Here is a 57671-nt window from a genome sequence, read left to right as displayed (position 1 = left end):
TGACACTATTATCTGTTTTTTAACACTAAACGCTATTATTCAGCGTTAAATTTACACAACATACCCGGTTTGCTTAGCTATGCAAAAGTCAATTTTTCACTAAACAAATAGAAGTATGGACAAAACAAATGTCACCATCAAAATGCCGGGAAGGCTCCTGTCCGAGAAGGAAAATTTTATCGACATTGACGAGCAAAGGTTGGTCGAAAGACTGGTCGACCTGCTCCGAAGCAGGAAAAATCTCGTCAACGTTTCGTTTCAGTCCGGTGGCCCTGCAGGCAAAAAAAGCATGGACACCATCACCAAGATTGAAATCTTATTATCAGATGAAAATGGAGACTTCAACTATTATGAAGATTGACAACACAAAGCCGGCAGCGATGCCGGTTTTTTTTTATACCCGATTTAAAATCAACGTTTTAAAAAACTACCGTGCGGAATACAAAAAATATTTATATTTGGAAAAAAATCGGGATGACATCGCCGATTCACGAATTCCGAAAAAAACTACTACGCATGAGTAAACCAATTTTACTTTTATTGCTGTGTTGCTTTGCCGTCACCTTGTCGGCGCAAAATTACACGGTCGAAAATCCGACGGGCAAAGCCGGAGACAAACCTGCGGTCGAAAAAGCCGACCTCAACGAAAAGATTTACCGCACCACCGATGTCGATTCGAAACCGCAACTCAAGGACGGCATGCTCGCACTCTCGACTTTCATCGGCTACCATTTCAAGTTTCCCGATTTGAAGAACAAGAAAGTGAAGATTTTCGCCAGCTTTGTCGTCGAACCCGACGGAAGCATGAGCGACGTGCGCACGTTCCACATCAGCGTCAAGGATTTGGTGGAAAACACCAATGTCAAAATCGCGACCGAGGAGGAGAAAGCTTACGAGGCCAAACAAACCGATGCATTAAAGGCAGAGACGGTACGTGTACTTTCGGCATTCAATGAAAAATGGATTCCTGCAGTTGAAAACGGCAAACCCGTTCGTTGCCTGTACAATTACCCGATCAATTTCAACATCGAATAACCATCAAAAACGATATAAAAAAAGCACCTCTCGGGGTGCTTTTTTGTTATTTACTGTTATCGGAATCGAGTTTGTCTTTGCCGGCAGTCCAACTGTTATTGGTCGGGTTGAAGTCGGGAAACACATGCTTGGGATCGATCGTGATGCTTTCGATTTCGCTGGTCGAAGGATGCCTAAATGTCCAGCTTTTGTTGCGTTGCCAAACCTCAACAGGCAGATTCACGCGTTCGGTTTTGCCGTTCTTGAGCTTGATGTCGAGTTGTACCGGCATTGCCATTTTTTCGAGGTTGTCGATCGTAATCAAGACGCCTTTCGACGCATCGTTCTTGACATATTTGACCGAAGCTATGCCTTGGTCGAGACGCCAATTGTTGAGGAACCAGCCGCGCCAGAACCAACCCAGATCTTCCCCAACCACATTTTCGATGGTGCGGTAGAAATCATCGGGGGTCGGGTGCTTGAATGCCCAACGGCTGATGTAGGTACGGAACGCCAAATCGAACCGTTCTTTGCCCAAAACCTGCTCGCGCAACATCGTCAATCCTTCTGCCGGCTTGTAATAACACAACACGCCGATGCTGCTTTCCTTCATCCCATCGGGAGCAACCATGACGGTTTCGAGGTTCGGGTCGGTCATGTAGAGCGATGCTTTCTGCATATCGGTCGTCGGACGTTTGTATTCGCCTTTGTTGAAATCGACGCTGCTCAACGAATTGATGAACCAGTTGAACCCTTCGTCCATCCAACCGAATTGGCGTTCGTTCGAACCGACGATCATCGGAAACCAGGTGTGCCCGAATTCGTGATCGGTCACGCCCCACAAATCTTCGCCTTTGGCTTCCCAACCGCAGAACACCATCCCCGGATATTCCATGCCACCGGCAACCGAAGCGACATTGACCGCGGCCGGATAAGGATATTCAAACCAGGTCTTCGAGTAATATTCGATTGATGTCTTGGTGTATTCTGTAGCGCGTCCCCAAGCCTTCTGCCCATCGCTTTCGACAGGATAGACCGAAATCGCCATCGATTTTTTTCCGCTTGGCAAATTGATCTTGGCCGCATCCATAACAAAAGCTGCCGAGGAAGCCCAAGTGGCATCGCGCGCGTTCTTGAGCTTGAAACGCCAACTCAGCATCGATTTCCCGGCGGGTCTCGAAGCCGAATTGTTGACTTCATTGGCCGAGCGGATGCTTACCGTTTTGTCGCTTGCTGCCGCGGCCGTCCACCTTCTTTGCTGTTCGAAAGTATAGACATCTGGCGCATTGAGCAATTCGCCTGAGCAAACCACGAGGTGCTTGTAAGGCGCATTGATCGTAATGTCGTAATCCCCATATTCGAGGTAAAATTCGCCCGCACCCAAATAAGGATTGGTGTTCCAGCCTTTCACATCGTCGAACACGCAAACCCTTGGATACCACTGCGCGACAGAATAGATTTTTCCGTTTTTGGTTTCGAGGATTCCCATGCGGTCCGAGCCATATACCGGGGATACGAATGAAAATTCCATCTTGATTTTGACCGAACCGCCATTGGCCTTGACTTCACTTGGCAGGAAAACCTGCATGCGCGTATCGTAGATGGCATACTTGAGATCGGTTTCGCCTGAATTGCTGACGAGTTTGACCGATTTGATTTTATGACCGCCGTCGAAAGCCTGCCCGCGTGCACCATTGCGGCTTCCCCCAAGCGGGATCACGGCATTGCCGCGCGAATCGGCCGCAAAGAGATTCTGGTCGACATGCATCCACAAAAAAGGCAAATTCTCGGGACTGTTGTTGGTATAGGTCAAAACGGCAGCGCCCGTGATTTCGTTTTTCTGGTCGTCGAGCGTGGCCGTCAATTCATAGTCGGCGCGGTTCTGCCAATATTTTTCGCCGGGCTGGCCACTCGCGGTCCTGGTATCGGATCCGTTTTTGGTGTAAAAAAGCGGGCTGAAAGTTTCCTGGTAATTGTATTTGGAAACGTTGCCCGACTGCGCGATGAGATTCGAAATTCCGCACAAACTGGCCACTAGAGCAGCCTTCGCAAAAATATTTTTCATAAAAAGTCTTTTGGTGGAGATAGGTACGCCGTTTTGATTTTTTGTTACAGCAAAGAAACGCATAAAAAAACACCAATTTGTGGTTGGTGTTTTTGTTTTTTATAAAGATTTGTATATCCGGTTGATCGGTATAGACGAGCCTTGCTTGAGGATGATGCGGTCGTCGGTCACGCCCCAAACAGTGGTTTCCACGACTTTTTTGGACAAGTCGTCCTCAAAGAAAATCTTGATTTTGGAATGTTCAAGGTTGCCCAAGGCTAGCGCACGGTTGAGTTCGCTTTCGCGTTCGTGTTTGGCTTGTTTGTCATCAAGCACATCGGCTTTTGGGAAATGAAGGGAACGGATTTTCTCCTTCTCGATGGTTTCGAAATCGGTAGTCATAATCGTAGGGGTTTAGGTTAAAAATGATTTGTTGGCGAAATAAAATTAATAAAATATATTTACTGTGCAACAAAAAAACATTAAACTTTGACGACAACCATCTACAAATCAGGACTAACCGCTACCATCAACACCAAAGGCGCCGAACTCGTTTCGCTTCGGAACGATGCCGGCAGGGAATACATCTGGAATGGCAACCCCGATTTCTGGGGCAAACATTCGCCTGTGCTCTTTCCCATCGTCGGGACCTTGAAGAACAACAGTTACCGATACGACGGCTCAACCTACAACCTTTCGCGCCACGGCTTTGCCCGCGACATGGAATTTGAAATTACAAGCCAAACCGAGAGCAAAATCATCTTTTCACTGCGGTCTTCTACCCAAACCTTGAAAGTGTATCCGTTCGAATTCGAATTGCGTCTCATTTATTCTATTGATGCAACGGGGCTGCAAATCGGGTATAAAGTTTGGAACCGCAACAAAGAACCGATGCCGTTTTCAATCGGGGCGCACCCTGCTTTTGCGCTTGCAGGCGATTTCGAAGATTACAGCCTGTTTTTTTCGGACGATGAATCGCTGGAATTTCATTTACTGGAAAACGATTTGGTATCGGATGAGACAGAAAACCTCGATTTAAAAAACGGCCAACTCCCACTCGACTATAAATTATTTGAAAACGATGCGTTGGTTTTTAAAACATTCCAATCCGATTCGGTCACGATCCAGAAAAACGACAAACCGATGGTAAAGGTCAGTTTCCCCGACTTCCCCCATCTGGGTCTCTGGACCAAGAAAGATGCGCCTTTTCTGTGTATTGAACCGTGGTTTGGTTATGCCGACACACCCGATTCGAATGGAAACCTTTTTGAAAAAGAAGGCATCCAAATCTTGGCAGCAGGTGGAAATTTTGAAACAAATTTCAGGATAGACGTTTTCTGAAAACACCCGCGATGGTTTATTTTTGGAAGGACAACCACATCCCCATTCCATGCGAAAAAACCTCCTCCTGTTTGCTTTCGTTACACTGCTGACTTCGTGCGCGGTCACCAATGATTCCAATGATTTTGTATTTCCCACCCGGACCGGGAAGCAGAAATACCTGCAAGCCTACAACCAAACGCTCCGACTTTGGGACGCGCCCTACACCGAAGAAAACATCAAGACAAGCTATGGCCTGGCACACGTGATCGTCAGTGGCCCCAAAGACGCCAATCCAGTGGTACTCTTTCATGGTACCGATGCCAGCTCGACCATGTGGTATCCCAACATCAAGTCGTTGAGCAAGGAATTCCGTGTGTACGCGATCGATTATCCATTGGAAACCGGAAAATCATTGGCTTATGTGAGCGAAATGCATCCCAAGGACATGATCCGTTTCTACAACGAAATATTCGCCCATTACGAACTCCAAAACATCTCGCTCGTTGCCGCCTCGCGTGGCGGTTGGGTGGCTACGATGCTGGCGTTGGAACCTGAGAACCGCATCGGCAAATTGGTCTTGTTGAGTCCGGCGCAAACGTTCGGTGGTGTGGACAAATTGGGCAAGGCCATGTCGGCGCTCAAACTCAAAATGTTTCCCGACAAAAAGCAACTCCACAAATTTTTTGCACAATTTTCCTATTATCCTGAAAAAATTGACCAGAAATACAAAGAACAGTTTTATCTTGCCAATAAGTTTGGACGCAGCAAACCCGACCTCATGAAGATGACGCGTTTCTCCAAACAAGAGCTGCAATCGCTCAAAATTCCGGTGCTCGTTTTGGTGGGCGACCGCGACGTCATCAACGATGTCGGCATTTTGACGAAAGCCGCCGAGACCATTCCGCATGCCGAAACCGATATGATCATGAATGCCGGGCATTTCCTGAGTATCGACCAAGCCGAAATGGTCAACATCAAGATTGTCGATTTTTTAAACAAAAAATAATGCTGGACATCCAATTCCTACCTTTTACCGAACTCGAGACCGAGCGGTTGCTGTTGCGCCGTGTCGATGGGAACGACGTCGACCAAGTCTTTAAACTGCGCTCCGATCCCGAAACGATGAAATTCATCCCGCGCCCGTTGGTCGCCAACAAGGAAGAAGCCATGGAGCACATCCGCATGATCGAGGATAAGGTCCTGAGCGGCGAAGGCATCAATTGGGCCATTACGCTCAAGGGCGATCCGAAACTGCTCGGCATCATCGGTCACTACCGGATCAAACCCGAACATCACCGCGCCGAAATCGGTTACATGCTCGATCCCGATCACCAAGGCAAAGGCATCATCACCGAAGCGATCAAACCTGTATTGGCCTATGGGTTCGACCACATGAAACTGCATTCGATTGAAGCCATCATCGACCCAAGAAATATCGGATCGGCCCTGGTGCTCGAGAAAAATGGATTTGTACGCGAGGCACACCTGCGTGAAAATGAGTTTTTCGACGGACGTTTTCTCGATACCGTAATCTATTCGCTGCTCAAGCGCAATTTCAAACCTTAACCCCACAGATGACCGAATTTGAAAAACAATTTGAGGAACTGCAGCATTTCCTCCAATTCCAAGATTACAGCATCCTCACCAAACGCATCATCGACCTGACACTCGACACCGAAGACATCGGTTTTTACCAAAACACCTTGGATTTCCTGGGCTGGCTTGATAAAAATATACCCGAAACCGAAGGTTATGCGCAGCGATTCGGCCAATTGCTCGACGAACTCTACGCCAAACTTTCGACCAAGGAAATGGTTTCGCGTGCCGTTTTGGTTTCCACCGATCAATTGATCAAGAATTATGACCGTGGTCTTAGTGGTTTTAAGCTTGGCCCCGTTTCGCTCGAACTCCGGCAAGGGGAAATCCTCGGGCTCGTAGGAGAAAATGGCAACGGCAAGACCACCTTGCTTCGGTTGCTGTGCGGCGAATTGTTTGCCTCCGGCGGAGCCATCAAATACCATTTCGATTACGAGGATGCCTATGATTTGCGGTCCCAGTTGGTCTACATTCCGCAACGCACGGAAAACTGGTACGGTTCGATGTTCGAGAACCTGCAATTCACTGCCGCAAGTTATGGCTACCGTCCCGAGGAAAACAAATTGGTGACCGAATTGATCATTGCAAGGCTCGGGCTGCGAAAGTTTAGAAACTTCGAATGGAAAAGCCTTTCATCCGGTTACAAGATGCGCTTTGAATTGGCGCGCATGTTGTTGCGCAAGCCTAAAATTCTACTCATCGACGAGCCATTGGCCAACCTCGACATCCTGGCCCAACAGACCATCCTCGAAGATTTCAGGGCCATTGCCAAATCACCGTTCCGGCCACTCGGGATTGTATTGAGTTCGCAGCAATTGTATGAGGTCGAAAAAACTTCCGATCAGGTGATTTTCCTCAAGAACGGCGTACAGAAGAACCTGCACGAAGATGTTGCGGAATCCGAAAATCCTCAAAACAGCGCCAAGAAACAGCTCGTCATCGAATTTGAAAGCAGCCTCACGCAAGGCGCACTCGCCGAGATTTTCAACAAACACGACATGGCTTCGCTCCAATTCAACGGCGGTACTTTTATCATCAGTTTCAACGGCGGTGTTGCTGTGCACGACTTTATGAAAATGGTCGTGGACCACCAAATCCCACTGATTTATTTCAGGGACATTTCCCATTCGACCCGCCGATTCTTTGTCTCCTAAATTTTTTACCATGTTCGAAAAAATTCAAAAACGCCTCCTCATTACCCAGCCTTTGTTGTGGAACATGAAAATTGTCCCGGTGGTTTCGATCGCCTTGTTGTTTCACCTGGCCTTTTTTGCAATCGGTTACGCGTCAGGACGGCTCAATTTTTCGGGAGGCCGTTGGAGTGACACCAGCGCAGCTTATGCCATTTTCTTCAGCATACTCATTGGACTGCTCTTTACGGTGATCTGGTTGGTTTACTATTTGAGAAACAACGCCTACAAATCATTTTATCGGCTTACGAAATACCACCTTTTCAAGGAATGGCTGATGATTTTACTGGTGTGCCTGCTCAATGTTTCTTATTCGTTGTCCTTCATCTGTGCCAAGAATTTAAGGATCCGAAGCCACTATTCGTACGAAGAAGTCAAACGCCGTTGCCTGATCATCAATGAAGCCTCGGTATTTGTGGCCGGAAATTACTACAACTACGAAGATCCCGACCGCGAAGACAAAATCATGACGATCCAGTTCAACGGCAAAGTGTATGACAAAAAATCGCTCATGAACAAAAGCAGTAACGAGTACTTTTCGATCCTGTTCGGCAAAAAACATGACCAAATCAAATACGACATGCAAGCCAACAAACAGGAGGCAGTGATCCGAATGATGCGCGATTACATGGCCATTGTCAAGGAGCACCGCCTGGAAACCAATTTAACGGCAACGCAATGGTTCTCGCTTACCTATCATTATCCTGATTTCAAGGATTACGACCTGATCGGGCGCTCCGTCCCTCCGCAAACACAAGACAGCCTGGTTATAGTGACCGAAGACCAAGCCATCAATGCGACAGACCCACCCTACCAATATTATGTACCGCAAAATGACCTCGTTGAAAGCTACAAAATCCTTTCAAGCGCCTGGACAGAACCGATCGTTGAAGAAGCAGCCCTTTATTTCGTATTGTATTTTGCGCTTGCCTTGAGCATGATGCTATTTTCCTTCAAGGTCACCAACGGACGAAGCTGGCTGTTTGCGCTCGTGGCCATGGTCGCTTTGTGGATTACGATTGGGATTGCATCGACCTTGTCGGGAGAATCGACGGCTTTTTTGGTGTTGTGCACTTTGTTGATGATTACCATGGCGGTTTACTTTTTCACTACAGTCGGCAGCAACCTCAAAAAAGGATTTTCGGGAATTCCGCTCAATTTGATGCTCTGGTCGATGGCTGGTTTTTTTCCTGCCGTCTACGGTATCGTGATGGAATGTTTCAACCACAGGCGTACAGTATGGACAACCAATGGTACTTCTAAGATTGTCAACACCCCTACTTATGAATGGCTCGACGATATGTTCCCGACATTCGCCTACCTCAATATCGTTCTTGTGGTCTTGATGATGCTGTGGCTGACGGGCTACATCAAAAAATGGAAAGCACTCGCAGAAAGCTAAATTCCCTAAAAATAAAAACCACCGGCAAAAAAATCCGCCGATGGTTTCGTTCAGGGGCTTTCCCTAAATATTATTGCACGGCCAAAAGCGCGTTGATATTGCCATAACCGAATTCCGGATTTTTGTTCGGATAGAAATTGGCCGACTGGCGCATCCTGGCCAAGACCTGGTCACGCGTCCAGCTTGGGTATTTGGCCCAAACCAGTGCGCCGATTCCCGCAGTGGTAGCCGTGGCCACCGAAGATCCGCCCACATAGTCGGATTGGTTGTCGTAATAACTCACCACCGGAACGGTTTTTCCGCTGGCGCGTTGCATCACGACCGTAAAATCGATTTTACTGCCCGAATGGCAATCGTCGCATTTGATAAAACCAGCGCCTTCCTTGATTCCGGTCACCGCTACCGTTTCGGCCATCGAAGCTGGGAAAATGACCCCGACGAAAGTCGTAAAGCTCGTCGAGGTTCCGCCGGCGCAGAAGATGAGTTTGCCTTTCGAATAGGCATATTTGATCGCATCTGAAATCTTGCCTACCGAGAAAACATGTCCCATCGACATCGAGATGATCTTGACATTGCTGTTGTTGGCCAAAGCCGTAAACGCATTCTTGACACCGTTTTGTTCACTGGCCCCGTCGAGCACCACATTCGAAGCGGCGCGATACGTAATCAGGTTGGCATTGTAAGCCACGCCCACGGGCAAACCATTGTCGTTTCGAGGAGCCGCTGCGGCAGACGCCATGCTCGTTCCGTGACCGCATTGGTCATTCGGGCCATCGGTGGTCGTTACCCAAGGCCAGATCGAGTCGACATAGGTTCCAAATTTCTGGATGGAACGCCCGGTGGACAATCCGTCGTTAAAATTGCTGCCCAACAAGGTCTGGCTCGGCGAGGTTCCGGTATCGACGATGCCAATCGTAATGCCTTGTCCTGTACTGTAGGTCCAGGCCGATGGCACATTGTGCTGGTACAAAGTCCAGGCGGCTTTGGCATTGGGCGTTATGGTTGTATAATCGGCGGCATTGAGCGTCGAAGCTTCAAATCCGCAACCCGAACCGCCCGAACTGCTGGTCGATTCGGCCCCACGTTGGCGGTTGCCGTCTGCATAAGCGAAGTACTTGTAATTCCCCGGCTCGACGTAACGCATGAATTGGTAATTTCGGATGGCGATGATCGTTTCCTGTTTCACGACCAAAACGTCCATGGTGTTGAGTGTTGCATCGGAAGACAATAAAATCTCATTGGCCGGTTTTCCTTCGCTCTGGGCAATGATTTGCAACAATTCGTGCTGGATGGGACCATTTTCAGGCGAACGGCTTCTGTCGTAATCGTTGGCGGTAATCCCAAAACCCACCGAAACCATGTTGTCTCCGTGATAGACCGCACTCCAAAGCGTATGGCTCGTGGCTTCTTTCCAATCAAAGGAGCCTTTATCGGCCAGTGCCTGGTCGATTTGTGCGTTGACCTGTTGCGGGGTAAGCGGCTCTTTGTTCAGTATTTCCGAATCCGGCTGGCTGATTTCAAGGTTCTCTTCTTTGGTACAGCCAACCAATACGAGCGCTGCAAAAACTAAAATCTTGATACTCGCTTTCTTCATGTTTTGCTTAGTTAATTGGTTTACACTAATTTAATTATTTTTTTAACATTTTTTTATAAAATGCATTTTACTTATCAACATTCGGGATTTTGGGATTGTCGTATTTTCATTTAACTTTGCCGACATGCTCAAGACCGTCAACATCCTCAACAAACGCGCGCGATTCGATTACGAAATCATCGAGACGTACACCGCCGGTATTGTTCTGACTGGAACCGAAATCAAATCGATCCGGCTCGGAAAGGCGCAGATCGTAGACAGTTTTTGCGAATTCAACGAACAAGGCGAATTGTTCGCGATCAATACTTCTATTGAAGAATACACTTTCGGAAACCAATTCAACCACAAGGCGCGCAGCGAACGCAAACTGTTGCTCAACAAACGCGAGCTCAAGAATTTGTCGCGCAGTGTAGAAACCAAAGGCTTGACGATTATTCCGCTTAAACTGTTCACCAACGAAAAAGGCATCGCCAAACTCGAAATCGGGCTCTGTAAAGGAAAGAAAACCTACGACAAACGCGAATCCTTGAAGGAACAAGACACCAAGCGTGACCTCGACCGCATCAAGAAAGCGTACCGCTAAGTCATGAAAACGCTGCTCAGGAATGCCCGCGAACAAAAAGGACTCAAAGTGCGCGAAGTGGCCGAAAAACTCCAAATCGACCAGGCGCTGATCAGCAAATTCGAAAGCGGCCAGCGCAATCCCACCCGCAAGCAAGTATTGCAATTGGCCGAATTGCTCGACATCAACCGCGAACAAATCCTGACGATTTGGCTCAAGGAAAAAATTTTACGGGAATTGGAAGGCGAAGAATTCGCGGTCCATGCGCTCAAAGCCGCCGAAGCCGAATTGCATCCGCAAACGCCAAAGGCCGATCCGTTGCAAAAACTGCTCGACGAGATGGACGCGCTCAAACAAAAATTCGAAAACCTGCGCGGTTCTTAATTTTTATTCTCCAATAAAGGCACAAAACGAAATTCGCCCAATTCATGTTTCTCGAATTGCGTTTCATTCTTGCGGATCAACAAGGTCATGATCTGGTTTTCTTCGCCCAATGGAATCACGAGCCTGCCTCCTATCTTGAGTTGCGCCATCAGTGGTTTCGGGATAATTGGCGCACCGGCGGTCACGATAATACTGTCGAACGGCGCATGGTTCGGCAATCCTTTGTAACCGTCGCCAAACGACAAATGTTTCGGACGAATCCCCAATTTTGGCAGCAATACCGAAGTCTGCTTGAACAGTTCATTTTGCCGCTCCACGCTGTAAACCTTCGCGCCCAAATGAAACAAAACCGCCGTCTGGTAACCAGAACCCGTCCCGATTTCCAACACTTTATGGTCTTTTTTGACCTCGAGCAACTGGCTCTGGAATGCCACCGTGTACGGCTGTGAAATCGTCTGACCGGCACCGATCGGGAATGCTTTGTCTTGGTACGCGTAATCTTCAAAACTTGAATTGAGGAACAAATGACGTGGGATTTTCTTGATGGCTTCCAATACATTTTTGTCCGTAATGCCTTTGGTTTCCAGCAATGCGGCGAGTTGGTTCCTGAGTCCTTGGTGTTTGGCGGTATCTTTCAAAATCTGGGGAAAATGGTTTGCACAAAAGTAAGAAAGTTATTGGTTTTTGGAAGCTGTTTCCTGCTCTCGCCTTTATCTTTTTTTGCAAAAAAGGATACCGGCTCCATCAGGGCTAGGGCCAACTGCTCCCATCCGCAAAATAATTCTCAATTATGAATTATCCATTATGCATTAATTGCTATTTTTGTGTTCAAAATTCATCAATATGCTAAAAGTTGGAGTTCTTGGCGCCGGCCACTTGGGAAAAATCCACCTGAGACTACTGCAGCAATCCGAAAAGTACGAACTCGTTGGCTTTTACGACGAGAACCAGGAAAACGCGGAGAAAATTTCGAAAGAATTCGGATATAAAAATTTCCATACCATTGCCACTTTGATCCACGCCGTAGACGTCATCGACATCGTCACGCCTACGCTGTCGCACTACAAATGCGCACGCGTTGCGATCAAGTCGGGCAAGCACATCTTTATCGAAAAACCCATCTCGAATACGGTTGAGGAAGCCGAGGAAATCATCGCACTGGCCAAGGAATTCAACGTCAAAGGGCAAGTCGGTCATGTCGAACGTTTCAATCCGGCATTCATCGCCACCAAAAACATGATCGAAAACCCGATGTTCATCGAAACGCACCGCCTGGCCGAGTTCAACCCGCGCGGTACCGATGTCCCGGTCGTACTCGATTTGATGATCCACGACATCGACGTGATTTTGAGCGTCGTGAACTCCAAAGTCAAGAACATCAATGCCAGTGGCGTCTCGGTCATTTCGGACACACCCGATATTGCCAACGCACGCATCGAATTCGAAAACGGCTGCGTGGCCAATTTAACGGCAAGCCGCATCTCGCTCAAGAACATGCGCAAGTCGCGTTTTTTCCAAAAAGATGCTTACATTTCAGTCGATTTCCTCGAAAAGAAATGCGAGGTCGTCAAGATGAAGGACGCGCCCGAAGTGCCGGGCGATTTCGATATGATCCTGCAAAACGCAGAAGGCGTCAAAAAACAGATTTATTTCGCCAATCCCGAAGTCGAACACAACAACGCCATCCTCGACGAACTCGAAACCTTCGCCGATGCGATCAACAACAACACTACGCCAATCGTCACGTTGGAGCACGGCACCGAAGCCTTGCGCGTCGCTTACCAGATCATCGATTGCTTCAAAAAATAACAAACAAAAACAAACCCCACGAATTCACGAATTAACAAGATAAAATTTGTGAATTCGCGGCCATAAAAACCTAAACAAAAAATGAAAAACATCGCCGTCATCGGAGCCGGAACCATGGGCAACGGAATTGCACACACCTTTGCACAAAGCGGATTCACTGTAAAATTGATCGACGTTTCTGAAAAATCACTCGACAAAGGCATGGCCACCATCGCCGGAAACCTCGACCGCATGGTTGCCAAGGGCAGCATCACCGAGGAAGACAAACTCAAAACGATTGGCAACATCATCACCTACACCGACATCAAGGACGGCGTAACCGGTGTTGATTTGGTAGTTGAAGCGGCAACAGAGAACGTCGACTTGAAACTCAACATTTTCAAGCAATTGAACGACGCTTGTTCCCACAATACGATTCTGGCCACCAACACTTCTTCGATTTCGATTACGCAAATCGGCGCGGTCGTTTCGCATCCGGAACGCGTCATTGGGATGCATTTCATGAATCCGGTGCCGATCATGAAATTGGTCGAAATCATACGCGGCTACAACACTTCGGATGAAGTGACGAAACTGATCATGGATTTATCGGTCAAACTCGGTAAAGTTCCCGTAGAAGTCAACGATTATCCGGGATTCGTGGCCAATAGAATTTTGATGCCGATGATCAACGAATCGATCGAAACGCTGTACAACGGCGTGGCCGGCGTCTATGAAATCGACACGGTGATGAAACTTGGCATGGCACACCCGATGGGACCATTGCAACTGGCCGATTTCATCGGGCTCGATGTTTGCCTCGCGATTCTTCACGTGATGCACGACGGCTTCAAGAACCCGAAATACGCCCCTTGCCCACTGCTTGTAAATATGGTCCGCGCCGGGAAACTCGGCGTCAAATCCGGTGAAGGGTTTTACGATTATTCCGAGAGTAAAAAAGCGGAGAAAGTCGCGAAAATGTTCGCCTAAAAATCATGGCCAAGATCATTCCGTTTCACGCCGTCCGCCCGACACCCGACAAAGTAAGCCTCGTGACTTGCCGTACGTATGACGATTACAGTCCGGCCGAATTGGCGGCTTATCTTGATTTCAACCCGTTTTCGTTCTTGCATGTGCTCAATCCGGCTTATGTGAACCAGCAGAAAATCGGGCTCGAGAAACGGTTCAAGTTGGTCGCGCAGAAGTACCACGATTTCAAGCACGAACAGGTCTTGGTCACCGAAGAACAGCCGGTGTTTTTCTTGTATGAAATCCAGTCCAAAAACCGCATATTCACTGGAATCATTGCCGGAACCAGTATCGAAGATTACCAAAACAATACAATCAAAAAGCACGAAGATACCTTGCAATATCGGGTCGAATTGTTCAAGGATTACCTGCACCAGACCGGCTTCAACACCGAACCGGTTTTGATCACGTATCCGGACAATGAAGATTTAAACCAATGGATTAGCCAAAAAAAGACAACTGCCTCTCTTTATGAGTTTTCCACCACCAATAAAGAAAAGCACACACTTTGGAAAATCGATTCGGATGACGAAAAAAAATGGCTGCAAAAGCAATTTGAGGCGATTGGTGACGTTTACATTGCAGACGGCCACCACCGCTCGGCTTCGGCGGAACTGCTCTATGAGGAAGACAAGATTTCAGGCAACGAGCACCTCAATTATTTCATGAGCTTCCTGATTGCCGAAAGCAACGTCAAGATTTACGAATACAACCGCATCATCCGCGACCTGAACGGCCATACGAAAGAAAGTTTCCTCAATGCGTTGTCGCAATTGTTCTGGATCAAGAACAAAGAGCAGGAATTATGGAAACCGACTAAGAAATTCCAGTTCGGCATGTACTTCGACGGGGAGTTTTACAACCTGACACTCAAGGATGAGAACAATTTCAACAATGTACTGGAAAGCCTCGACGCGCAGATTTTGTATGAAAAAGTTTTGCAGCCGATCCTTGGTATTACCGATTTGCGCAACGACGAACGAATCGATTACATTCCCGGTACGCAATCGATCGTGACGATCAAGGAAGTGATCGACGAAGGTGAATTTGAAGTAGGCTTTATGTTGTTCCCTGCCGAGATTTCAGAAATCAAGGCACTGGCCGACAACGATTTGATCATGCCGCCGAAAAGCACCTATATCGAACCGAAGTTCAGAAGCGGATTGGTCGTTTACGAGATTTAAAACACAGACATGTCTATTTCCAGCAACTTACAATCGATTAAAAGTTTCCTTCCGGAACACGTGACGCTCGTGGCCGTTTCCAAAACCAAGCCCGTCGCCGATTTGATGCAGGCTTACGAAGCCGGGCAGCGTATTTTTGGCGAAAACAAGATCCAGGAAATGAGCGACAAGTACGAGCAGATGCCCAAGAATATCGAATGGCACATGATTGGCCATGTGCAGACGAACAAGGTCAAATACATGGCGCCGTTCGTAAAATTGGTTCATGGCGTCGACAGTTTGAAATTGCTCGAAAGAAATCAACAAACAAGCGCTCAAAAACAACCGCACCATCGACTGCTTGCTGCAAATGCACATCGCCGAGGAAGAAACCAAATTCGGTCTGGACGAAAAAGAACTGCATGAATTATTGCATTCTGACGTTTATAAAAACCTTAAGAACATTAAAGTAAAGGGGTTAATGGGAATGGCTACCTTTACTGAAAATCAAACGATAATCAAAAAAGAATTTGATTTTTTGAAATCTGTTTTTGACCGATATGCCGCATTTCCCGAGAACGACTTTACGATACTTTTCGATGGGCATGTCCGGCGATTACCAACTTGCGATTTCATGCGGAAGTACGATGGTTCGGATTGGAAGCAGTATCTTTGGGGGACGAATTTAAAGATTGAAAAATTGAATGATTAAAAGACAATCAAAAATCAATCATTCCGTTCCAATCTTTTAATTCTTTAATCATTAAATCTTTTAATTCTACTTGTACGCAATACTCGACATAGAAACCACCGGCGGCCAATACAACGAAGAAGGCATTACCGAAATCGCCATCTACAAATTTGACGGGCATGAGGTGGTCGACCAATTCATCAGCCTGGTCAATCCCGAAATCCCGATCCAACCGTTTGTGGTGAAACTGACCGGCATCAACAATGCGATGCTGCGCTCGGCGCCCAAGTTTTTCGAGGTCGCCAAACGCATCATCGAGATGACCAAAGACTGCGTGATTGTGGCGCACAACGCCTCCTTCGATTACCGGATCCTGCGCACCGAATTCAAACGCCTCGGTTACGATTTCGAATCGCAGACGTTGTGTACAGTCGAATTGGCCAAAAAACTCATTCCCGAACAACCTTCGTACAGCCTCGGCAAACTCGTGCGCTCGCTGGGCATCCCGATTGCCGATCGGCACCGTGCCAGTGGCGATGCGATGGCCACGCTCAAATTGTTCAAGATGTTGTTGGACAAAGATTTGTCAAAAGAAATCGTCAAGAGCCTGATCCAAACAGAAGTCGTCAAGGGGCTTTCTCCCAAATTGCTCGACATCGTGGAGCATCTGCCTTCGCGCACCGGGATTTATTACATCCACCGGCAGGACGGCACGATTATTTACATCGGCAAGAGCCGTAACATCAAGAAACGCGTGAACCAACATTTTACGGGAACGACGAGCAAATGCAAAAAAATACAGCTTGAGGTTTTTGCCGTGACTTATGAGGAAACGGGCAGCGAACTGATCGCCCTGCTCAAGGAAAGCGAGGAAATCAAGATCAACAAACCAATCTACAACCGTTCGCAAAGCAAAACCGTGTTGCCTTGGGCGTTGTACAGCCATTACAATGCCAACGGCTACCTGTGCATTACGTTGCAAAAAGCCGACGGCCGCAAGCACGAAATTACTTCCTACGCTTCGTTTGAGGAAGCCAAGAACGCGATTTACCGCATCAGTTTGCAAAACCAGATGTGCCACAAACTGAACGGTATCTATCAAACCGACGCCGAATGCTTCCAATACCGGATCAAGGAATGCGACGGCGCCTGCATCGGAGAAGTAATTCCCGAGGCATACAATGTGCGCGTGCAGGAATTCATCGATAAGATGTCATTCGATCATAAAAGCCTCGTGATCATTGACCGCGGGCGCAATGTCAACGAACGTTCAGCCATCTTGATTGAGGACGGCGTATACAAAGGCTACACTTTTTTTGACCTCAATTACCAGGTGACCAACATCCAAATCCTCAAGAACATCATCACCCCGATGCAACACAACCGCGATACCCGCAAGATTATCCAGGACCAGTTGCGCAAAAATAAAGCGATAAAAGTATTGACTTTTTAGGCGATTGCGTATTTTTGATGTACTCCTAAAAACACAACTTTGCGACCCATCACATCCGATCGATTAAGGCAGAAATTCCACCAGGTCATCTATGAGGCCGATACACCGGCGGGCAAGCTTTTCGACTTGGTATTGCTGTTGCTGATTGTTGTAAGTATTGTAGCGGTGATGCTTGAAAGCGTCGTCGAAATCCAGCAGAAATATGGCGCCGAACTCGCCGTGATCGAATGGGTCATCACGGGATTTTTCACCCTGGAATACATCGGCCGAATCTTATCGGTCAGGCAGCCGCTCAAATATGCGCTGAGCTTTTACGGCATCATCGATTTGCTCGCGACCTTGCCGAGTTATATCGATTTGCTGTTTCCCGGATTTCATTTTTTGCTTGCTTTACGTGCTGTCCGGCTTTTGCGTATCTTCCGTATCTTAAAACTCATGCATTTTGTGGGCGCAGGAAACAATCTCCTGGAAGCGCTCAAAAAAAGCCGCAACAAGATTGCCGTCTTCTTGTTTACTGTTATTGTGATCTGCATCATCCTGGGCACGATCATGTACATGGTCGAGGGCGCAAGCAGCGGATTCACGAGCATTCCGGTTAGCGTCTATTGGACGATTGTCACGCTTACGACCGTTGGTTTTGGCGACATTACGCCGCAAACGCCGCTGGGCCAGTTCATCTCGGTAATCATCATGATTTTGGGCTATGGCATCATTGCCGTCCCGACCGGTTTGGTTACCGCCCAGTTCATGTCGCAGAATCGCGAAGACAGCAACACCCAATCTTGTCCGAATTGCAGTGTCTACGGCCACCGAGACGATGCTGATTTTTGTTACCACTGCGGCTCCAAACTCAACTTTTAATGAAAACGCTTCTCACGATCATCGGCCCCACTGCCATTGGAAAAACCGCTTTGAGCATCAGGCTGGCCCAACATTTCAATTGCGAAATCATTTCATGCGACTCAAGACAATTCTACAAGGAAATGTCGATCGGTACGGCCGTTCCAGAGCCACACGAACTTGCTGCAGCGCCGCATCATTTTATCCACAATAAATCAATTTTTGATTCGTACAGCGTGGGTGATTTTGAAAAGGAGGCGATTGCTCAACTCGACAAGTTGTTTGCGGTAAATGATTTTGCCGTGCTCGTGGGCGGCTCCGGATTGTATGTCGATGCCGTTTTGAAAGGTTTTGATGATTTTCCTGAAGTTGCTGAAAACATCCGCGAGAAAGTCTCCGACGAATATGCCGAAGAAGGGATTTCCTATCTGCAAGAGGAATTGAAAAAACGCGATCCCGAATATTTTGCCACCGTCGACACCGGGAACCCGCAACGCATGATGCGCGCTCTCAAAGTTTGCCTGGCAACGGGACAGCCCTACTCGACTTTTCTCAAACGAAAGAAAAATACACGTAATTTCAGCCCGATCGTGATCGGATTGGAAGCCGAAAGACCCATCATGTACGACCGCATCAACCAGCGTGTCGATCTGATGATGCAAGCCGGACTATTGGAAGAAGCCCAAAAATTGCATGCCTACAAAAACCTGAATGCTTTACAGACCGTGGGATACAGAGAGTTGTTTGCCTATTTTGACGGCGATTTTACTTTGGATTTCGCGGTTTCGGAAATCAAGAAGAACACACGACGTTTTGCCAAACGGCAAATGACATGGTTCAGGCGCACGGAAAATGCCCAATGGTTTGATTTTAAGTACAATTTGCAAGACATCATCGATTACATCAACAAACAAATCCAGAAATAATGCCGATAGCACCCAATTTTAGCTCAGTTTACGAACACGAATGGGACATCAATTTCACGCAATGTGCGCCGAATGGTTACCTGAATTATGTGAACCTGTGCAATTTGCTGCAATTGACCGCTGCCGAACATTCGATCTTGGGCGGACTGAGTTTCAACGACATGCAAAAGTTTGATCAGGCTTGGGTTTTGAGCCGGATTCGGGTGGAAATCGACGCCTTGCCGAAGTGGCAGGACAAAGTGGTCGTCAAGACCTGGATCGAGAGCTTGCAGGGCGCCAATTCGGTGCGGAATATGGAAATGCACCTCGACGGAAAGAAAATCGTAGGGGCGACGACGTTTTGGGCGGTTTTGAATACCAAACAACGCAAAGCCGAAGCCTTGGCCTTGGATCACAGCCATTTTGAAAAATTCCCCGAATGGCATGCGACCCAAAAACCCAGTTCGCGCATTAACTTCTTGCGCGATACGGAAATCGTTTCGGAACGTAAGGTCGCATTATCGGATTTGGACATTGTAAACCATGCAAATAATGTGAAGTATTTGGAATGGTGCCTTGACACGATGGATTTAAAACCGATCCTAAAGATGGAAATGAAAAGTCTGGAGATGAACTTTTTGCGCGAACTCAATTTAGGTGATGACGTTCAGGTGAATGTGGTTCCGAATGAAAGGCCGGAATTTTTTTCTATTGTGAAAGAGGGAAAAGTTTGTTTTGCTTTGGAAATGTCTTGGAAATGACGATTGCCCTAGCCCCGATTGCAGCAAGTAGCCTCGTAGAGCTACTGCGTAAAGCGGGAAATAGCTCCCAAAAAAAAAATTAAAATTAACCGCAAAGTACACGAAGTTTTCCGCAAAGGCAAATAGAGAAAAGCTTTGCGAAACTTTGCGGCCCGAGACCGAAGGGTCGAACTGACGAAGTAAAATCTTTGCGCCTCTTTGTGGTAAAATAAAAAAAGCCCCAAGTTATATTGAGGCTTTATATTTATTCTGCTTTGTTCTTGACTACGAGTCGGAAACCTTCGCCGTGTATGTTGAGAATTTCAACGTCTTCGTCGGATTTGAGGTATTTGCGGAGCTTGGCGATGTACACGTCCATGCTTCGTGAGGTAAAGTAGTTGTCGTCGCGCCAGATTTTGGTCAGCGCCAATTCACGCGGCATCAAATCGTTTTCGTATACGGCGAGCATTTTGAGCAGCTCGTTCTCTTTGGGCGATAATTTGATCGGTTCTTCGTTTTTGTAGGTCAGGAAACGCAACTTCGAATTGAGGTGGAAATTCCCGATCTGGAACTCGAACTTCACATGATCGTTTTTGACGTCGGCTTGCTTTCTCTGGATAATGGCCTTGATTTTCATCAAAAGCACTTCAGAGTCAAACGGTTTATTGAGGTAATCGTCCGCACCGACCTTGTAGCCTTTGAGCACATCTTCCTTCATCGACTTGGCCGTGAGGAAAATGATCGGCACTTCTTTGTTTTTCTCGCGGATTTCTTTGGCGAGCGTATAGCCATCTTTGTAAGGCATCATGACATCAAGGATACACAGATCGTAAGTATCTTTCTTGAATTTCTCGAAACCTTCCATTCCGTTTTTGGCCAACGTCACGTCGAAATCATTGAGCGTGAGGTAATCCTTTAATATGGCGCCGAAGTTTTGGTCGTCTTCTACTAAAAGAATCTTTTTATTTTCTGTTTCCATATAGTTTTTTAATTAATGAGTGGTATTTTTATAATAAATGTGCTTCCTTTTCCTTTTTCACTTTCTACGAATATCTGACCGTTGTGGTCGTCGATGATCCGTTTTACGTAGGCCAATCCGAGCCCGTGTCCTTTCACATTGTGCAAATCGCCAGTGTGTTCGCGGTAGAATTTCTCGAAAATCCTTTTCTGTGCCACCTTGCTCATCCCTGCCCCTTGGTCCTTGACCTTGATGATAACGAAATCTTTTACGTTTTCGGTATATACGTCAATTTTGGGTGCCTCGGGTGAATATTTGATCGCATTGTCCAAAATATTGACGATGACATTGGTAAAATGCACGTCATTAAGCAACACGGTCGTACGCGTGGCGTTGTAATGTGTCGTGATCGATCCTTCGCGGTCCTCGATAATCAGGTTCACATGATCAATCGCATCGTCAATGATGTCCTGGATATTGTTGGACTCTTTGGTGATGTCCAGCTCTTTCTTTTCGAGCTTGGATATCCTGAGCACATTTTCAACCTGTGCGTGCATGCGTTTGTTTTCGTCGCGGATCATTTGGAGGTAACGGTGAACCTTCTCCTTATCTTCAATAATCTTTGGATTCTTGATCGCATCGAGCGCGAGGTTGATCGTCGCTATCGGCGTCTTGAACTCATGGGTCATGTTGTTGATGAAATCGGTCTTGATTTCTGAAATATGACGCTGACGGATCAGTTGGTTCAGTGCGCTCGAATAAGCGATGATGATAATCAGTGTAAAAACAATCGACAGTACGGTAATCCCTACCAGTTCGGAAAACAAAAACTTCTCCTTGTGCGGGAAACTCACGAGCAATTGGTATTTGTTGTTGCCTTCGTTGTCGGTGAAAATCGGAATCGTATAAGTATCGTTTTTGGCATACCTGAATTTGTCCGACTGGATTTTCGTCGCCAGGCCGTTGCTGTAAATTCCGAATTCGAATGGCGTTTTGACGCCATATTCATTGAGCTCGGCGAACAGCAATTTCTGCAATTCCTCTTTTGAAACCCTTTCCTGCAATGGTTTGGCCGAAGCGATGTCCTTGAAGAAAATCTCGAATTGGGCATTGTCGAGAATGTCGAGTTTGCCTGATTTCTGGATTTTAATGTCGGGAACCACTTTTTGCTGTACCGCGTTGTCGATTCCATTGTTGTAGATTTCGGTGACGCGCTTGGAGGAAAAGTTTTTGAGTTTTAGACTGTCTGCTTTTTTATCAAAGAACGAGGAGGAAATATTGTAATCCTCCGAGATGATGTTGTTGGAATAAATAATCGTTTCGTTCGTACGGGAATTGCGCTGGTAGTAACCGAACTCCAGAAAGTCGCTTTTCTGCGGTTCCTTACCAATACTGTCCTTGAGCTTTTTGTATTTGTCAATAAATGTGTAAGCTTCCTCCTTCTGCAATTTGTCGGCTACGTTGCCGATGACCTGCTTGACATGAAACTTGAACTGCTCCTCGTTGTTCTTGAAAGACGTGTTGAACCAATAAACCTGCACGAGAATGATGCCTATCAGAGACAAACTCATCAGCAAAACAAGCAATCGGAAAAACAATTTATTCATACTTAACAAAGTTAGGATTTTAACATTTGAACGTTAAATACATTAACCAAAGATTAACATTTAATCCCTTTTTTGTTGAATTATAGATTTTTTAAGATTTCTTTTGCTTGTTTTTCAGCGTCTTCGACGAGGGTATTTTGGATGACAAAATCGCTTTTGTCCATGCGCTGCTGGTCAGTCATCTGATTGTTAATGCGTTCCAGAACCGATTCACGCGAAACTTGGTCGCGCAGCATCACTCGTTTGATCCGCTCCTCCACCGGGGCAATTACAGATATGACAAAATCGCAATCCTTATCGGTGCCGCTCTCAAACAGGATGGCCGTTTCTTTGACAATGACTGGATGATTTTGATGATCAGCTACCCAATCCTCAAAGTGCTTTTTAACCGCCGGATGGATGATGGCGTTGAGTTTTTTCAATTTCTCAGCATCGGAGAAAACAATTTCCGAAAGTTTTTTGCGGTTGACTTTTCCATTTTCGACGACGGCATTTCCAAATACATTTTGGATTTGCGCAACAATCTCGGGCAAATCGGTCAACTTTCGGCCTTCGTCGTCGGCCATATACACCGGAATACCGAGCTTCCGGAAATAATTCCCGATTGTCGATTTGCCGCTGCCGATGCCACCTGTAAGCCCGATAATCTTTGTCATTTCTTAAAGAATAATTCCGGAAAAGCTTCCTGCGGTTTTTGCTTGAACACACGAACCTTGAAGAACGACTGCAGGAAACCGGTACCGTATCCGTAAAATTGCAACCAAACGGCCACTACCGACAAGAAACCTATTTTAAGGCTTTTGTTTTGCAATGCCGACCAAAGGAAAACAATCGCAAAATAGAGCGCTACCTGTGCCAACCAAAAAGGATGACCGAACACAAACAAAACCAATGCGGCCAAAACCAGACAAATGAAAATGCTCGGCGCAAAAAAAGTAAACTTGGCATATCTTGGATGCCACGAATCCAAAATCGGGCGCGCCTTTCCAAACTTGTTGACCTGGATTGAAAATTTCTTCCAATCAATCCGTCGTTTGTGAAAAACGTATGCTTTGGGAAACAACGCCGTTTCAAAACCCAAATCCCACAAACGGATGGACAAATCAGGATCTTCTCCCGGATGGATATCTCCAAAGCCTCCGGAAGCCTCAAACGCCTTTCTGGAGATGCCCATGTTGAAGCTGCGCGGTTGAAATTTGCTGATTTTTTCCGAACCGCCACGGATTCCACCCGTCGTAACAACTGAAGTCATTGCAAAATTGATTGCCTTCTGGATATCGGTGAACGAATCGAGCGCCGCATCGGGCCCGCCAAAGCAATCGACATAATTTTGCCCCAAAGCCTTGTCCACTTCATCCAAATACTGTTTTGGAATGATACAATCGGAATCGAAAATGAGGAAATAATCGCCCTTGGCCTTTTGCATGCCAAAGTTGCGCGAATCTCCAGGACCGGAATTTTCCTTGAAATAATAGGAAACTTGCATTTTGTCCGAGAACATTTGGACAATTTCCTGCGAAGTTTCCGTTGAACCGTCCTCCACAACCACCACTTCAAACGGTTTATCGTATTGGGTCGCCGAAAGACTTTCAAGCAACTCCCCTATTTCGAATGGGCGGTTAAAAACAGGAATGATCAACGAAAAAAACATCTGCTAATTTTTAACAAATATAGGTTTTCTAAAAACAAAAAGCCACCCTGACGGGCGGCTTTTGAAATTTGTATTTCCGGAAAATTACTCCTTGATGATCTTGATGGTTTTGGTCTGGTTCTCGGCATTGACCCTGACCAGATAGGCACCTTTGGCCAAATGCGACAAATCGATTTTGTCCTGGCTGCTGTTGATTGCCTTGGCAAAAACCTGTTGCCCCAGCAGGTTGAACACGGCAACATCGGTCATTTTCTGGCCATAGGACAAATGCAAATAGTCCTTAACCGGGTTGGGATAGTAACCGAAATTTGTCTCGTCGAAACCTTTTGTTTTCAAACTCTGATTCCAAGCCGAAACCTGGAAGGTACCAAATGTATCGTTCGCGTATTCCCAAACCCTGGCATAAATCGTCGCCCCCGGGGTCAATCCGGTCAAGTTCAAGATCGAAAATGCATCAACCCCCTCGTCGTCGCTGCACCCCAGGGAAGTCAAACCTCCGGCACAAGTCCCGGTGAAGGCCATCAACGCAGTATCGGTCAATGGCGAACCCGGATCGGCCTGCACTTCGATCGTTACGTTTCCATCCTCCGGCACCACAACCTTGAACCAAACATCGCCTCCGAACCCAAAAATACCGCAGGTCGGGTTCGGTTGCCCCAAGGTTTTGGTCGCGCCAACATTGGTCGCAATGACTGCGTTTTCGGCGAAATTGGCACCCGGAGTCAATTCGGTGGCGGTTTCGCAATCGTCATTGGCAACGGCCAAAGGAAGTGTCGTGAATGTGAATACTGCCGACAATTCGCTTACCGATGAATTGAGGCAAATGGCCTGCACGTAAACGTCGTAAGCGGTATTCGGTTGCAATTCGAGTATTTGCGCCGTATTGGTTTCCAGACCTGAGAAAGTAGGAATGCTGCCGCTGGTTGGCGCAGGGCTTCCGGCCGGATAAACAAAAACATCCCAACCATTCGCGCAGCCGATTGCCCAAGTCAAAGTACCGCCTGTAGAACTGACATCTCCTATCGAAAGCTGGTAAGGCGCCTGGCAGAGATTTGGCGATACGATTTGAATATCATAGTCTTCGGTTTCACCATAGCCATAGTTGGCACACGGTTCCATGGTGGTCGCATCGGTATTCCAAGCGTCACGGATTCTCATGCGGTGCACTCCGATTGGTGCGTCACAGGACAGCGTTATCGCAAAGGTACCGGTGCCATTTCCGGCAACCTGCTCTTGGGTATAACCGATTTTTTCGTCTTCCGAAAATTGATAATCGTCATTGTAATCAATCCAAACAGCTATTTCCTGCTGTCCATAAGTTCCGACACTTACATCCATTTGATAGGAATATCCCACTTCCAACGTTGCGGTGTAATTGGGCTGCCCAACAAAATAAGTATAGTACGGATCGATTGGTGCATTTCCGGTATTGTTGGAAAGTGTCGTGCCGACGATGACCACATTCGAAATCAAATCGCCATCGGTTTTACCATTGTCGTAAGTGGGCAAACAATGACACATGGCCGCATTGGTTTGCAAAACCTGGACCGGTGTACTCGGTACCGCATTCGCGCCACAGGTCACCACACAGCGGTAATAAGTACTGGCCGATTGCGAGGCATTGTAAGTTGGTCCGGTTGCATTGGCGATATCGGTAAAATCGTTCCCATTCTGGGAAGTTTGCCATTGATACGAAATCCCAAAATCGGTGCTGGTATTTTCGATGCTCAACCCAAAAATAACATTTTCACATACCGTGACAAGACTTGAAACCGTATGCCCCGGTACCGGCGCGCCCGAGCATTGCGGTTGCGGCGTAAAGGTGAATTTTTGGCCCGGCAAGAAATTAATGCCGGTCACGTTATTATTTGCCGCGGCTGATGAAGCAGTTGATGCCGCAGCGGCGGTCACACTCAAAAACGAAGTCGCATCGTTGAGCCCTATAGAGGCAGAAAGTTGGCCTCCCGGAATCATAGAGCCATATACAAAATCTACAATCCCGGTCGTTTCATGGAGCCGCATTTTAAACGACCCGAATGCCGTCGCGCTGGTACCGCCTCCATTGGAAATATTAACATTGTCCCACCCGATTTCGAGCGTACGGCTTGGCGTGCTGCCCGTGAGGCTGTAAGCGATTGATCCCGTGCCCCGGTTGTGGTCGTCCCAAAAAGCGGCAATCAACGGCGCGTAAGCGGCATTGGGATTGGCCAGCGTGTTGATCCAGGATTGGTTTCCAATGTTCTGTCCGAGCCTGATCCAGCCATTGGTGCTGATGCTGAACGTCGAATAGGAAACGCCGCCGTAATTGAACGCAAACCCGATCGGGATGTTGTTCTGGATTCCGTCGTCTTCGGTCGCTGTGGAATTGGTCCCCGTTACGGCTGCATAAGTCTCGGTCGATTGGGAAAAAGCATAACCCGAAACCGCCTGCGCCTTGCTTTCTGTCAGGAACAAAAAGAAAGCGAGCAGAAAAGTAATTTTTTTCATAAAAGTTTGGTGATTGGTTAATTCGTGTCCTAAAGTAGTAAAAAAAATGACGTGTAATTTTTAAAAAACAAAAAAAGCCACCTTAAAAAAGATGGCTTCGATTGACGTCGGGATGGTTTACTGTTTCACGACTTTTATGGTTTTGGTTTGCTCCCCTGAAGCCACTTTTACCATGTAGGCTCCATTGGGAAGGCTCGACATATCGATTTGTGATTCATTGGCATGAACCGACTTGTTCAATACCTGCTGCCCCAAAAGATTGAATACCGAAACGGTCGAAATCTCTGCCTTGTACGAAATATTCAACACATCTTTCACCGGGTTTGGATAATGCGCGAAGCTCGACGAGCTGAAATCGTCCACTGCCAATGTTGGATCGCTGAGCCTGAGCGAGAAAGTACCTTGCTCTGCGGTGTTGCTCCATACTTGGATATAGTAAGTTCCTACAGTCAATCCGGTGAGGTTAACTGTTACGGGTTCTTCCATATTGGAATAGCAAGTATTCGCCACCTGGGCCAGTGAACCGCAAGTACCTGAATAGATGTTGAAGTTGAGTGAAGCGATGTTTACAGGCGTCACCAAGCAATCTACAGTTCCAGATTCCGGGCATTCAAAAGAGAACCAAACATCCTGGATCGATCCGAACAGGTCGCAAGGAGGTTGCGTTGCGGTAACATCGCCAAAAGAGTTGTCAGAATCGGTTGTCGTTCCGTCGACCAACAGACCCAGTGCAAGCGCACACGTTTGGTTGGCCACAGCCGGCTCCTGTACATCGGCGCAAGACACTTGCATGTTGAACAAACCGGTACTGCCGACGTTCCAGCCTTCGACCGTAATGTAATAGGTAGACAATCCATCTGAATTGAAGGTTACGAATGATTGTGTCGTATCGCCGCAACCATCGTCATTGGCCGCCACATAAGAAAGCGCACCGCTTGATCCCGTATACACCAAAACCGAAGTATCGTAGAACGAATTGCAAAGGCTCAAGGTTACGGTTTGCGGCGTTCCGGTTCCTGTGAAGGAATACCACAGGTTTGGCGCATCCAAATCGGCACCACCACCGTCGGGAGCAGTGTCTTCATCCAAAGTGGCCGCTGCCGTCAATCCGCTGTAGTTGTTGTCGCAGCTCACCGCAATCGGGTTGGCAAAATTGTCATTGGTTGGCGCCGTTACGGTCAAAACACCATTCAGGTATACCGTTCCGTTCCAGACGCCGCCATCGCCACCGGCTGTGATTCCGCCATAAACTGCAGGACCATTGTTCAAACGCCATTTGGTAGCATAGTAATACGTGCCCGGCAAGACATTGTTTCCAATATCGGCCATGTATTCATCATTGTTGCTGATGTGTCCCGCATTGTGTACCGCAGGCACCCAATAGGTCCAGGTACTTGGATCGTTGTTCTCATTGTTGAGCCCGACCCACATTTGCAAGCCAGCGGCCTGACCTGACAATCCCGGTTCCACATCGGTCAATCCCGGCTCCCAAGCCTGGCCATACACCGTCAGCAGTTGCCCTGCCATGATGCTTTCGGATACCGGATACTGCAGGTTGGCATAATCGGGCTGGTCGGTCGATGCGATACCGCAAACGACATTTCTTTCCCTGAAAGTTTGGCTCGATTCGCATGCCGAACTGACGTGGGTGTAAAAACGCACCTCCCCTTCAATGGTAGACACCCAAGTAAGCGGTGAAACACCAGAAGCGGCAGAGGTTACTCCGTCATCGGCACTGATGGTGATGAAATCGGTTTCGATCGAACTCGAAAAAACATAGGTTTGCCCCAAGGTCACCGTCAAAACAGAGTATTCGCTGGCATAACCCAGATCGGTGATCATATTGACCAATGTACCATCGCACTCGGCCGGTGTAAAGGTCGTGCCCGGATACTGCCCAAACTCAGCGGTCAGGCACTGGGCATTCAAGCTTAGTGATGTTGCCGTGAAAAGCACTGCCGTTGCGAGCAGTGATTTCCACTGAAAAGTAGTTTTTTTCATAATTAGTTAATTAAGTTAATACAGTTCCTAAGTTATAAAAAAAAGTTAATATTTGAAAATAATGCAAATAAAAAACCACCTACTAGAGGTGGTTTTGAAATTTTAATCTAAAATTTTGATTATTGTTTCAAAATTTTAAGAGTTTGCACTTCTTGATCTGAAGTCAGTTTTACGATGTAATTGCCTGTATTGAGTGAAGACAAGTTGATTTGGCCTCCTTTGGCGTTCAACGATTTTGCAAACACTTGCTGTCCAAGCAGATTGTAAACGGTTACTTCGTTGATGGTCTTGCTGTAAGAAACATTCAAGACGTCTTTCACCGGGTTCGGATACGATTTGAAACCGGCACCTGCAAATGATTGCGTACCCAACACCGAAGAAACATTGATTTGGTAAGGTCCTTCAGCTTCATCGTCAAATCCGCTGTAATGTCCAACGTTGATGAAATAAGTCGTTCCTGCAACCGAAGCTACCGTTACGGTTTCTCCAGCCGAATTGCCACCGTCATCTGCACTGCCCGCACAAGTAAAAGTACCGCAAGATCCGGTGTACACATCCAATTGCGGATCCCATCCGTCCACGTTAGAAATCTCTACCGTGATCTCGTTTCCATTACCTGTAAAGGTATACCAGGCGCCATCGTTCATGTCTGAACTACATCCTGCCACGATGAATCCGCCGTTATTGGTTGCCAATGTAGCATCCTGTGCATTCGTATACGGAAATGAAGTAATTGCAATCGCATCAGCACAAGCGTCGTTGGCAATCGGTTGTGGTGGTTCGTGTTCGGTTATTGTGATGGTATAAACTCCTTCCGGTTCATCATTACCGCTGCTGTAGTGGCCAAAATTGATGTAATAGACCGTTCCCGCAACCGTAGAAAATTCCAAAGTCTCATCACCGCCTGTTCCGTTGTCATCAACCTGACCCACACAAGTGAAAGTACCACAAGAGCCACTGTAAACCCCTAATTCAGGATCCCATCCGACAATATCCGTGCAGTCGATCACCACATCATTTCCATTTCCTACAAAAGTGAACCAAACCCCGTCGTTCATTCCTGAACAAGTATCGATAAAACCATCGTTGTTGGTCGCAGCCGAAGCATCCTGGCTCAACGTGTAAGGGAAAGAGAGAATAGCGAATGCCGTAGCACAAGAATCGTTTTCCGGCACATCGGCCATGGTATTGATTTCAAGTGTCACCCAAGAACTGAAAGAGCTTCCACAGTTTACCCTGAGATGGAAATAATACACGCTCGAAAGCGTCCAATCCTGTAGCCGGGTAAGTAAGGTCGGTTGTAGCCGTTCCTGCTTCGGTCGGATCAGCCGCATCTTGGTTGAATACGTATTCGAACCCAGCGATTCCACCAATGGCATCCCAAGAAATGTCAGCCGTATTGTTGGTGATATTGCCAGCAGCCAAATTGACCGGGGCACCGCAAGCGATCGAAGTAATCGTTGGCGAATTGAAGCAGAAACCATAGTTCCAGTCGCCTGCCAACGGATCGTCATCGTAAGAGATGCGGTACCTGAATCCAGACAATTGGCCCGGTGTAAATGCAGCAATGCTCAAAGCCGCTGTAGTCATCGTCACCTTAGGAATGGTACAGAAATCGTCGTAAACACTTGTCGAGTTCCCCGCGATGTTTGCACCCGGCCAAGCCACCCAAGCCGACGCCTGCGCATCCCAATATTGGAATTGCAACACGTCATTCTCGAGGTAGTAATAACCATAATCCACTGTAATTACGAGTGACTTCTCCCCTGCGTTGAAGGCAGCGGTCAAATCGATCACCGGCGATTCGGCGGCAATGTTGTCTTCGTGTGCATTGTTTCCCGCGTCGTCGTCGTCGAAAGCGAAATTTGGGGTTGTCGTTGGGTTGGCTTCAAAAGCCAACGGGTCGTTGTTGTAACTTCCCGTGATGGTCCATGCGGCATTAGGCCAGCCTGCCGACTGGTTCAATACCTGCGCATTGACTTGGCTAAAAAAAGCAAGTGCAAATGCTGCTGCGTAAAGTTTTTTCATTATTAAAATTTGTTAAGTTTATATGGGTCGCTAATTTAAAAAACCAACTCAATTTTAACAATCCTTTAATACTAAATTAATGTTAATAAAAACACAAAAATCCCGCATCATTGCAGGCTTTTCATCGATAAAACTGTAACTTATTTTGTAAGAGTTTCTATAACCTCCTGACTTACACCCGTGTAAGAAAAACCTCCGTCATTATACAAGTTTTGGAGTGTTACTTTCTGGGTCAAATCCGAAAACATCACCACGATATAATTGGCGCAATCCAAAGCAGAGGCATTGCCCAGAGGCGCCATCTTTTCAGAAAAGGAAATGAATGCATCGAATCCCTTGACGCCTTGACCCGCTTTGGTTGGCGTAGGCGATTGCGAAATCGTATTGACACGCACTTTTTTGTCCTTCCCGAAGAAATACCCAAAACTGCGCGCGACCGATTCGAGAAACGCTTTGTTGTCGGCCATGTCGTTGTAATCCGGAAATACCCGTTGGGCAGCGATATAACTCAGCGCGATAATACTTCCCCACTGGTTCATTGCGTCTTTCTTGTACAAGACCTGCATCACTTTATGGAAGGAAACCGCCGAAACGTTCCAGCCTTTTTCGGTAAAATCATAATTCTGGTCGATATAAGCGTTGCCTTTGCGCACGTTCACCGACATCCCGATCGAATGCAGCACGAAATCTATTTTTCCGCCGAGGATTTCCATCGACTGGTCGACGAGCAGTTCCAAATCGGCTACCGAAGTCGCATCGGCAGCCACCACCTGCGAATCCGTCTTTTGTGCCAACGCATCGATGTTCCCCATGCGCAGGGCTGCCGGTGCATTGGTCAGCACAAAAACACCGCCTTCTTCGTGCACCCTTTCGGCAGTTTTCCAGGCAATCGAATGTTCATCGAGTGCCCCGAAAATAATGCCTTTCTTCCCTTTAAGTAAATTGTACATGTGATGTGATTAAAAGATTTAGCCACGAATTCACGAATGTTTTGTAGAAATTCGTGAATTCGTGGCCAACAATATTTAAACTTTTTTATTCTTGCGGAATGCTCGATACCTGTACCATTTCGTTGGCATCGGCCTTGTAATCGACCCCATCGAAATCGAATCCGAACAGGTGATAGAAATCCTTGCGATAGCCTTCGAGGTCTCCGATTTCAGCCAGGTTTTCGGTCGTCGCCTGTATCCACAAATCGGCTACTTTTTGCTGGATGTCGTCGCGCATTTCCCAATCGTCGATGCGGATACGGCCTTTGTCATCGGTCGGTACTTCTTTGCCCGTGAACAATCTTTCGGCGTAAAGGCGTTGGATTTGCTCGATGGTGCCTTCGTGCACGCCTTCGGCTTTCATGATTTTATACAACAGCGAAATGTACAACGGAATCACCGGAATCGCAGAACTCGCCTGCGTTACAAGCGCTTTATTGACAGAAACATAAGCCTTGCCGTCGATGTCCTTCAAGTCATCCGAGATCGTAAACGCCGTCGCTTCGAGATCGTCTTTGGCACGACCGATCGTTCCCTTGCGGTAAACCGGTTCGGTCAAGGCCGGCCCGATGTAAGAATAGGCCACGGTCAATACGCCCGGTGCCAACAAATCGGCATCCTTGAGCGCTTTCATCCACATCGCCCAGTCTTCGCCCCCCATGACGGCCACCGTGTTTTCGATGTCTTCCTCATTGGCGGGCTGGATCGAAATCTCAGACACTTTTCCGGTATGGAAATCGACTGTTTTATTGGTATAGACGTTTCCGATCGGTTTCAAGGCCGAACGGTGCGTCACGCCAGTATTGGGATTGGTGCGGACCGGCGAAGCCAAGCTGTAGATCACCATATCCACCTGTCCCAAATCTTTCTTGATCAAATCCATTGTTTGTTGCTTGACCTCATTGGAGAAGGCATCGCCGTTGATGCTCTTGGCATACAATCCGGCCTGGTGCGCGAATTTTTCGAAAGCCGCCGAATTGTACCAACCCGGAGACGCAGTCTTGCCTTCAGCAGCCGGTTTTTCAAAGAAAACACCGATGGTCGCTGCATCCGAACCGAAAGCGCTCGAAATTCTTGAAGCGAGTCCGAAACCGGTAGAAGACCCAATCACGAGTACTTTTTTGGCACCGTTGATCGGTCCTTTCGATTTGACATATTCGATCTGATTCTTGACACTTTGCTCAGCACCAGCAGGATGCGCGGTCAGGCAAATGAATCCCCTCATTCTTGGTTCTATGATCATAAAAAGTTTGGTTTAGGTTTGCGTGTAATATTGAACAATTCACAAAATACACCCACAAATATAGCTTGCTTTTTTTAGTTCAACAAGGCTTTTGCGTGATTTATGGCAGAATCGGAAATCGCCGCCCCAGAAAGCATTTGCGCGATCTCGACCACCCGTTCTTCATGGTCCAGTCGTTTGAGTTGGGTGGCGGTCTGGTTGCCCTCGGTGGTTTTGAAGACGCGGAAATGGTCGTTGCCCTTGGCAGCGATCTGCGGCAGATGCGTAATCGCAAAAACCTGCATCTGCTTGCTCATGGCCTTCATGATTTCGCCCATTTTGTCGGCTATCTCGCCCGAAACCCCGGTATCGATTTCATCGAATACAATCGTTGGTAATTTGGAATATTGCGCCAGGATCGATTTGGTGGCCAGCATGATGCGCGACATTTCCCCACCCGAAGCGACTTTCTTGAGCAATCCGAAATCGGAACCTTTGTTGGCCGAAAACAAGAATTGCAATTCGTCTTTACCGTTGGGTAAATAATTCCCGCCTGGTTTGATTTCAATTTGAAAACGCACGTTCGGCATCCCCAATTGCGAAAGGATTTCAGCCCATCGCTGGGTCAAAACCGGCACTGCTTCCTCCCTATTTTTACGGATAATGACGGCTTTTTCGTCGAGTGCATTTTGCGCCGATTGGATTTGGTTTTCCAATGATTGGATGTCGCTTTCCAAAGTGGTCACTGAAACCGCCTTGTTGTCGAGTTCATTCTGGATTTCGAGCAATTCCTCGACCGTAGCGACATTGTGTTTCTTCTGCAGGTTGTAAATCGATTGCAATTTTTGGTTGACCAATTCCAATTGCTGCGGATCCTGCACCAGTTTGTCGGTCAACCGATTGAGTTCAGAAACAATGTCTTCGAGTTCGATCGCCGCACTGTTCAATCTTTCCGAAAGCGACTGAAAATCGGCAGAGAAACCGGCTATTTTTTGCAAGGCCGTTTTCATCTCGCGCAGGTTTTGCGTCACGCCAAATTGTTCGTCATGCGCAATCGCCAGAGATTTATCGAGGTTTTCCCGGATCAATTCGACATTGCTGAGCTGCTCGTAAACAGCTTCTAGCTCCTGCTGTTCGCTAGGTTTAAGATTGGCCGACAACAGTTCCTCAAGCAGAAAATTGTTGTAATCCTGTTCCTTTACAATATCGTGCAATTGGGAATTCAATTCGCCAAGCTGGCTTTTGTCTTTTTTATAAGATTTGAGCAAATCCGAATAATCTGAAAGCAATGCTTTATTTCCGGCGATTGCATCAATGATTGCAAATTGGTAGCCGTCATCCGACAATTCCTGGGTCTGGTGCTGCGAATGGATGTCGATCAGGAAATCGCCCAACTCCTGCAATTCCTGCAAATTGACCGGCGTATCGTTGACAAATGCACGCGATTTGCCCGAAGGCAAGATTTCCCGGCGGATGATCGTATGGTCTTCGTAATCGAGGTCGTTGGTTTCGAAAAAAGACTGCAGGTTGTAATGCGAAAGATCGAATTGGGCTTCGATTACGCACTTTTCCTCTTTGTTCTTGAGCGAAGCCAAATCGGCACGTTTGCCCAAAACCAACCCCAGCGCGCCCAATAAAATTGATTTTCCCGCACCAGTCTCGCCTGTGATAATGGAAAAACCCTGAGAAAAATCAATACTCAATTTTTCTATCAAAGCAAAATTATTGATGGAAAGCGATGTGATCATTGGACCGGTAAATGGATTTTATCTATCGAAACGGAGCCGGATTAAAACTTAATCCCGCCCCATTTGGCTGCATTCAATGGAGAAATACGGTTCAGGTTGTCGACCACGTCGGTAATCGGCATTTTGGGACCGCCCGAAAAAATCGAGACAATCTCATCGGCCTTGGCGTCAAAAAACACACGCATCATGAGCGAATTTGGACGCACCGAATGCACTTCTTTCAGTTTCTCGAGCGCTTCGGCTATACTTTGCTTGGCTGCCTTCTGGTCTTTGGCCATGCTGTCCATGCCTTCGAAATGGTATTTGTACATGGTTTCGCGGAACGGTTTGTAGGTTTCAGAAAGCATGTCGTTGACCAAAAAGTAACGGTTCGAATTCCCATCGCTTCCGCTCCAGCCTTTGTAACCGCTTCCCGCGGCCGCGTTGACGATTTCCTGCGCGTTTTCGAGGTAAGAAGTACCGCCTTTCGAGCGAGAACGTATCGGCATCCATCCCGATGATCATGAAACAATAATAGGAAACCACCGAAATCAGGTTCGATTCGAAAACCGTCGGGTTAAAAGTCAGGTTCTGGAATTCGTTGTAATTGAATGTAAACTCTTTGTCGTTGAAGTTCAAGATCGGTGAAGCATAAGTCGAATTGTAGGCCGGACGCGAGGCCGAAACCTGGATCGTGGCCGTAAAAACACCCGAAACCGCCGAAGACACATTGATAAACATCGAGCAATTGATGCGTTCATTATTCTTGTAGCCCTGCCCCGTCCAATCGGTCTTGTTGATGTAATCGGTCAATGATTTCTGCAGCGTTTTGTAAACTTGCTGGTTGGTTCCGCCTACTTGGTCGGCATTGACGGTTACGGTACAATTCAGTTCCTGCGCGCTCGCGAATCCGAAACACAGGACGGCAATTAGACTGAGGATTTTAGGCATAATGTGCGATAACTTTGTTGATGATGTCGGCTGCAACGGCTTCTTTCGATTGGAGCGGCATCGGTTCTATATTAAAATCTTTGTCGATAAAGGTAATTTTATTTGTCGATTTTCCAAAACCGGCACCTTCATCGTTGAGCGAATTCAAAACAATCAAATCTAGGTTTTTTTTCCTGATTTTTTGCTTGGCGTGTTCAATTTCATTTTCGGTCTCGAGCGCAAAGCCCACCAGGAATTGGTTTTTCTTGATTTCTCCGAGCGAAGCCAAAATGTCTTTGGTCTTTTCGAGCTCGATCGCAAAATCGGCTTCGGCCTTTTTGATCTTCTGTTCGGCAACAAATTTCGGACGGTAATCGGCCACGGCTGCGGCTGCAATCGCCACATCGACACTTTCAAAATATTGATGGCACGCCTCGTACATCTGTTGCGCCGATTCAACCGAAATCAGTTTTATCGAACCATTTTTCGGTTTCAGATGCGTCGGCCCGGAAACCAAAATCACTTCCGCGCCTTGATCGGCCGCCTGATTGGCGATATCAAAACCCATTTTACCCGAAGAATGATTGCCTATAAAACGCACAGGATCGATCGCTTCGTATGTCGGTCCGGCCGTAATGAGTATTTTTTTTCCTTTGAGCGGCAATTTGGCAGACAAATCGGCTTCTAGAAAAGCAATGATGTTTTCGGGTTCGGCCATCCTTCCTTCGCCCGACAATCCGCTCGCAAGCTCGCCGCTTTCGGCCGGAATCATGATGTTTCCGAAGCTTTGCAAAGCCTTGAAACTTTCCAAGGTCGATGGATGTTTGTACATGTCCAGATCCATCGCCGGCGCAAAATACACGGGACATTTGGCAGAAAGATAGGTCGCGATTAAGAGATTATCGGCGTTTCCGGTCGCCATTTTCGACATGGTGTTGGCCGTGGCTGGCGCAATCAGCATCAAATCAGCCCAAAGACCGAATTCGACGTGGTTGTTCCACTCAGCGTTTTCATCCTGCTCGTCATAAAAAGTAGAATGGACCGGATTTTTGGAAAGTGTAGATAAAGTAAGCGGCGTGACAAAATCCTTCGAAGCCGGCGTCATGATCACTTGGACCTCGGCGCCGGCTTTGATGAAAAGTCTAACCAATGATGCAGTCTTGTATGCGGCAATGCCACCGGAGATTCCGAGCAAGATTTTTTTACCGCTTAAAACTGACATGGTTTCTTATTTTGTAGTGTCTCTGTGGTAAATTTTACCATCGAGCCATTCCTGAACTGCCAATGCGTGTGGCTTTGGCAATTTTTCGTAAAATTTAGACACTTCGATTTGCTCTTTATTTTCGAAAACTTCTTCGAGACTGTCGTTGTAGGTGGCAAACTCTTCCAATTTCTCGGTCAATTCCTTCTTGATCTCAGAATTGATTTGGTTTGCCCTTTTAGCCATAATGGTAATCGCTTCATAGATGTTCCCGGTTGGTTCCTCAATCACGCTTTTGTTGTAGGTAATTGTGTTTACCGGAGCATTCGTCTTTTTTAAATCCATGACTTTATTTATTATATTGTTGTAAGTTCTGATCGATTTTGACCAACATGTCGTCGGCAGTTTTTTTGTATTTGGTCTCGCCATTGAATTTGACCAAGTTGTTGTAGGCGATCTTGGCATTGTTCAAGCGCTCCTCCATTTTCGAAGGCACACTGTTGATGGCCAGATTGTAAGCCGAATCGTATTTGTAATACAGCGCTTCTTCCTTGAATTTGGTTCCCGGAAAATCGGCGATGAAATTGTCGAGCGCCACCAAAGCCGACTTGTAATCGGCAATCGTATTGTATTGCTTGGCGATCTCGAAAGCCTTTTTTTCGAGTTTGTCGGTCAATTCCCGCAGCGTCACATTGGCTTCGGCAAAATATTCCGAATTCGGATAGGCATCGATGAAATTCTGCAATTTACTGATGGCTTTGTTCGTATCGGCCTGATCGAGGCTGTAGCGCGGGGAAAGCTTCGAATAGCTTTTGGCGCCCAGATAAGACGCTTCCTCTAGCTTCTCGCTCTTGGGGTAGCTCGACACAAAACTTTCGAATTGGTAACCTGCCAAATAATATTGCTCGGTTTTGTAATACGACTGCGCGTACAGGTAAAACATTTTTTCCGCCTGCGGTTTGCCGCGGTATGCCGGCGCAATCATCTCGAACAAACGGATGGCTTTGTTGTATTTGCCTTTGTCGTATTGACGGACTGCCTCGTTGAATTTGACCGCAACATCTTCAGACTTGATTGCTTTTTGGTACTGGCTGCAAGAGCTGAGCAACACGGCAATGAGCAATACAGATAAAAATTTCTTCATTATTTTCTTTTGGATTTTCTTTCGCTACGCTTCAGAACAGTTCGTCTGCGCCTCGGGTCCTTGATTTTCGGGCGATTTCGCTCCGCAGAAAACCAACGGCAAATTTAGTTAATAATTACAGACTACAAAATTATTTTTTAAGCCTTGATTTCCGACGATTTACTTTCCGATTTTGAGCGTAAACTCGCGCAATCTGTTGGCCAAATTTTCATCGACATTGACGAGCGGCAAACGCACCGTATTTTCGGACAAGCCCAACGTCTTGAATACTTCCTTGATTCCGCCCGGATTGCCTTGCTCGAAAATCATATCGATCGCGTCAGCCAACAGGTAATGCAGTTCGTAGGCTTCGTCCACTTTGCGCTGCAAGCCCAGACGCACCATATCGGAAAACTGTTTCGGAAATCCTTCGCCGATAACCGAAATCACGCCCGCTCCACCGGCCAAAACCATCGGCAAGGTAATCATGTCGTCGCCCGAAATGACGAGGAAATCCTTGGGTTTGTTCTGGATCAGTTTCATCGCCTGGACGATGTCGCCCGCGGCTTCCTTGATTCCGATGATGTTCTTGAAATCTTTGGCCAAACGCAAAACGGTCGATGGTTGCATGTTGCTCGCCGTTCTTCCCGGAACGTTGTACAAAATCACGGGAATCGGAGACGCTTCGGCTACCGCCTTGAAATGCTGGTAAATGCCTTCCTGCGTGGGTTTGTTGTAGTAAGGCGAAACCGAAAGCACGGCGGTAAATTTCGACAAATCGCGGGTTTTCAATTCTTCCACTACATCGGCGGTATTGAAACTGCCGACACCCAGAACCAAAGGCAATTTCCCGTTGTTGGCCTCGATGACGGTTTGGATCACGAGTTCTTTTTCGGCTTTGGTGAGCGTGGCCGATTCTCCGGTCGTGCCCAAAACCACAAGGTATTCGATGCCATTGTCGATCTGGAATTGAACAATCTTTTGGAGCGCTTCTACGTCTACGGAAAAATCTTTTTTGAAAGGCGTGACCAGCGCGACGCCGGTACCGATAAGTGATTGCATGGCTATATTTTATTTAGAATTTTTAGGTATTTGAACAGTTCTTCGACGAAAACCTGGTAGTTCTCGGCGTTGGTATTGATCATGAAATGGTTGATCTTCTTGTCGATCGAGGCAAAACCGACCTTGAATTTGGCTTTGGACGAATCGGAAGCGAGCAACAAAGCCGATTTTTCGGTGTCGTAGTAATTGATCAGCAAATCGAATTTTTCGGCGGTGAATTCCTTGACTTCGGAATTGCTGAAAGTAGCGGTCCAACTCAAATCTTTGTGGCTGAAAACCGGATAATCGAACTGTTCGTTTTTTTTGATTTTATTCTTGAAAACCAACACTTTGATATCGTTCTTTTGAATGCCGTTCTTAACCAATTCCCCGACCAATGCTTCGCGTTCGTAAAAGTAACTTTCATCGAAAATTATCCCTACCGTTTGGATCGTCCCACCGTCTACCATCTTTGCGTTTGATAAACTTTTCTTAACGATTTTTTGGGTAAAAAAATTCTTGATGTAATTTAAAAACATATACTTTTACTTGGCAAACAAATTTATACAAATAAGCGCATTTTCGGATGGTAAAACTAAAAAACTATAACGTTGTCCTAAAGTCTTTTGTTTTATTCTTAACATTTATTTTGGCGGTTTCCTGCGGCGAACAAAAATGGGCCGTCAACCGCATCGAAGGTAAGGAAATTGGCATTTCCGAAAAAAACGGCACCGACGCTAACATTGAGAATTTCATCAAACCGTACCGCGAGAAGGTCGAAAAAGACATGGGCACTGTGCTGGCCTACGCTCCCGAAACCCTGGACAAGAATGGCCAATGGCAAACCACGATGGGCAATATGTTTGCCGATGTCGCCTTGCAATACGGCAACAAGGTTTTCGAAAAGCGCGAAGGCAAGAAAATCGACATCGTGATGCTCAACCACGGCGGCATCCGCACCATCATCCCCAAAGGCGATGTCACCACGCGAACGGCTTTCGAAATCATGCCTTTTGAAAACAGCATGGTCGTGAGTGCGATGAAAAAAGAGCAAATCCTGGAAATGATCACTTACATCATTGCCGAAAAGAAACCGCATCCGCTCGCGGGATTGACTTTTATGATTGGAAAAGACAATCTACCGAAAAACATTATGGTTCAAGGAAAACCACTAGAAGACAAGATTTATTACGTTGGCACCAACGATTATTTGTACAATGGAGGCGACAGCATGTTGTTTTTCAAGAAAGGTATTGAATTGTATAGGCTCGATTATAAATTGCGCGACATTTTGATTGATTATTTCAAAGATGTCGATACCATTCCACTGACGACGGATGTCAGAATTTCGGTGGAAAAATAAAACACATATCCCTAGCCCCGATTGCGGCAAGTATCCTCGCAGAGATACTGCGGAAAGCGGGGCACGAGCGAAGCGAACTGGCGAAGCAAATAGCTCCTAAAAAATCAAATGAGATTCCTCCTGCGTCGGAATGACAGCACGGAAAAGAGATAATAAATGGAAAGAAGATACTTTATACAAAAAACCGCCGCAGCCACTGCATTGGCAGGAATGGGCTTGTCGCTGAGCAGTTTCGGGAATGCGCCGAAAGTGAAACATTTGACGGTGTTGCACACCAACGACGTGCACAGTTACATCGACCCGTTTCCGGCGAACCACCCAAAAAACCCGAATATGGGTGGCGTGGCGCGTCGTGCGGCTTTGATCGAGAGCATCCGCAAGGAAAACCCGAATGTGTTGCTGCTCGATGCGGGCGATATTTTCCAGGGCACGCCCTACTTCAATTATTTTGGCGGCGAACTCGAGTTCAAACTCATGAGCCTGATGCAGTATGATTTGTCGACGATGGGCAACCACGATTTCGACAACGGCATCGAAGGGTTTTATGCACAATTGCCCAATGCGAAATTCGATTTCGTGTCGGCCAATTACGATTTCAAGAACACTGTTTTGAATGGTTTGGTGAAACCGTACAAAATCTTCGTCAAGGACGGCATCAAGGTAGGCGTTTTTGGATTGGGTGTCGAGCTCGACGGCTTGGTCGATCCGCGCAATTACAAGGAGACGAAATACCTCGATCCGGTGGGTATTTCGCAGGACATGGCGCGTATTTTAAAACACGAACAAAAATGCGATCTGGTCATTTGCCTCTCGCACATCGGTTACCAATACAAGAATGAGCCCGATAAGATTTGCGACATGAAATTGGCCACCTTGACCAAAGACATCGATTTGATCATCGGCGGACATACGCATACGTTCCTGGACAAACCTTCGGTGGTCAAAAACGTGGAAGGCAAAGAGGTTTTGGTCAACCAGGTGGGTTGTTACGGGGTGAATTTGGGACGGATTGATTTCTATCTCGAATCAGGAAAAGCCACGGCCAATGGGCGTTCAATAATCGTCTGACCGCTTGCCGTTCTGTTCGGCTTCGAGCACGAATTTGTAAAACGTAAAATGCGCAAAGGCAAAGATGAACGCCGAGAGCGGCTTGAAGGCGATGTTACTCAAATAATACTTCTCGATCATAAACAGGAACACGAGCACGATGAACAACAGCGTGCTGATCGCGAGCCAGGAGTTGGCTTTATTGTCATTCATCACATAATTCGACAACGCAATTCCGGCGAGTCCGGCAATGAGCAATCCGTTGATGATGGTCGGGTAAAAACTCGGCGAATCAGAGGTCATCGTAAGGTTGATCAGGCACGAAAAGATAAACAGGAATGGCAAGGTCGCGATAATGAACGGCACCCACAGGATCGTATCGACCAATTTGACCACCACGATGATGCTCAGGATGCGGTAGACCATGAATGCGATAATGCCGTACAGTAGGAAATCCTGCGATTCCGATATAAAGAACACATTCGAAAACAACGCGAATACCAAAGCCGAAATGTACAACGGGCTTTTTTTGGCCGATGTCAGCACATACCAGACAATTAATGTAGGAATAAGCGTCGGTTTGAGAAAAAGGATGGTCGTCTTGAGCGAAAAGAATTCCGAAACCACCAAAATGGCCGCAATTGCAAAGTAGATTTTTGCAATGAGATTAGGGATTCTATTGCTGGCGGTAGTATCCACAAATGCTTGTTTTATCGAGGGTTGTTTGAATTCTGGGTCGAATATCCCGCTATCTCTAAAAGGAATATTTTGGGAATTGTTTAAGCACTTTAAATGTACAAAAAACTAGGCACTCTTTTGTTTGATTCCGCTAATATTTTGATGCCGAACCAGTTTGTTTTCCTCAATCAGGATGAACTTGTACAACATGAATTGGCCCGCCACATACAGCAACATCGCGAGCGGCTGGAAAATATTGAGCGACACATAAAACAACCGGATCACGAACAAGAATTGCGTAAAGGTGAACAACATCGTACTGATGAGCAGATACGTATTGGCCTTGTTCGACTTGAAAATGTAATTGCCCAGCGACAATCCGCCGAAGAAAATCGTAAAAATCCCCTGCAACAAAAACAGCCAAAAACCATCTTGCTGATCCTCATAGGTCAACGCAATCACAAAAAGATAAATGAACAGAAACGGCAAACAGCCGATCAGCAGCGGAAAAATCCCCGGTACGCGAACCAACTTGATGACCAGGTAAATAATCAAAATGCGGTAAGCCGTAAAGAAAAGCGTTCCGGTAATGATGTAATTGAAATCCTTCGAAATAAACAGCATATTGGCCGTCCAGGTAAAGAGCAAGGCTGTCAGGAAAAACAGGTTCTTTTTGGGTGAAGTATACAGATAAAGTGCCGCAAGCAAAGGCATCATGAGCGGTTTGGTGCACATCACCAGATTGGTATCCTTGAGAAATTCGGCCACGATCTCGACCGTCGACACCAAAAAATACAGCGCGATGATCAGGTTCACGACCTTGTTCCTGTTGGGATGATTTGCTCCGATTGCCTGTTCCATATCTCTGAATTAAGCCGAAACCTTGGCCGGTATTTTTCGGTTGGTGATGTATTTCACAAAGAAAATATAGGTAAAGAATTGCATGCCCGAATTGATGTAACTCAGGATCGGGATGTGAAAATGCTCATTATACATCACATAAAACACATCCGAAACCAGACAGCAACCGCAGGCCACGAGCATGTAAAACCCGGAAATTGACTTGCCCGCGAGGTAATTGTAGACCGAAAGCGTCACCATCAGCGACAAGGTGATGCCGTAAATCGAAAACGGCACGATAAATTTCCTGCCTTCCATCGACTGCAGATCGAGCACCAGGTACAACATCAAGGCATGACCTGCGGCGACCAAAATCGACAACAACACATTATTGAGGTTGACTTTGGCCTTGAGCATATCGAGCACAATAAATCGGATCAAAATGAGATAAGACAGATAATACGGCACCATCACATACAACGGATCGGTGATCTTGAGCAAAATGACGGTGTCGCCGATGAAACTCAAAATAATGACCATCGTAAACAAAAAATCGACGCGTTTGGTCTTGGTCAGGTAATAAAAATAAACCGCCGGAATAATCATCGGTTTGGACAGCAGCAACAGCAGCTCGTTGTCGATGATGATCGCAAACAACGCCGTGATGCACGCCACAAAATAAAGATAATACGCGATGGTTTTAGTTTTCATCTAACAGCTTGATAAAATCATCTTCCGAAATGATTGCAATTTTGAGCTGGCTGGCTTTTTCGAGCTTGGCCGGCCCCATGTTCTCGCCCGCCACGACATAATCGGTTTTGGCAGAAATCGAACTGCCGACCTTTCCGCCGTTGTCCTCGATGGCTTTCTTGAGTTCGTCTCGCGAGAATTTTTCAAACACACCCGAAACCACGAAAGTTTTCCCAGCCAGCTTATCGGTGGCATCCGGATTGATCGTCTCGACGATTTCCAATTGTACGCCATGGCTTTTCAACCGTTCAATAATAAGTCTATTTTCTTGATTTTCAAAGAACTCAATTACACTTTTTGCAATGCGGTCGCCGATTTCGTCCACGAGGACCAAATCCATCAGGTTCGTCTGCTGCAAATTGTCGATATTTTTGTAATGCTTGGCCAATTTTTTTGCGACAGTTTCCCCTACGTAACGGATCCCGATCGCATACAGCACGCGTTCAAACGGAACATTCTTCGACTGCTCGATGCCATTGACGAGATTCTCCGCCGATTTCTGCGCCATGCGTTCCAGCGGCAGAATCTGTTCGATTCGCAATTCGTACAAATCGGCATAATTCTGTACGAGCCCATTATTGTACAAAAGCGCCACGGTTTCCCCGCCCAAACCTTCGATATCCATTGCCTTTCGCGAAATGTAATGCTGGATCCTGCCGATGATTTGCGGTGGACAACCATAGAAATTCGGACAATAATGCTGGGCTTCACCGGCATTTCTGATCAATTCGGTTTGGCATTCCGGACAATGCGTGATGTATTGTGTAGGCACCGAACCATTCGGTCGTTTGCTCAAATCCACGGCGATGATTTTCGGGATGATTTCGCCGCCTTTCTCTACAAAAACCGTATCGCCGATGCGGATGTCGAGTTTCTCGATCTGGTCGGCATTGTGCAACGATGCGCGTTTGACGACCGTTCCGGCGAGCTGTACGGGTTGCAGATTGGCCACCGGCGTAATGGCTCCGGTCCGTCCGACTTGATACGAAATCGAATTCAATACGGTAAAAACCTGTTCGGCCTTGAATTTATAGGCAATGGCCCAACGCGGCGATTTGGCCGTGTAGCCCAGTTCTTCCTGTTGGTGCAGTGAGTTGACTTTGATGACCACGCCATCGGTTTCATACGGCAGGTGGTGGCGGTGCTGGTCCCAATATTCGATAAATCCGAAAACCTCGTTCAGATTTTTAGCAAGCACCGCTTCTTTCGGGACTTTAAAACCCCATTGTCTCGCGTGTTCCAAACCTTCAAAATGCGTTTTGAATGGCAAATTATTTCCAACAATCGAATACAACAAACAATCGAGCGGACGTTTGGCTACTTCCGAGGAATCCTGCAATTTCAAGCTTCCAGAAGCGGTATTTCTCGGGTTCGCGTAAGGCGTCTCTCCTATTTCGATCAATTCCTGGTTCATTTTTTCGAAACCGGCGAGCGGCAAGATGATTTCGCCTCGGATGTCAAATTTCGGTGGAAAATCGCCTTTGAGATGCAATGGGATCGATTTGATGGTTTTGATGTTTGTCGTGACCTCATCGCCTTGAAAACCATCGCCACGTGTCACGGCCTGTTTGAGCTTGCCGTTTTCATAGGTCAGGTTCATCGACGCACCGTCGTATTTGAGTTCGCACGTATATTCTACGGCAACATTTCCCAAAGCACGTTGAATCCTCGCTTCCCAATCCTGCACGTCTTCTGTCGAATACGAATTGTCGAGCGAATACATGCGGCTTTCGTGCACCACCGTCTTGAAATTTTTCGTAACCATCCCGCCGACACGCTGCGTGGGCGAATGCTCGTCGAAGAATTGCGGGTTTTCGGTTTCTAGCTTTTCGAGTGTCTTTAGTTTCTGGTCGAAATCGAAATCGGAAATCGTGGGATTGTCGAGTACGTAGTAATTATAGTTGTGTCCGTTGAGTTCGTCTCGCAGGGATTGGATTTGCTGTTGGATGTCCATTGGAGTGTGGTAATGAAATTTCGGTTAAATTTAAAAAAGTTTGGCCACGAATGCACGAATTTGTTTTGTAATATTTTAAAGGATAATTTACGGGTTCGCGTGAGGGATTGCAGCGAAAATCCTTTTGCGAAGAATGAGCAAAAGATTGTAGCGAAAAGCCCGACGGTTGCGCAATGCAATGGAGCAACCGGCACGCCCAAACTCAGAAACTCAGGCGCTCAGCTTCTCAGGCACTAAACAAAAAAAAACCGCCCACCCGAATAAACGGAATGAGCGGCCTCCTGGAAATAATCTCAACAAAACTTACTTCTGGATTATGATAAAGTCGGATCTTCTGTTCTTGAAGTGTTCCGCCTCGGTGCACTTGACACCGTTCTTACATTTGTTTGTGAGTCGGCTTTCGCCGTACCCAATGGCGCTTTCGATTCTTGTTGAGTCGATTCCTTTTGAGATGATGTAGGTTTGCGTCGACTTCGCGCGGTTGTCGGACAGTTTCATGTTGTAGGCATCTTTCCCGCGTGAATCGGTGTGCGATTCGATCTTGATCTTGATGTTCGGGAATTTCTGCATGATGAAGACCACTTTATCGAGTTCTTCTGCGGCCTGCGGCGTGATGTCCCATTTGTCGTAGTTGAAGAAAATCGGGTTGACGGCAACTTTTTCGACACCTTTGTCCTTGACCACGAGATCGTCGTAATTGCTGAGCTCGAAGTTGACGTTCGGGATTTCGTTATCGTTCTTGCCGATGGTTTCGACTTCTTTCTCATCGGAACTGTGGTTGGTTTTGGACGCGATCAGTTTGTATTTCTTCTTGCATGGCACGGTGACTTTGTATTTGCCTTCGTTGTCGGTGGTCGTTTCGGTCACGAGATCGCCGAATTGGTCGTAGGCTTTGATCGACGCGCCCAAAATCGGCAGTTTCGATTTCGAATTGATGACGATTCCCGAAATGTGTTCGTTGCACACCGGTTTGACTTTCGTGAAATAATACAGATCGTCATCGCCTTTGCCGTTGAGACGGTTCGACGAAAAATAACCGTAGCTGTCTTTCGGCTCGACGATGTAGGCAAAATCATCCTTGTTCGAATTGATCGGGCTTCCTAAATTTCGCGGTTCGGAAAAATTGAGCGGCGCGGTGAATTTGGATTCGTAAATGTCCAAATCGCCCAATCCGTAATGCCCGTCGGAAGAAAAATACAATTTTCCGTTGCTGAAAAACGGAAACATCTCCTCGCCGATTGTGTTGATGTTCGGTCCGAGATTCTGCGGCGTACCCATCGTTCCATCGGTAATGGAGACGACGTACAAATCGGTGCCGCCCATTCCGCCCGGCATGTCCGAAGCAAAGAACAGCCATTTGCCGTCTTCACTGAGCGCCGGATGGCCGACTGAATACGAATCGCTGCTGAAGAACATTTTCTCGGGTTTGCCCGCTTTGTTGCCGTCGATGTTGACTTTGAGGATCTGGAAATTGTTCGTACGCGACTTGTCGATGACGAGTTTGTCGTTTTTCTTGACGATGTTGGCCGTGAAATAAACCGTTTTCCCGTCCGGACTGAACGTCGCCGTGGCTTCGTGGTATTTCGTCATGATGTCGGGCAGGAAAGCGGTTTCGGCAAACAGCGATCCGTCGACGGCGTTGCGCTCGGCAACATAGAGATCGAGGAACGGCTGTTTATTCCAACTGTACAATTTCTCGTTGAATTTGGTCGTGTCCTTGGCCGAAGCGTAGACAATCTTTTCACCATAAAATGCCGCACCGAAATCGGATTTGGGGGAATTGATTTCCAATCCTTTGACGGTATAGAGCGGCGTGGCCGAAGCCAGACTGTCGAGCGTTTTCTTTTGGTTCATGTAACGCGCGATTTCCTTTTGGTCGCCTTTCTTCTGCAGGTATTCCTTGGTGAGCTTGTCGGCCTTGGCATAATCGGTGACGCCCTTGAGCGTCTGGATGTAGCGTAGGAAATATTCCTCGCTCATTGTCTCGCCCTGGATGTCGTACAATTTCTGGTACCATTTGAGCGCGTTGCGGTTGTCATCGATGTTGTAATACGAATCCCCGGCGCGCTTGATCGCTTCCATCGAAGGGTTTTCGGCCGTGGCCAGGTATTCTTCATATATTTTGGCCGCATCTACAAACGCGTAGGTTTGGAATAATTTGTCGGCCTTCTTGAGTTTCGTCTGTGCAAAAGTCGCCGTCAAACAAAACAACAAACTGAGTAGAACTAACTTTTTCATGATTGTCTGGTTTTAGAAAAATCTCGGGGATTTGATTTGACTGGCTTTTTTGACCAATTGGAAACGGAGGATGATTTCATGCGATCCGTCATTGTATTTGTTCAGATCGGTTACGGTGTAATCGTAGGCGTAACCGGCGTACAGGCTCGGTGTGATCTGGAATCCGGCCAGCGCGCTGATCGAATCGTCGATGCGGTGCGAAACCCCGAGTGTCAATTTTTCCTGGATCAGGAAATTGGCCGACACATCGACCGTAATCGGCGCTCCGCTCACGAGTTTCCCCATGACGGCGGGTTTGAATTTGAGGTTTTCGGTCAAATCGAACACATAACCACCGATGGCGTAATAGTGCAAACGGTCGGACAACACGGCTTCCTTGACGTCATCGTAATATTCATCGCGCAGGAAACTCGGTACCGAAATCCCGGCATACCATTTTTCGGTGTACAGGTACAAGCCTGCGCCGAGCGACGGCTTGGTTTTGCTGATGTTGTTGTTGAGCAAAACGTCGGATTCGTCATAGTAGCGGCCTTTGCTCCAGTCGACGTTCATCGAACGCATCCCGGCTTTGGCCCCGAAAGCGAGCTTCATGTCGTAATTGAGGTTCAGCGTATACGAGGCGTTGGCTTCTAGATAAAGTTCGTTCGATGGGCCGAGTTTGTCGTTGATGACGCTCAGACCCAATCCGATTTTTTCATTCGACAAAGGCGAATCGATCGTGAGTGCCTGTGTTTGCGGCGCACCGTCGATGCCCGTCCATTGTGAACGGTGCAAAAGGGTCGCTTCGAGTACACCCGCCGAACCCGCATAACCCGGGTTGACGGTCATGGTGTTGTACATGTATTGCGTATATCCGGGCTGTTGCTGTGCCGTTGCCGTGACAGCAATCAATGCAATCCACAAAATATAAGCGTTGTTGAGATTTATATGCAGTTTCATATCTATACTATTTAGTTAATAAAAAACGGGGCGGCTTGGCCGTTATCGCGTAATCGACAACCAGCCAGATTTTGGTTTGCCACCCATTCCCAAGTCGAGCGTGTAGTAATAAGTACCGGTCGGGAGCTTATCGTCCTTGTTGACCGCGCCAGAAACATTGGCGGTGCCGTCCCAGTCGTTGGCGTAGCCCGATTGGCTGTAGACCAACGCACCGTAGCGGTTGTACACTTCGAATTTGTTGTTCGGGAAGTTTTCGATGCAATCAATCCTGAAAGTATCGTTCGAACCATCCTCGTTCGGGCTGAACTCGTTGTACACGATCAGGCAAATCGGCGAAGTAAAGGCTTCCGCACTGTTGTTGCCCGGATCGATGTCATCGGGATTCGTGGTCACGATGGTTGCGATATTGAGGTAATTGCCGGTGGGCAGTACCGTCACGCTGACCGTGAGAATGGCAGTTTGATCGGCTTCCAAAAGCGGAATTGTCCACGTACCGCTTACATTGCTGTAAGTTCCTACCGAGGCGGCAGCGCTCACGAAAGCGTAGCCGTTCGGCAAGGTTTCGTTGACGTTCAGGTCGTGGAATTCACCACTTCCTACGTTGTTTACGGTAATCGTAAACGTGACGATGTCGTCGATGTTCGGTGTTGGATTGTCAACCGTTTTGGTAATCGTCAAATCGGAACAAGTTTCAATATTGATGTCGCGGTCGGCATTGGTAATACCGCTGCAACTGTTATAGTAAGATACGTCTACATTTCCTTGCCCCATGGCCATCCAGGCGACGCGGGCATAGTTATCGGTGAGTTGTCCCCCTTGGACAATCGTTCCGTTGGGTGAAACCGTCCAGACATAATCGGTCATGCCGGCTTCGGTGGTGTAAGTCACTTCTTCGAATACACATTCTATGGCCTCGCCACCTGAAAGCGTTGCAGGGATATTTCCGCCAAAGCTTACAGTGATGGCCAATCTGACGCCGCTTTCACAACCGCTGATCGGATCGGTCAATGAGGCATAGTAAATTCCGGTGGCAAGTGCCGTAGAAGACGCCACCACATTCCCGCCAGTCGATGCATTGTACCAAGTGACATTGGCTTCATTGACCTGGATATCGGCTACCGTTGGGTTGTCGGTGATACAGAAATCCTGAGAATCATCGATGGTCGTCGGTGTAGGCACGTTGATGATGGCCACGGTCACCGCCAATCGGATCGAGCTCGCACAACCTGAAGCCGCATCGAACGAAACGTAATAAACACCACCGTTGGTCAATGCGGTATCGGGTGTCAATTGGTTTCCGCCAGTGGCTGCGTCAAAGAACACCACATTGGCTTCGTTGACTTGGATGTCGGCCACGGTTGGATTTTGTGATTGACAAAAATCCTGCGTATCATCATTGGTGGTTGGCGTTCCGGCATCATTGATGTCGACAGTTACCACCAAGCGAACCGAACTTTCACAACCCGTCACCGAATCGAAAGCCGCAGCATAATAAACCGCTCCGTCAATCAAGGCAATATCGCCGGTCAATTGGGTTCCTCCAGTTTGGGCATTGTACCAAATGACTCCGGTTTCGTTGACCTGAAGATCGGAAACGGTTGGCAAATCGGCCACGCAGAAACTTTGGGTATTGCTATTGGTCGTTGGCGTGGCCGGATCGGTGATTCCGATAGTGACGGCCAATCTGGTCGCGCTTTCGCAACCCGTGTTTGGATCTACAATCGATGCATAATATGTAACACCGTTGGCCAAAGCATCGGTCGATGCCAAAGCCGTTCCTCCGGATTCAGCATTGTACCAGATTACACCAGTTTCATTGACTTGGATATCGCCAATAGTTGGATTGTTTACCAAACAGAAATTTTGATTGGCATTATTGGTCGTTGGTGGATTGGTGTCATTGATGTTGATCGTCACGGCCAATCTTTCGGAGCTTTCGCATCCGGTTGTTTGTTCAAAAAGGGCTGCATAATAAGTTGCTCCGTCAACCAAAGTAGTCGTTGAAGCCAAACTATTGCCTCCGGTTTCGGCATCATACCAAATCACACCGGTTTCGTTGACTTGGATATTGGCAATCGTTGCATTGGCAATCAAACAGAAATCCTGGGTAGAACTATTGGTCGTCGGCGCATCGGGATTGTTGATGTTGACCACCACCGCCAATCTTACCGAACTTTCGCAGCCTGTCACCGCATCGGTCAACGAAGCGAAATAAGTGGATCCGTTGACCAGTGCATCGGTAGTCAACAAAGGCGTTCCTCCGTTTGGCGATAAGTACCAGACCACATCGGGTTCATTGACCTGAATGTTGGCCACCGTTGGGCTGTCGATCAAACAAAATTCTTGTGTTGCGTTGTTGGTCGTTGGCGTTCCCGCATCATTGATATTGACCGTGATGGCCAATCGGGTCGAACTGCCGCAACCGGTCGAGGCATCGAACGCGGCATAATAAATCGCATCGTCTACCAAAGCGGTATCGGCAGGCAGCAAGTTCCCTGCGGTTGGCGCGTCGTAGAAAATCACGCTCGGTTCGTTGACCTGAATGTCGGTGATCGTCGGATTGTTGGCCACACAGAAATCCTGGGTTGTATCGTTGGTCGTTGGCGTTCCCGAATCATTGACAATGACGGTCACTTCCTTGAAGTTGCCATTTTGATTGAGACAGGTTGTACCGCTGACCAGTCCGACATAATAGGTATAAGGCGAATTGGTCACGGTCAAACCGGAAATGGACAATACCCCCGAAGCTGAAATCGTATACGTCGCTCCGCCCACTACACTTCCACTCACTATCGGTTGCGAAGTATCGTTGGTGAAATACCAGCTAAATTCAGGATTGGCCAAGGTGGTCGTCGGTGTCAGTACCGCATCGGTTCCTTGGCACACCAAGGTATTGTTGGCATTGATGTCGGTCGGTTGCGATGACGGTAGAATCGTAAACGTAACCGAATCGCGATCGGGTTCGGCCGTAGGGCAATACTCATCGGAGCTTACCCCTACGTAATACGTATAGGTTCCCGGCGCCAAGCCGGTCAAGGTAAGCGTCGAACCGCTTTGGTTTGGAATCAACGTTTGTGTCGTTCCGTCGAATGAATACCAATAGAAAATCGGGTTGGTAATCGTCGCGGTCGAATCTAAGGTCGCCGATAAGGTAATATCGGTTGTATCGCAGAACGTCGTTGCCGTCCCGCCATTCAAGGTAATATCGGTAATCGCGGTTGGCGGAGCAGTTTCCCCAACGACGATCGTCACCGGTCCACGACTGTATGTTTCACAACCAAAACGAACCGGCTGGATGTAATACGTGTAGGTTCCTGCGGCCAAGGTCATCGGTACGGTAAAACTCGTTCCGGTGGAGACTACATTTCCACCTGTTTCGGCGTCGTACCAAACATAAGTCGTACACGGTTCCGGAGTGACATTCAAGGTAATCGTTTGTCCTTGGCAGACATTGATCGTATTGGTTTCATCGGCACCATTGACCGAAGTATCGGCAAATCTCCTGATGTCGTGTACGCGCAATTGATCGAGCACCGTCGCCACGCCACCAAAACGGATCTTGATGCGATCGTAAACGACCGTCTGCGGGCTTACGATTACCCGGGCATTTCCTCCACCGAGCAAATTCAGGGTCAACAACGAAGACGTATTGTCGATGACTGGCGTCACCGGTGTGTTGCCGTTGTACATCTGGATCGTAAATCCGGCGAGCAGGTTCAAATTCAGAACCGTAGAAGGACGCGAAAGAATGATTTCCAGTCGGTCGCCCGGCAACGTCGGCGTGCGGAAAGAAACGGTCAAATCGGCTGCGGCCAAAACCCCGGCACCGCTGAACATCGTCGCAAACGAACTGACATCGCTGTCCACCGAATTGAACGGATTGGCCACACCAACCGTACTCGTCGCAGCACCGACCCCAAGGTCGACCGCGCCGCTGAATACATCTTCGACATCACCAGCACCACAGGCTACCTGGGTTACAATCCTATCATAATAGGCTTCGTAAACTTTGACGTTTTGGGCCACGCTAACGAGCGAACCTACGATAATCCTGACCCCATCATAAGCCTTCGGGCCTGTGTTGTCGGAAGGGACAAACGTAAATTCGAAATTGTTGTCGCCCGCAAGCAAATCGGCCAAAGAGCCCGAGACGGGTTGGATGGTTCCAATATCAACCGGAATTCCCGCGCCATTTCTTTTGGTTCCGATGACAGAATATGCACCAGCGACAACCAATCCGCTGTATTCCGAGCCCAGTTTGACGGTCAGCGGGGTTCCGGCCGATATGGTAGTATTCCATTGCAAGGTTTGCCAAGTAGTTCCGATGCCGAGCAAACCGATTCCGGTTGTAATCGTGGAAAAAGTTTGCGGATTGCCATCGATGGCCTGGGCGGCATTGGCAACACCTCCGGTAAGGATGGAGCTCCAGCTTTGGGTGTTGGCGTACACCCTTTCGGTCAGCGGCGGGCAATTGGCCGGATCAATCACGACTACCGAAACACTTCCGCTGTCAGAGCAATTGCCATTTGAGGCAATCGCGGTGAAAGTATAGAATCCGGCAGCGGTAAACGGTCCGTAGGTATTTGAAGGCAAGGCATTCCCTTGGGCATCATACCAAGTGATTGGCGCATCGGCTGTGGCTTCGAGCGTGACCGAAGTACCGAGATTGACTACGAGATTGGCATTGGCAATCGTCAAAACCGGTTGCGGACTGACCGTTACTTCGACTTGCTGGATGGAAGAAGAACAACTGCCACTCAAGCTTTGCATCTGGATGTAATAGGTTCCGCTTGCGGTGATTGCTGAAGCGGCTTCGGTCGTGATCGGATTGTTATTGCCGTCGAAAAATAAATATTGGATGTCGCTTGAACTGTCGAAATTGACAATGGCATCGGAAAGATCGACGCTTCCACAGCCTGTCATCGTCGGTGTTACCGTCAAGATCAATGCGGACGAATAATTAACGGTCACCGCCTTAAGCGTGTTGGCTACATTTTCACAAAGCCCATCGACCGTCAGTGAGATGCAATATTGGTAAGGCGAATTGACGGCTGTAAGCCCACTGATCGAAAGCGCCCCAGTCGTGTCATTCTTTACATAAGTCACCCCGGGATCGCCGGCATAGCCTGTGGTGATTTCCTGGGTTTTCTGCTGGTCTTTGTAATATTTGAAAACCGCACCACCGATGGAGGAAGAAGGCGACAAAGTAACGTTTCCATTGCAGGCGCTGAAAACATTCGCGATCGAAATATCATCGGCGACAGGCAAATCAACAACGGTAACATTGACACGAACCCTTTCCGATTCTTCGGTACAGCCAATCCTTCTTGCCGCTACATAGAACGAGGTATTTTCGGTAAGCACTGGGGTCACGAAAGGTTGTCCCGATGCGATTACGGCCAAAACAGTTCCGCCAGTAGGTTGTGCATACCAAACCAATTCGGTTCCGGTGCCGCTTTCAGCCACGAGTGATGCCGTCGAGCCTTCGCAAATTCTTGGGTTTAGCGTGAACAGGTCATTGATGACCGGTCGTGCCGGGCCACGGGTTACCCCAAATAAATCGAGGCTTTGGGTGAGTTGTACATTCAAAAGCGAATTGTATCGGATCACGACCCTATTGATGGCTCCATTGGGAAAAAATGGAATGCGGGCGACTTGGTTGCCTTGCAGCAAGGTGAGCAAATCAAGATCGAGCAAAGCGCCCAGATTTTCGGAATGCACGAGATTCGGCCCATTGTACCCCAGGATTTGAATGTTGTTGACCACACCCAATCCCAGTAAAGCCGGCGGAATTCGCATCCTGACATAATATTGATCGGTCGGTTCGAACAAACCATCGAAGTAGACCGTTTGTTCGATTGAGGCCGCTACGGCCAATACGCCGAGGCTCAATCTCGAATAATTGTTCGGGTTCGCGTCGATGGCAAAATGCGGATTGGCCACTCCTGCCCCGCCAAGACCGAGCAAATCGAGATTCAATCCAGCGCCGTCAAAAGAGGTAAACGATGGTCCGCCGCAAACATCCTGCGTACCGATGTAAAATACCTCGTAAACATCGAGCCGTTTGACATTGTTGAGCCCGACGAGCGAACCCAATCGATTGGTCAAGCGGATCCGGTCATAATCCTGTGCAGGCGTGATCGCGATGAAATACTCGTTGGCCGCATTGACCACAATACGAAGCCTCGGGGAAGCAAAAGCATTGGTTACCTGGCTTTCGCCCGTAAGCACCGGCGTGTTGCCCATCTTGGCCTGGACGGTAAATTCCTGGTTTCCGATCAGCACCGTACCGAGCACATCGGACAATAACCCTCCGAGGCTTCCGCCCAATAAGGAAGGCAACAGGTTGTCATCGGTGTTGATCTTGACATAAGAAGTGGTGTTGGCTGGTACCGTTGCAGGATATTGCAATTCGAGGTGACCGGTGTAGGCTCCAATTCCGACCAGGATTCCAGAACTGGCGCGGATTCTTGCTCGTGTAGTAGGATTGCCGTCGGTAGCACTTGGGGCGGAATCGACATTGTCCTGGCTTGAAATCGTGTTGGCGTAGATTGGGACAGATTGTCCTCTTACGCTCAGTTGAAAAGAAAGCGATAGGATGAAAACAATCACATATCGCCATTCAACTTTTCGTCGAACGGAAGTAATAAAATCCATAAGCATATAATTAAGTTAATATTGAGATTTGAGACTATTTTAAAAACTTATTATTCTATGTGCTTGTGTGGTATTTTTTCTTTTGTGTTTGTTTTTGAATTATTTATATATTGTTTAAGGCATTTTTAAACAATTTAATATATATTTGTTTTTGTAATGTTTGTGATTCTTGGTAAGAACAATAATGATTCTTTATCTATCGTTACTACATTAATAAGGAAGAAACCCCTAATTCTACCTCCAAACCAAAACAAAGTTTTAGTTCGAACTAATCTACTTTTTATTGCGGTGTCATTAAAAAAATTACCACAATTGTGTGAATATTTTTTTTAATCAATTGCTTGCTGATTACACCTTCGCCAGGGTTGGATCAGGCCGAGTTTTTAAAAAAATATTAACCCCGTATCTGTAATCGCTTAGATAAAGGTACAAACATTTTGCGAATATGCAAGAAAATAATTCTCTAAATGCGAATTTAATTTTAAAAAAATTAAAAAAAGCGCTGAAAATTAGTACAGATATTCAACTTTCTGAATTCCTGAACATCAAACCAAATACGATTTCCACTTGGAAAAAAAGGAACTCTTTAGATTACGCTTCAATAATTGCAATTTGCGAACTTTACGAAATCGATTTGAACGACATCTTCTTTGAGAAGAAAAATCCGAAGAAAGATTTTAGCAATTACACCTCCGAAACCCCATTGGTAAGCCGGGAGGTACAATTCCAGTATTGCATCGGAAGCGCAGGCATTCTCGAAAGCCTGCCCAAGTACAACTTCCCTTTTGTGCGTGCCGAGGAAACACGTGCCTTTCAGGTTCTGAGCAACAACATGTTCCCTATTATTGAGGAAAATTCTTTTGCGGTATGTGAATCCTGCGAAATCGGAACCATTTCCGAAAACAGCCTGGTGGTGATTGTCAGCAAAGCCAAAGGATTGTTCATCAACCGCATCCAGAAAAGCGAGAAACCCGATACGTTTATATTGAGCAGCGAAAATGCTTTTTTCAACAACGTATCAATCCACATCAGTGAAATCAATGAGATCTGGCTCATCAAAGGAATCCTTTCCTACAACATCAACAACGAGAACAAAATACAGTTCATCAATGACAGTCTAAAAAAGATTGACCAGGCGGTGGCCAAAAACGTGGAATAACGCCTATTTATATATAGTATTGAAAAAGCCGCAATTGATTGCGGCTTTTTTTAGGACTGAATGATCTTGTCGATCTGCTGGTACAATTGGCCGTCACTGAGAAATGCGCCTTGTTTGATCAGCTCGAAAACCGAAGCATTCCTTTCTTCGGTGAATTCTTTTTTGCCGATTTTCATTTCGATTTCGTCGGTAAACATGTGGTCGCTGAGCCATTGCAAGCCTTCCTTGGTCAGGAAGTCGATTTCAGCAACCATTGACTTGAGCACAATCGAATGCACCGAAGCCTCCGAAAGCCGGAACAGGAAAATATGATTTCTTGAAAAATGCTCGAGATATTCCGCACGTGTCAAAACACCTTCCCAGATCAGGTCAGAAAAGACGTCGAGTTCCTGTTCGGCGATGTGCGGTTGTTCTTGTTTAATTTTGTCCCATTCGGCCTTGTCGATCGATTGGGTCGCAAGGAAGTTGATGAACTCGGATGTGAGTTCTTCGAATTGTTCTTTGGTTAATCTTGTGTATTTCATTGTTGTATTGAAAGATTTAAAGATTAAAAAATTGAAAGATTCGTTGCGTTGAAATTTAGAGGTCAACCCGTTAAAGTCGTCAATCTTTTAATCATTCTATTTTTTTAATCTTTTAATTAGCCCGGATGGCAGTGGAAATCCTTTTTGCCAAATATTTGATCAGATTTCTCCTTCGCCGAAATGACAAAACAACCTGATGAGAAAATCATAAGCAAAAAGATTGCAACGGACAGCCGGAATGGCTCCTAAAAAAAAATCCCGACATACATCGGGATTTTTCTATACCTATATATAGTATATTATTTCTCTGCTACGATTTCGTATGGCAATTCAACCACTACATCGCGGTGCAAACGAACGCTGGCGCTGTATTTACCAGTACGTTTTACCACACCTGAGGTGATGAATTTACGATCGATCGGCTGGCCAGCAGCTTCCAAAGCTTCAGCAAGATCAATGTTGGTGATGGATCCAAACAATTTCTCTCCGCCTGCTTTTGCAGCAATCTTGATTTCCAAAGCTTTCAATGCTTCAGCTTGCTTCTTGGCATCTTCCACAATTTTTGCCTCTTTGTGCGCTTTTTGTTTCAGGTTTTCAGCCAAGATTTTCTTTGCTGATGGTGTAGCCAAAGTGGCGTGCCCTTGCGGGATCAAGAAGTTTCTTCCGTAACCTGGCTTAACCGTTACGATATCGTCTTTAAAACCTAAGTTTTGAACGTCTTTTTTTAAGATCAATTCCATGTTGTTGTCCTTGTATTATAGAAGTTAGGTTCCGGTTTTGGGAAACCAACAACTCGTTAAAAATTATTTCAATAAATCCGCTACGTAAGGCATAAGCGC

Annotated in this window: 50 protein-coding genes and 3 pseudogenes (1 of these 53 cut by a window edge); 21 read left to right on the top strand and 32 right to left on the bottom strand. The window is 47.1% G+C overall.

Going from position 1 to position 57671, the window contains the following annotated elements; genetic code table 11:
* Positions 1-115 precede the first annotated feature (115 nt).
* Together QM717_RS15140 and QM717_RS15135 are read left to right on the top strand one after the other, a co-directional pair.
* Positions 116-361 (top strand): hypothetical protein, encoded by a 246-nt coding sequence (locus QM717_RS15140; RefSeq protein WP_415038668.1) that lies wholly within the window; start codon positions 116-118, stop codon positions 359-361.
* A 155-nt stretch (positions 362-516) separates the two neighbouring features.
* Positions 517-1035 carry a hypothetical protein gene (locus QM717_RS15135; protein ID WP_415038666.1) on the top strand — a complete coding sequence of 173 codons (519 nt, stop codon included), beginning with the start codon at positions 517-519 and terminating at the stop codon, positions 1033-1035.
* Positions 1036-1081: 46 nt separating this feature from the next.
* Here the strand turns inward: QM717_RS15135 and QM717_RS15130 are convergent, their stop codons facing one another.
* Together QM717_RS15130 and QM717_RS15125 are read right to left on the bottom strand one after the other, a co-directional pair.
* Complete coding sequence (locus QM717_RS15130) at positions 1082-3079, bottom strand: M1 family metallopeptidase (RefSeq protein WP_415038664.1); 1998 nt, start codon at positions 3077-3079, stop codon at positions 1082-1084.
* Positions 3080-3178: 99 nt separating this feature from the next.
* Entirely contained in the window at positions 3179-3460 is a 282-nt protein-coding gene (locus tag QM717_RS15125; protein WP_415038662.1) for a hypothetical protein, read from the bottom strand.
* 87 nt (positions 3461-3547) lie between these two features.
* Here QM717_RS15125 and QM717_RS15120 point away from each other — a divergent pair, with 87 nt between their 5' ends.
* Genes QM717_RS15120 through QM717_RS15100 form a run of 5 tightly spaced genes read left to right on the top strand, consistent with a single transcriptional unit; the run spans position 3548 to position 8569 of the window.
* Complete coding sequence (locus QM717_RS15120) at positions 3548-4399, top strand: aldose 1-epimerase family protein (protein ID WP_415038660.1); 852 nt, start codon at positions 3548-3550, stop codon at positions 4397-4399.
* Between the two features lie 49 nt (positions 4400-4448).
* The gene (locus QM717_RS15115) at positions 4449-5387 is read left to right on the top strand and encodes an alpha/beta fold hydrolase (protein WP_415038658.1); all 939 of its coding nucleotides are present in this window, start codon (positions 4449-4451) and stop codon (positions 5385-5387) included.
* The gene (locus QM717_RS15110) at positions 5387-5947 is read left to right on the top strand and encodes a GNAT family N-acetyltransferase (protein WP_415038657.1); all 561 of its coding nucleotides are present in this window, start codon (positions 5387-5389) and stop codon (positions 5945-5947) included. The genes QM717_RS15115 and QM717_RS15110 overlap by 1 nt, the downstream gene beginning before the upstream one ends.
* An 8-nt stretch (positions 5948-5955) precedes the next feature.
* A complete protein-coding gene (locus tag QM717_RS15105) occupies positions 5956-7131 on the top strand; it encodes an ATP-binding cassette domain-containing protein (protein WP_415038655.1) in 1176 nt (391 codons plus the stop codon).
* A 10-nt stretch (positions 7132-7141) separates the two neighbouring features.
* Positions 7142-8569: a hypothetical protein gene (locus tag QM717_RS15100; RefSeq protein WP_415038654.1), complete on the top strand. Its 1428-nt coding sequence runs from the start codon at positions 7142-7144 to the stop codon at positions 8567-8569.
* Between the two features lie 70 nt (positions 8570-8639).
* Here the strand turns inward: QM717_RS15100 and QM717_RS15095 are convergent, their stop codons facing one another.
* Positions 8640-10163 carry a S8 family peptidase gene (locus tag QM717_RS15095; protein WP_415038652.1) on the bottom strand — a complete coding sequence of 508 codons (1524 nt, stop codon included), beginning with the start codon at positions 10161-10163 and terminating at the stop codon, positions 8640-8642.
* Between the two features lie 124 nt (positions 10164-10287).
* On the opposite strand from QM717_RS15095, the gene smpB reads away from it, so the two are divergent.
* On the top strand, positions 10288-10746 hold the full coding sequence (smpB, locus tag QM717_RS15090; protein WP_415038650.1) for an SsrA-binding protein SmpB: 459 nt from the start codon (positions 10288-10290) through the stop codon (positions 10744-10746).
* Positions 10747-10749: 3 nt separating this feature from the next.
* Positions 10750-11109, top strand: coding sequence for a helix-turn-helix domain-containing protein (locus QM717_RS15085; RefSeq protein ID WP_415038648.1), 360 nt, complete (start codon positions 10750-10752; stop codon positions 11107-11109).
* Here QM717_RS15085 and QM717_RS15080 read toward each other — a convergent pair.
* Entirely contained in the window at positions 11106-11747 is a 642-nt protein-coding gene (locus QM717_RS15080; RefSeq protein ID WP_415038646.1) for a protein-L-isoaspartate(D-aspartate) O-methyltransferase, read from the bottom strand. The genes QM717_RS15085 and QM717_RS15080 overlap by 4 nt on opposite strands.
* Positions 11748-11952: 205 nt before the next feature.
* Between QM717_RS15080 and QM717_RS15075 the strand changes: the two genes are divergently transcribed.
* The 8 genes and pseudogenes from QM717_RS15075 to QM717_RS15040 all read left to right on the top strand — a co-directional run bounded on the left by QM717_RS15075 (position 11953) and on the right by QM717_RS15040 (position 19739).
* Positions 11953-12918: a Gfo/Idh/MocA family protein gene (locus QM717_RS15075; RefSeq protein ID WP_415038645.1), complete on the top strand. Its 966-nt coding sequence runs from the start codon at positions 11953-11955 to the stop codon at positions 12916-12918.
* Between the two features lie 81 nt (positions 12919-12999).
* Positions 13000-13887, top strand: coding sequence for a 3-hydroxyacyl-CoA dehydrogenase family protein (locus QM717_RS15070; RefSeq protein WP_415038643.1), 888 nt, complete (start codon positions 13000-13002; stop codon positions 13885-13887).
* Positions 13888-13892: 5 nt separating this feature from the next.
* Positions 13893-15110 (top strand): DUF1015 domain-containing protein, encoded by a 1218-nt coding sequence (locus QM717_RS15065; protein ID WP_415038641.1) that lies wholly within the window; start codon positions 13893-13895, stop codon positions 15108-15110.
* A 9-nt stretch (positions 15111-15119) separates the two neighbouring features.
* Positions 15120-15778, top strand: a pseudogene (locus QM717_RS15060) (YggS family pyridoxal phosphate-dependent enzyme).
* Between the two features lie 93 nt (positions 15779-15871).
* Positions 15872-17233 carry an exonuclease domain-containing protein gene (locus QM717_RS15055; protein WP_415038639.1) on the top strand — a complete coding sequence of 454 codons (1362 nt, stop codon included), beginning with the start codon at positions 15872-15874 and terminating at the stop codon, positions 17231-17233.
* A gap of 39 nt (positions 17234-17272) precedes the next feature.
* Positions 17273-18094 carry an ion transporter gene (locus QM717_RS15050; protein ID WP_415038638.1) on the top strand — a complete coding sequence of 274 codons (822 nt, stop codon included), beginning with the start codon at positions 17273-17275 and terminating at the stop codon, positions 18092-18094.
* Positions 18094-18999: a tRNA (adenosine(37)-N6)-dimethylallyltransferase MiaA gene (miaA, locus tag QM717_RS15045; RefSeq protein WP_415038636.1), complete on the top strand. Its 906-nt coding sequence runs from the start codon at positions 18094-18096 to the stop codon at positions 18997-18999. The genes QM717_RS15050 and miaA overlap by 1 nt, the downstream gene beginning before the upstream one ends.
* Positions 18999-19739, top strand: coding sequence for an acyl-[acyl-carrier-protein] thioesterase (locus QM717_RS15040; protein ID WP_415038634.1), 741 nt, complete (start codon positions 18999-19001; stop codon positions 19737-19739). Before miaA ends, QM717_RS15040 begins: the two co-directional genes overlap by 1 nt.
* 244 nt (positions 19740-19983) lie before the next feature.
* Here the strand turns inward: QM717_RS15040 and QM717_RS15035 are convergent, their stop codons facing one another.
* From QM717_RS15035 to coaE, 3 genes are all read right to left on the bottom strand, one after another.
* On the bottom strand, positions 19984-20697 hold the full coding sequence (locus QM717_RS15035) for a response regulator transcription factor (protein WP_415038632.1): 714 nt from the start codon (positions 20695-20697) through the stop codon (positions 19984-19986).
* Between the two features lie 8 nt (positions 20698-20705).
* A complete protein-coding gene (locus tag QM717_RS15030; RefSeq protein ID WP_415038630.1) occupies positions 20706-22283 on the bottom strand; it encodes a sensor histidine kinase in 1578 nt (525 codons plus the stop codon).
* An 80-nt stretch (positions 22284-22363) separates the two neighbouring features.
* Positions 22364-22939: a dephospho-CoA kinase gene (gene coaE / locus QM717_RS15025; RefSeq protein ID WP_415038628.1), complete on the bottom strand. Its 576-nt coding sequence runs from the start codon at positions 22937-22939 to the stop codon at positions 22364-22366.
* Between the two features lie 38 nt (positions 22940-22977).
* Here coaE and QM717_RS15020 point away from each other — a divergent pair.
* Positions 22978-23187: pseudogene (locus QM717_RS15020) on the top strand (hypothetical protein); the annotation flags it as partial.
* Here QM717_RS15020 and QM717_RS15015 read toward each other — a convergent pair.
* The 15 genes and pseudogenes from QM717_RS15015 to QM717_RS14945 all read right to left on the bottom strand — a co-directional run.
* A pseudogene (locus QM717_RS15015) lies at positions 23164-23934 on the bottom strand (glycosyltransferase); the annotation flags it as partial. The pseudogenes QM717_RS15020 and QM717_RS15015 sit on opposite strands and share 24 nt — an antisense overlap.
* Positions 23935-24018: 84 nt before the next feature.
* The gene (locus tag QM717_RS15010; RefSeq protein WP_415038626.1) at positions 24019-26421 is read right to left on the bottom strand and encodes a GEVED domain-containing protein; all 2403 of its coding nucleotides are present in this window, start codon (positions 26419-26421) and stop codon (positions 24019-24021) included.
* Between the two features lie 117 nt (positions 26422-26538).
* The gene (locus QM717_RS15005; RefSeq protein WP_415038625.1) at positions 26539-28422 is read right to left on the bottom strand and encodes a T9SS type A sorting domain-containing protein; all 1884 of its coding nucleotides are present in this window, start codon (positions 28420-28422) and stop codon (positions 26539-26541) included.
* 119 nt (positions 28423-28541) lie between these two features.
* A complete protein-coding gene (locus QM717_RS15000; protein ID WP_415038623.1) occupies positions 28542-29627 on the bottom strand; it encodes a T9SS type A sorting domain-containing protein in 1086 nt (361 codons plus the stop codon).
* Positions 29617-30450 (bottom strand): hypothetical protein, encoded by an 834-nt coding sequence (locus tag QM717_RS14995; RefSeq protein ID WP_415038621.1) that lies wholly within the window; start codon positions 30448-30450, stop codon positions 29617-29619. Before QM717_RS14995 ends, QM717_RS15000 begins: the two co-directional genes overlap by 11 nt.
* A 140-nt stretch (positions 30451-30590) precedes the next feature.
* Positions 30591-31400 carry an enoyl-ACP reductase gene (locus QM717_RS14990; protein ID WP_415038620.1) on the bottom strand — a complete coding sequence of 270 codons (810 nt, stop codon included), beginning with the start codon at positions 31398-31400 and terminating at the stop codon, positions 30591-30593.
* Between the two features lie 85 nt (positions 31401-31485).
* Entirely contained in the window at positions 31486-32682 is a 1197-nt protein-coding gene (gene fabV, locus QM717_RS14985) for an enoyl-ACP reductase FabV (protein WP_415038618.1), read from the bottom strand.
* A 74-nt stretch (positions 32683-32756) separates the two neighbouring features.
* The gene (recN, locus tag QM717_RS14980) at positions 32757-34409 is read right to left on the bottom strand and encodes a DNA repair protein RecN (protein WP_415038617.1); all 1653 of its coding nucleotides are present in this window, start codon (positions 34407-34409) and stop codon (positions 32757-32759) included.
* A gap of 41 nt (positions 34410-34450) precedes the next feature.
* A complete protein-coding gene (locus QM717_RS14975; RefSeq protein ID WP_415040141.1) occupies positions 34451-34840 on the bottom strand; it encodes a DUF4835 family protein in 390 nt (129 codons plus the stop codon).
* On the bottom strand, positions 34746-35339 hold the full coding sequence (locus QM717_RS14970; RefSeq protein ID WP_415038615.1) for a DUF4835 family protein: 594 nt from the start codon (positions 35337-35339) through the stop codon (positions 34746-34748). Before QM717_RS14970 ends, QM717_RS14975 begins: the two co-directional genes overlap by 95 nt.
* Positions 35332-36540, bottom strand: a complete 1209-nt coding sequence (gene coaBC, locus QM717_RS14965) for a bifunctional phosphopantothenoylcysteine decarboxylase/phosphopantothenate--cysteine ligase CoaBC (protein WP_415038613.1) — start codon at positions 36538-36540, stop codon at positions 35332-35334. The genes QM717_RS14970 and coaBC overlap by 8 nt, the downstream gene beginning before the upstream one ends.
* 6 nt (positions 36541-36546) lie before the next feature.
* Positions 36547-36864, bottom strand: a complete 318-nt coding sequence (locus QM717_RS14960; protein WP_415038611.1) for a DNA-directed RNA polymerase subunit omega — start codon at positions 36862-36864, stop codon at positions 36547-36549.
* Between the two features lie 4 nt (positions 36865-36868).
* Positions 36869-37663, bottom strand: a complete 795-nt coding sequence (locus tag QM717_RS14955) for an outer membrane protein assembly factor BamD (protein ID WP_415038609.1) — start codon at positions 37661-37663, stop codon at positions 36869-36871.
* A 159-nt stretch (positions 37664-37822) separates the two neighbouring features.
* Complete coding sequence (dapA, locus tag QM717_RS14950; RefSeq protein WP_415038607.1) at positions 37823-38704, bottom strand: 4-hydroxy-tetrahydrodipicolinate synthase; 882 nt, start codon at positions 38702-38704, stop codon at positions 37823-37825.
* Positions 38705-38706: 2 nt separating this feature from the next.
* Complete coding sequence (locus QM717_RS14945; RefSeq protein ID WP_415038606.1) at positions 38707-39222, bottom strand: DUF6913 domain-containing protein; 516 nt, start codon at positions 39220-39222, stop codon at positions 38707-38709.
* 110 nt (positions 39223-39332) lie between these two features.
* Between QM717_RS14945 and QM717_RS14940 the strand changes: the two genes are divergently transcribed.
* Positions 39333-40046, top strand: a complete 714-nt coding sequence (locus QM717_RS14940) for a 5'-nucleotidase C-terminal domain-containing protein (RefSeq protein ID WP_415038604.1) — start codon at positions 39333-39335, stop codon at positions 40044-40046.
* Positions 40047-40202: 156 nt separating this feature from the next.
* A complete protein-coding gene (locus QM717_RS14935; RefSeq protein ID WP_415038603.1) occupies positions 40203-41114 on the top strand; it encodes a bifunctional metallophosphatase/5'-nucleotidase in 912 nt (303 codons plus the stop codon).
* On the opposite strand, the gene QM717_RS14930 is transcribed toward QM717_RS14935, so the two are convergent.
* The 7 genes from QM717_RS14930 to QM717_RS14900 form a co-directional block, all read right to left on the bottom strand.
* Positions 41100-41792, bottom strand: coding sequence for a lysoplasmalogenase family protein (locus tag QM717_RS14930; protein ID WP_415038601.1), 693 nt, complete (start codon positions 41790-41792; stop codon positions 41100-41102). The two genes, QM717_RS14935 and QM717_RS14930, sit on opposite strands and share 15 nt — an antisense overlap.
* A 105-nt stretch (positions 41793-41897) precedes the next feature.
* Complete coding sequence (locus QM717_RS14925) at positions 41898-42632, bottom strand: lysoplasmalogenase family protein (protein WP_415038599.1); 735 nt, start codon at positions 42630-42632, stop codon at positions 41898-41900.
* A 9-nt stretch (positions 42633-42641) separates the two neighbouring features.
* Complete coding sequence (locus tag QM717_RS14920) at positions 42642-43322, bottom strand: lysoplasmalogenase family protein (RefSeq protein WP_415038597.1); 681 nt, start codon at positions 43320-43322, stop codon at positions 42642-42644.
* Positions 43312-45315, bottom strand: a complete 2004-nt coding sequence (ligA, locus tag QM717_RS14915; RefSeq protein ID WP_415038596.1) for an NAD-dependent DNA ligase LigA — start codon at positions 45313-45315, stop codon at positions 43312-43314. Before ligA ends, QM717_RS14920 begins: the two co-directional genes overlap by 11 nt.
* A 303-nt stretch (positions 45316-45618) precedes the next feature.
* Positions 45619-47553 (bottom strand): OmpA family protein, encoded by a 1935-nt coding sequence (locus tag QM717_RS14910; RefSeq protein ID WP_415038594.1) that lies wholly within the window; start codon positions 47551-47553, stop codon positions 45619-45621.
* 12 nt (positions 47554-47565) lie between these two features.
* Positions 47566-48492, bottom strand: coding sequence for a type IX secretion system membrane protein PorP/SprF (locus tag QM717_RS14905; protein ID WP_415038592.1), 927 nt, complete (start codon positions 48490-48492; stop codon positions 47566-47568).
* Between the two features lie 42 nt (positions 48493-48534).
* A complete protein-coding gene (locus QM717_RS14900) occupies positions 48535-55149 on the bottom strand; it encodes a gliding motility-associated C-terminal domain-containing protein (protein WP_415038590.1) in 6615 nt (2204 codons plus the stop codon).
* Between the two features lie 445 nt (positions 55150-55594).
* Here QM717_RS14900 and QM717_RS14895 point away from each other — a divergent pair, with 445 nt between their 5' ends.
* Positions 55595-56308: a LexA family transcriptional regulator gene (locus QM717_RS14895; RefSeq protein ID WP_415038588.1), complete on the top strand. Its 714-nt coding sequence runs from the start codon at positions 55595-55597 to the stop codon at positions 56306-56308.
* A gap of 50 nt (positions 56309-56358) precedes the next feature.
* Here the strand turns inward: QM717_RS14895 and QM717_RS14890 are convergent, their stop codons facing one another.
* From QM717_RS14890 to rpsR, 3 genes are all read right to left on the bottom strand, one after another.
* Positions 56359-56832, bottom strand: a complete 474-nt coding sequence (locus QM717_RS14890; RefSeq protein ID WP_415038586.1) for a DUF6495 family protein — start codon at positions 56830-56832, stop codon at positions 56359-56361.
* A gap of 299 nt (positions 56833-57131) precedes the next feature.
* Positions 57132-57572 carry a 50S ribosomal protein L9 gene (gene rplI / locus QM717_RS14885; RefSeq protein ID WP_415038585.1) on the bottom strand — a complete coding sequence of 147 codons (441 nt, stop codon included), beginning with the start codon at positions 57570-57572 and terminating at the stop codon, positions 57132-57134.
* Between the two features lie 63 nt (positions 57573-57635).
* On the bottom strand, positions 57636-57671 hold the 3' portion of the coding sequence (gene rpsR, locus QM717_RS14880; RefSeq protein WP_415038584.1) for a 30S ribosomal protein S18. It continues 261 nt past the right edge of the window; the window shows 36 of its 297 coding nt (coding positions 262-297); its start codon lies off the right edge, out of view — the gene reads right to left on this strand; its stop codon occupies positions 57636-57638.

Origin of the sequence: Flavobacterium sp., assembly GCF_047602195.1 — a bacterium.
Classification (GTDB): domain Bacteria; phylum Bacteroidota; class Bacteroidia; order Flavobacteriales; family Flavobacteriaceae; genus Flavobacterium.
The sequence above is the reverse complement of the archived record's forward strand: the minus strand, read 5'-3'. Positions and strand labels throughout refer to the sequence as shown.

Excerpts from the sequence above, each read along its gene's own strand:
- QM717_RS15140 (WP_415038668.1), top strand. The coding sequence starts at position 116 with ATGGACAAAACAAATGTCACCATCAAAATGCCGGGAAGGCTCCTGTCC.
- QM717_RS15135 (WP_415038666.1), top strand. The coding sequence starts at position 517 with ATGAGTAAACCAATTTTACTTTTATTGCTGTGTTGCTTTGCCGTCACC.
- QM717_RS15130 (WP_415038664.1), bottom strand. The coding sequence starts at position 3,079 with ATGAAAAATATTTTTGCGAAGGCTGCTCTAGTGGCCAGTTTGTGCGGA.
- QM717_RS15125 (WP_415038662.1), bottom strand. The coding sequence starts at position 3,460 with ATGACTACCGATTTCGAAACCATCGAGAAGGAGAAAATCCGTTCCCTT.
- QM717_RS15115 (WP_415038658.1), top strand. The coding sequence starts at position 4,449 with ATGCGAAAAAACCTCCTCCTGTTTGCTTTCGTTACACTGCTGACTTCG.
- QM717_RS15110 (WP_415038657.1), top strand. The coding sequence starts at position 5,387 with ATGCTGGACATCCAATTCCTACCTTTTACCGAACTCGAGACCGAGCGG.
- QM717_RS15105 (WP_415038655.1), top strand. The coding sequence starts at position 5,956 with ATGACCGAATTTGAAAAACAATTTGAGGAACTGCAGCATTTCCTCCAA.
- QM717_RS15100 (WP_415038654.1), top strand. The coding sequence starts at position 7,142 with ATGTTCGAAAAAATTCAAAAACGCCTCCTCATTACCCAGCCTTTGTTG.
- QM717_RS15095 (WP_415038652.1), bottom strand. The coding sequence starts at position 10,163 with ATGAAGAAAGCGAGTATCAAGATTTTAGTTTTTGCAGCGCTCGTATTG.
- smpB (WP_415038650.1), top strand. The coding sequence starts at position 10,288 with ATGCTCAAGACCGTCAACATCCTCAACAAACGCGCGCGATTCGATTAC.
- QM717_RS15085 (WP_415038648.1), top strand. The coding sequence starts at position 10,750 with ATGAAAACGCTGCTCAGGAATGCCCGCGAACAAAAAGGACTCAAAGTG.
- QM717_RS15075 (WP_415038645.1), top strand. The coding sequence starts at position 11,953 with ATGCTAAAAGTTGGAGTTCTTGGCGCCGGCCACTTGGGAAAAATCCAC.
- QM717_RS15070 (WP_415038643.1), top strand. The coding sequence starts at position 13,000 with ATGAAAAACATCGCCGTCATCGGAGCCGGAACCATGGGCAACGGAATT.
- QM717_RS15065 (WP_415038641.1), top strand. The coding sequence starts at position 13,893 with ATGGCCAAGATCATTCCGTTTCACGCCGTCCGCCCGACACCCGACAAA.
- miaA (WP_415038636.1), top strand. The coding sequence starts at position 18,094 with ATGAAAACGCTTCTCACGATCATCGGCCCCACTGCCATTGGAAAAACC.
- QM717_RS15040 (WP_415038634.1), top strand. The coding sequence starts at position 18,999 with ATGCCGATAGCACCCAATTTTAGCTCAGTTTACGAACACGAATGGGAC.
- QM717_RS15035 (WP_415038632.1), bottom strand. The coding sequence starts at position 20,697 with ATGGAAACAGAAAATAAAAAGATTCTTTTAGTAGAAGACGACCAAAAC.
- QM717_RS15030 (WP_415038630.1), bottom strand. The coding sequence starts at position 22,283 with ATGAATAAATTGTTTTTCCGATTGCTTGTTTTGCTGATGAGTTTGTCT.
- coaE (WP_415038628.1), bottom strand. The coding sequence starts at position 22,939 with ATGACAAAGATTATCGGGCTTACAGGTGGCATCGGCAGCGGCAAATCG.
- QM717_RS15010 (WP_415038626.1), bottom strand. The coding sequence starts at position 26,421 with ATGAAAAAAATTACTTTTCTGCTCGCTTTCTTTTTGTTCCTGACAGAA.
- QM717_RS15005 (WP_415038625.1), bottom strand. The coding sequence starts at position 28,422 with ATGAAAAAAACTACTTTTCAGTGGAAATCACTGCTCGCAACGGCAGTG.
- QM717_RS14995 (WP_415038621.1), bottom strand. The coding sequence starts at position 30,450 with ATGAAAAAACTTTACGCAGCAGCATTTGCACTTGCTTTTTTTAGCCAA.
- QM717_RS14990 (WP_415038620.1), bottom strand. The coding sequence starts at position 31,400 with ATGTACAATTTACTTAAAGGGAAGAAAGGCATTATTTTCGGGGCACTC.
- fabV (WP_415038618.1), bottom strand. The coding sequence starts at position 32,682 with ATGATCATAGAACCAAGAATGAGGGGATTCATTTGCCTGACCGCGCAT.
- recN (WP_415038617.1), bottom strand. The coding sequence starts at position 34,409 with ATGATCACATCGCTTTCCATCAATAATTTTGCTTTGATAGAAAAATTG.
- QM717_RS14970 (WP_415038615.1), bottom strand. The coding sequence starts at position 35,339 with ATGCCTAAAATCCTCAGTCTAATTGCCGTCCTGTGTTTCGGATTCGCG.
- coaBC (WP_415038613.1), bottom strand. The coding sequence starts at position 36,540 with ATGTCAGTTTTAAGCGGTAAAAAAATCTTGCTCGGAATCTCCGGTGGC.
- QM717_RS14960 (WP_415038611.1), bottom strand. The coding sequence starts at position 36,864 with ATGGATTTAAAAAAGACGAATGCTCCGGTAAACACAATTACCTACAAC.
- QM717_RS14955 (WP_415038609.1), bottom strand. The coding sequence starts at position 37,663 with ATGAAGAAATTTTTATCTGTATTGCTCATTGCCGTGTTGCTCAGCTCT.
- dapA (WP_415038607.1), bottom strand. The coding sequence starts at position 38,704 with ATGCAATCACTTATCGGTACCGGCGTCGCGCTGGTCACGCCTTTCAAA.
- QM717_RS14945 (WP_415038606.1), bottom strand. The coding sequence starts at position 39,222 with ATGTTTTTAAATTACATCAAGAATTTTTTTACCCAAAAAATCGTTAAG.
- QM717_RS14935 (WP_415038603.1), top strand. The coding sequence starts at position 40,203 with ATGGAAAGAAGATACTTTATACAAAAAACCGCCGCAGCCACTGCATTG.
- QM717_RS14925 (WP_415038599.1), bottom strand. The coding sequence starts at position 42,632 with ATGGAACAGGCAATCGGAGCAAATCATCCCAACAGGAACAAGGTCGTG.
- QM717_RS14920 (WP_415038597.1), bottom strand. The coding sequence starts at position 43,322 with ATGAAAACTAAAACCATCGCGTATTATCTTTATTTTGTGGCGTGCATC.
- ligA (WP_415038596.1), bottom strand. The coding sequence starts at position 45,315 with ATGGACATCCAACAGCAAATCCAATCCCTGCGAGACGAACTCAACGGA.
- QM717_RS14910 (WP_415038594.1), bottom strand. The coding sequence starts at position 47,553 with ATGAAAAAGTTAGTTCTACTCAGTTTGTTGTTTTGTTTGACGGCGACT.
- QM717_RS14905 (WP_415038592.1), bottom strand. The coding sequence starts at position 48,492 with ATGAAACTGCATATAAATCTCAACAACGCTTATATTTTGTGGATTGCA.
- QM717_RS14900 (WP_415038590.1), bottom strand. The coding sequence starts at position 55,149 with ATGGATTTTATTACTTCCGTTCGACGAAAAGTTGAATGGCGATATGTG.
- QM717_RS14895 (WP_415038588.1), top strand. The coding sequence starts at position 55,595 with ATGCAAGAAAATAATTCTCTAAATGCGAATTTAATTTTAAAAAAATTA.
- QM717_RS14890 (WP_415038586.1), bottom strand. The coding sequence starts at position 56,832 with ATGAAATACACAAGATTAACCAAAGAACAATTCGAAGAACTCACATCC.
- rplI (WP_415038585.1), bottom strand. The coding sequence starts at position 57,572 with ATGGAATTGATCTTAAAAAAAGACGTTCAAAACTTAGGTTTTAAAGAC.